At 71.7% G+C, this 53,570-nt stretch carries 62 protein-coding genes and 1 riboswitch (2 of these 63 only partly in view); of the genes, 24 read left to right on the top strand and 38 right to left on the bottom strand.

Going from position 1 to position 53,570, the window contains the following annotated elements:
* The 14 genes from rplE to rpsJ form a co-directional block, all read right to left on the bottom strand.
* Positions 1–316, bottom strand: partial view of a 50S ribosomal protein L5 gene (rplE, locus tag DJ010_RS13980; protein WP_109694799.1) — the 5' portion only. 266 nt of this gene lie to the left of the window's left edge; 316 of the gene's 582 nt are visible here — the first part of the coding sequence; it begins with the start codon at positions 314–316; the stop codon falls past the left edge of the window.
* A complete protein-coding gene (gene rplX / locus DJ010_RS13975; RefSeq protein ID WP_109694798.1) occupies positions 316–699 on the bottom strand; it encodes a 50S ribosomal protein L24 in 384 nt (127 codons plus the stop codon). The genes rplE and rplX overlap by 1 nt, the downstream gene beginning before the upstream one ends.
* On the bottom strand, positions 699–1,067 hold the full coding sequence (gene rplN, locus DJ010_RS13970) for a 50S ribosomal protein L14 (RefSeq protein ID WP_109694796.1): 369 nt from the start codon (positions 1,065–1,067) through the stop codon (positions 699–701). Before rplN ends, rplX begins: the two co-directional genes overlap by 1 nt.
* Positions 1,068–1,137: 70 nt before the next feature.
* Positions 1,138–1,407, bottom strand: a complete 270-nt coding sequence (gene rpsQ / locus DJ010_RS13965) for a 30S ribosomal protein S17 (protein ID WP_109694794.1) — start codon at positions 1,405–1,407, stop codon at positions 1,138–1,140.
* Positions 1,404–1,646, bottom strand: coding sequence for a 50S ribosomal protein L29 (gene rpmC / locus DJ010_RS13960; RefSeq protein ID WP_109694792.1), 243 nt, complete (start codon positions 1,644–1,646; stop codon positions 1,404–1,406). The genes rpsQ and rpmC overlap by 4 nt, the downstream gene beginning before the upstream one ends.
* Positions 1,646–2,065 carry a 50S ribosomal protein L16 gene (rplP, locus tag DJ010_RS13955; RefSeq protein ID WP_109694790.1) on the bottom strand — a complete coding sequence of 140 codons (420 nt, stop codon included), beginning with the start codon at positions 2,063–2,065 and terminating at the stop codon, positions 1,646–1,648. Before rplP ends, rpmC begins: the two co-directional genes overlap by 1 nt.
* A 3-nt stretch (positions 2,066–2,068) precedes the next feature.
* Positions 2,069–2,908, bottom strand: a complete 840-nt coding sequence (gene rpsC / locus DJ010_RS13950; RefSeq protein WP_109694770.1) for a 30S ribosomal protein S3 — start codon at positions 2,906–2,908, stop codon at positions 2,069–2,071.
* A complete protein-coding gene (gene rplV / locus DJ010_RS13945) occupies positions 2,908–3,327 on the bottom strand; it encodes a 50S ribosomal protein L22 (RefSeq protein WP_109694768.1) in 420 nt (139 codons plus the stop codon). Before rplV ends, rpsC begins: the two co-directional genes overlap by 1 nt.
* On the bottom strand, positions 3,324–3,605 hold the full coding sequence (gene rpsS, locus DJ010_RS13940; RefSeq protein WP_109694766.1) for a 30S ribosomal protein S19: 282 nt from the start codon (positions 3,603–3,605) through the stop codon (positions 3,324–3,326). Before rpsS ends, rplV begins: the two co-directional genes overlap by 4 nt.
* 6 nt (positions 3,606–3,611) lie before the next feature.
* The gene (gene rplB, locus DJ010_RS13935; protein ID WP_109694764.1) at positions 3,612–4,448 is read right to left on the bottom strand and encodes a 50S ribosomal protein L2; all 837 of its coding nucleotides are present in this window, start codon (positions 4,446–4,448) and stop codon (positions 3,612–3,614) included.
* The gene (gene rplW, locus DJ010_RS13930) at positions 4,448–4,750 is read right to left on the bottom strand and encodes a 50S ribosomal protein L23 (protein ID WP_109694762.1); all 303 of its coding nucleotides are present in this window, start codon (positions 4,748–4,750) and stop codon (positions 4,448–4,450) included. The genes rplB and rplW overlap by 1 nt, the downstream gene beginning before the upstream one ends.
* On the bottom strand, positions 4,747–5,406 hold the full coding sequence (rplD, locus tag DJ010_RS13925; protein ID WP_109694760.1) for a 50S ribosomal protein L4: 660 nt from the start codon (positions 5,404–5,406) through the stop codon (positions 4,747–4,749). The genes rplW and rplD overlap by 4 nt, the downstream gene beginning before the upstream one ends.
* A gap of 5 nt (positions 5,407–5,411) precedes the next feature.
* Positions 5,412–6,062, bottom strand: a complete 651-nt coding sequence (gene rplC / locus DJ010_RS13920) for a 50S ribosomal protein L3 (RefSeq protein ID WP_109694758.1) — start codon at positions 6,060–6,062, stop codon at positions 5,412–5,414.
* Between the two features lie 11 nt (positions 6,063–6,073).
* The gene (gene rpsJ / locus DJ010_RS13915) at positions 6,074–6,382 is read right to left on the bottom strand and encodes a 30S ribosomal protein S10 (protein WP_007078637.1); all 309 of its coding nucleotides are present in this window, start codon (positions 6,380–6,382) and stop codon (positions 6,074–6,076) included.
* 405 nt (positions 6,383–6,787) lie between these two features.
* Between rpsJ and DJ010_RS13910 the strand changes: the two genes are divergently transcribed.
* Genes DJ010_RS13910 through DJ010_RS13890 form a run of 5 tightly spaced genes read left to right on the top strand, consistent with a single transcriptional unit; the run spans position 6,788 to position 12,080 of the window.
* Positions 6,788–7,927, top strand: coding sequence for a hypothetical protein (locus tag DJ010_RS13910; RefSeq protein ID WP_146207353.1), 1,140 nt, complete (start codon positions 6,788–6,790; stop codon positions 7,925–7,927).
* Positions 7,924–8,574, top strand: a complete 651-nt coding sequence (locus DJ010_RS13905) for a DUF4129 domain-containing protein (RefSeq protein WP_109694754.1) — start codon at positions 7,924–7,926, stop codon at positions 8,572–8,574. Before DJ010_RS13910 ends, DJ010_RS13905 begins: the two co-directional genes overlap by 4 nt.
* Complete coding sequence (locus tag DJ010_RS13900) at positions 8,571–9,743, top strand: DUF4350 domain-containing protein (RefSeq protein WP_109694752.1); 1,173 nt, start codon at positions 8,571–8,573, stop codon at positions 9,741–9,743. The genes DJ010_RS13905 and DJ010_RS13900 overlap by 4 nt, the downstream gene beginning before the upstream one ends.
* Positions 9,740–10,738 carry an AAA family ATPase gene (locus tag DJ010_RS13895; protein ID WP_109694750.1) on the top strand — a complete coding sequence of 333 codons (999 nt, stop codon included), beginning with the start codon at positions 9,740–9,742 and terminating at the stop codon, positions 10,736–10,738. The genes DJ010_RS13900 and DJ010_RS13895 overlap by 4 nt, the downstream gene beginning before the upstream one ends.
* Before the next feature lie 13 nt (positions 10,739–10,751).
* Entirely contained in the window at positions 10,752–12,080 is a 1,329-nt protein-coding gene (locus tag DJ010_RS13890; protein ID WP_109694748.1) for a DUF58 domain-containing protein, read from the top strand.
* 227 nt (positions 12,081–12,307) lie between these two features.
* Here DJ010_RS13890 and DJ010_RS13885 read toward each other — a convergent pair whose 3' ends face one another.
* On the bottom strand, positions 12,308–13,312 hold the full coding sequence (locus DJ010_RS13885; RefSeq protein WP_245927559.1) for a stage II sporulation protein M: 1,005 nt from the start codon (positions 13,310–13,312) through the stop codon (positions 12,308–12,310).
* 36 nt (positions 13,313–13,348) lie between these two features.
* On the opposite strand from DJ010_RS13885, the gene DJ010_RS13880 reads away from it, so the two are divergent.
* The 8 genes from DJ010_RS13880 to DJ010_RS13845 all read left to right on the top strand — a co-directional run bounded on the left by DJ010_RS13880 (position 13,349) and on the right by DJ010_RS13845 (position 21,359).
* The gene (locus DJ010_RS13880) at positions 13,349–14,152 is read left to right on the top strand and encodes an RDD family protein (RefSeq protein ID WP_109694746.1); all 804 of its coding nucleotides are present in this window, start codon (positions 13,349–13,351) and stop codon (positions 14,150–14,152) included.
* A gap of 32 nt (positions 14,153–14,184) precedes the next feature.
* A complete protein-coding gene (locus DJ010_RS13875; protein ID WP_109694745.1) occupies positions 14,185–15,204 on the top strand; it encodes an AAA family ATPase in 1,020 nt (339 codons plus the stop codon).
* Positions 15,205–15,229: 25 nt separating this feature from the next.
* Entirely contained in the window at positions 15,230–16,141 is a 912-nt protein-coding gene (locus DJ010_RS13870) for a DUF58 domain-containing protein (protein WP_109694743.1), read from the top strand.
* A complete protein-coding gene (locus tag DJ010_RS13865; protein WP_109694741.1) occupies positions 16,125–16,625 on the top strand; it encodes a hypothetical protein in 501 nt (166 codons plus the stop codon). The genes DJ010_RS13870 and DJ010_RS13865 overlap by 17 nt, the downstream gene beginning before the upstream one ends.
* Positions 16,616–17,647, top strand: coding sequence for a vWA domain-containing protein (locus DJ010_RS13860; RefSeq protein ID WP_109694739.1), 1,032 nt, complete (start codon positions 16,616–16,618; stop codon positions 17,645–17,647). The genes DJ010_RS13865 and DJ010_RS13860 overlap by 10 nt, the downstream gene beginning before the upstream one ends.
* Positions 17,644–18,609 carry a vWA domain-containing protein gene (locus DJ010_RS13855; RefSeq protein WP_109694737.1) on the top strand — a complete coding sequence of 322 codons (966 nt, stop codon included), beginning with the start codon at positions 17,644–17,646 and terminating at the stop codon, positions 18,607–18,609. The genes DJ010_RS13860 and DJ010_RS13855 overlap by 4 nt, the downstream gene beginning before the upstream one ends.
* On the top strand, positions 18,606–19,310 hold the full coding sequence (locus DJ010_RS13850) for a hypothetical protein (protein ID WP_109694735.1): 705 nt from the start codon (positions 18,606–18,608) through the stop codon (positions 19,308–19,310). The genes DJ010_RS13855 and DJ010_RS13850 overlap by 4 nt, the downstream gene beginning before the upstream one ends.
* A 192-nt stretch (positions 19,311–19,502) precedes the next feature.
* Positions 19,503–21,359, top strand: a complete 1,857-nt coding sequence (locus DJ010_RS13845) for a hypothetical protein (protein WP_109694733.1) — start codon at positions 19,503–19,505, stop codon at positions 21,357–21,359.
* 62 nt (positions 21,360–21,421) lie between these two features.
* Here the strand turns inward: DJ010_RS13845 and DJ010_RS13840 are convergent, their stop codons facing one another.
* The 10 genes from DJ010_RS13840 to groL all read right to left on the bottom strand — a co-directional run bounded on the left by DJ010_RS13840 (position 21,422) and on the right by groL (position 33,335).
* Positions 21,422–22,177: an SRPBCC family protein gene (locus tag DJ010_RS13840; protein ID WP_109694731.1), complete on the bottom strand. Its 756-nt coding sequence runs from the start codon at positions 22,175–22,177 to the stop codon at positions 21,422–21,424.
* A gap of 11 nt (positions 22,178–22,188) precedes the next feature.
* Entirely contained in the window at positions 22,189–23,052 is an 864-nt protein-coding gene (locus tag DJ010_RS13835; RefSeq protein ID WP_109694728.1) for an FAD binding domain-containing protein, read from the bottom strand.
* Complete coding sequence (locus tag DJ010_RS13830; protein ID WP_109694726.1) at positions 23,049–25,529, bottom strand: xanthine dehydrogenase family protein molybdopterin-binding subunit; 2,481 nt, start codon at positions 25,527–25,529, stop codon at positions 23,049–23,051. Before DJ010_RS13830 ends, DJ010_RS13835 begins: the two co-directional genes overlap by 4 nt.
* Positions 25,526–26,026 (bottom strand): (2Fe-2S)-binding protein, encoded by a 501-nt coding sequence (locus DJ010_RS13825; protein WP_109694724.1) that lies wholly within the window; start codon positions 26,024–26,026, stop codon positions 25,526–25,528. Before DJ010_RS13825 ends, DJ010_RS13830 begins: the two co-directional genes overlap by 4 nt.
* 417 nt (positions 26,027–26,443) lie before the next feature.
* On the bottom strand, positions 26,444–27,682 hold the full coding sequence (locus DJ010_RS13820) for a helix-turn-helix domain-containing protein (protein ID WP_109694722.1): 1,239 nt from the start codon (positions 27,680–27,682) through the stop codon (positions 26,444–26,446).
* A 1-nt stretch (position 27,683) separates the two neighbouring features.
* Positions 27,684–28,922 carry an XdhC family protein gene (locus tag DJ010_RS13815; protein WP_109694720.1) on the bottom strand — a complete coding sequence of 413 codons (1,239 nt, stop codon included), beginning with the start codon at positions 28,920–28,922 and terminating at the stop codon, positions 27,684–27,686.
* A complete protein-coding gene (locus DJ010_RS13810; protein WP_245927557.1) occupies positions 28,915–30,030 on the bottom strand; it encodes a vWA domain-containing protein in 1,116 nt (371 codons plus the stop codon). The genes DJ010_RS13815 and DJ010_RS13810 overlap by 8 nt, the downstream gene beginning before the upstream one ends.
* Positions 30,027–30,902, bottom strand: coding sequence for an AAA family ATPase (locus tag DJ010_RS13805; RefSeq protein ID WP_109694718.1), 876 nt, complete (start codon positions 30,900–30,902; stop codon positions 30,027–30,029). The genes DJ010_RS13810 and DJ010_RS13805 overlap by 4 nt, the downstream gene beginning before the upstream one ends.
* A 38-nt stretch (positions 30,903–30,940) precedes the next feature.
* The gene (locus DJ010_RS13800) at positions 30,941–31,486 is read right to left on the bottom strand and encodes a nucleotidyltransferase family protein (RefSeq protein ID WP_109694716.1); all 546 of its coding nucleotides are present in this window, start codon (positions 31,484–31,486) and stop codon (positions 30,941–30,943) included.
* 220 nt (positions 31,487–31,706) lie between these two features.
* Entirely contained in the window at positions 31,707–33,335 is a 1,629-nt protein-coding gene (groL, locus tag DJ010_RS13795; RefSeq protein ID WP_109694714.1) for a chaperonin GroEL, read from the bottom strand.
* 248 nt (positions 33,336–33,583) lie between these two features.
* Between groL and DJ010_RS13790 the strand changes: the two genes are divergently transcribed.
* Positions 33,584–33,841, top strand: a complete 258-nt coding sequence (locus DJ010_RS13790) for a DUF3311 domain-containing protein (RefSeq protein WP_211318792.1) — start codon at positions 33,584–33,586, stop codon at positions 33,839–33,841.
* Positions 33,838–35,526 (top strand): monocarboxylate uptake permease MctP, encoded by a 1,689-nt coding sequence (gene mctP / locus DJ010_RS13785; protein ID WP_245927555.1) that lies wholly within the window; start codon positions 33,838–33,840, stop codon positions 35,524–35,526. The genes DJ010_RS13790 and mctP overlap by 4 nt, the downstream gene beginning before the upstream one ends.
* Here mctP and DJ010_RS13780 read toward each other — a convergent pair.
* The 8 genes from DJ010_RS13780 to thrC form a co-directional block, all read right to left on the bottom strand.
* Positions 35,523–36,713 (bottom strand): hypothetical protein, encoded by a 1,191-nt coding sequence (locus tag DJ010_RS13780; RefSeq protein ID WP_109694712.1) that lies wholly within the window; start codon positions 36,711–36,713, stop codon positions 35,523–35,525. The genes mctP and DJ010_RS13780 overlap by 4 nt on opposite strands.
* Complete coding sequence (locus DJ010_RS13775; protein WP_109694710.1) at positions 36,713–37,219, bottom strand: SigE family RNA polymerase sigma factor; 507 nt, start codon at positions 37,217–37,219, stop codon at positions 36,713–36,715. The genes DJ010_RS13780 and DJ010_RS13775 overlap by 1 nt, the downstream gene beginning before the upstream one ends.
* Before the next feature lie 72 nt (positions 37,220–37,291).
* Positions 37,292–38,146 carry an ATP-grasp domain-containing protein gene (locus tag DJ010_RS13770; protein ID WP_109694708.1) on the bottom strand — a complete coding sequence of 285 codons (855 nt, stop codon included), beginning with the start codon at positions 38,144–38,146 and terminating at the stop codon, positions 37,292–37,294.
* Between the two features lie 22 nt (positions 38,147–38,168).
* Positions 38,169–38,345 (bottom strand): hypothetical protein, encoded by a 177-nt coding sequence (locus DJ010_RS22115; RefSeq protein WP_158283021.1) that lies wholly within the window; start codon positions 38,343–38,345, stop codon positions 38,169–38,171.
* A gap of 66 nt (positions 38,346–38,411) precedes the next feature.
* Positions 38,412–38,879 carry an OsmC family protein gene (locus DJ010_RS13765; protein ID WP_109694706.1) on the bottom strand — a complete coding sequence of 156 codons (468 nt, stop codon included), beginning with the start codon at positions 38,877–38,879 and terminating at the stop codon, positions 38,412–38,414.
* Positions 38,880–38,899: 20 nt separating this feature from the next.
* Positions 38,900–39,292 (bottom strand): hypothetical protein, encoded by a 393-nt coding sequence (locus tag DJ010_RS13760; protein WP_109694704.1) that lies wholly within the window; start codon positions 39,290–39,292, stop codon positions 38,900–38,902.
* A gap of 4 nt (positions 39,293–39,296) precedes the next feature.
* Positions 39,297–39,575: a MoaD/ThiS family protein gene (locus tag DJ010_RS13755; protein WP_109694702.1), complete on the bottom strand. Its 279-nt coding sequence runs from the start codon at positions 39,573–39,575 to the stop codon at positions 39,297–39,299.
* 16 nt (positions 39,576–39,591) lie between these two features.
* The gene (thrC, locus tag DJ010_RS13750) at positions 39,592–40,887 is read right to left on the bottom strand and encodes a threonine synthase (RefSeq protein WP_109694700.1); all 1,296 of its coding nucleotides are present in this window, start codon (positions 40,885–40,887) and stop codon (positions 39,592–39,594) included.
* Positions 40,888–40,896: 9 nt separating this feature from the next.
* Positions 40,897–41,041, bottom strand: a riboswitch (SAM riboswitch).
* Positions 41,042–41,246: 205 nt separating this feature from the next.
* Here thrC and DJ010_RS13745 point away from each other — a divergent pair.
* Together DJ010_RS13745 and DJ010_RS22935 are read left to right on the top strand one after the other, a co-directional pair.
* On the top strand, positions 41,247–41,612 hold the full coding sequence (locus DJ010_RS13745; RefSeq protein WP_109694698.1) for a YciI family protein: 366 nt from the start codon (positions 41,247–41,249) through the stop codon (positions 41,610–41,612).
* On the top strand, positions 41,563–42,840 hold the full coding sequence (locus DJ010_RS22935) for an RNA polymerase sigma factor (protein WP_109694696.1): 1,278 nt from the start codon (positions 41,563–41,565) through the stop codon (positions 42,838–42,840). Before DJ010_RS13745 ends, DJ010_RS22935 begins: the two co-directional genes overlap by 50 nt.
* A gap of 71 nt (positions 42,841–42,911) precedes the next feature.
* Here DJ010_RS22935 and otsB read toward each other — a convergent pair whose 3' ends face one another.
* Genes otsB through DJ010_RS13725 form a run of 3 tightly spaced genes read right to left on the bottom strand, consistent with a single transcriptional unit; the run spans position 42,912 to position 44,746 of the window.
* Positions 42,912–43,763, bottom strand: coding sequence for a trehalose-phosphatase (gene otsB / locus DJ010_RS13735; protein ID WP_109694694.1), 852 nt, complete (start codon positions 43,761–43,763; stop codon positions 42,912–42,914).
* Between the two features lie 54 nt (positions 43,764–43,817).
* Positions 43,818–44,429, bottom strand: coding sequence for a LytR C-terminal domain-containing protein (locus DJ010_RS13730; protein WP_109694692.1), 612 nt, complete (start codon positions 44,427–44,429; stop codon positions 43,818–43,820).
* Positions 44,430–44,443: 14 nt separating this feature from the next.
* Positions 44,444–44,746, bottom strand: coding sequence for a DUF3263 domain-containing protein (locus DJ010_RS13725; RefSeq protein ID WP_109694690.1), 303 nt, complete (start codon positions 44,744–44,746; stop codon positions 44,444–44,446).
* A 167-nt stretch (positions 44,747–44,913) separates the two neighbouring features.
* Between DJ010_RS13725 and DJ010_RS13720 the strand changes: the two genes are divergently transcribed.
* Positions 44,914–46,350 carry an alpha,alpha-trehalose-phosphate synthase (UDP-forming) gene (locus DJ010_RS13720; RefSeq protein ID WP_109694688.1) on the top strand — a complete coding sequence of 479 codons (1,437 nt, stop codon included), beginning with the start codon at positions 44,914–44,916 and terminating at the stop codon, positions 46,348–46,350.
* Between the two features lie 54 nt (positions 46,351–46,404).
* Positions 46,405–47,607 carry an alpha/beta fold hydrolase gene (locus tag DJ010_RS13715; protein WP_109694686.1) on the top strand — a complete coding sequence of 401 codons (1,203 nt, stop codon included), beginning with the start codon at positions 46,405–46,407 and terminating at the stop codon, positions 47,605–47,607.
* A 388-nt stretch (positions 47,608–47,995) separates the two neighbouring features.
* On the opposite strand, the gene DJ010_RS13710 is transcribed toward DJ010_RS13715, so the two are convergent.
* Complete coding sequence (locus DJ010_RS13710; protein WP_109694684.1) at positions 47,996–48,280, bottom strand: GNAT family N-acetyltransferase; 285 nt, start codon at positions 48,278–48,280, stop codon at positions 47,996–47,998.
* 84 nt (positions 48,281–48,364) lie between these two features.
* Here DJ010_RS13710 and DJ010_RS13705 point away from each other — a divergent pair, with 84 nt between their 5' ends.
* Together DJ010_RS13705 and DJ010_RS13700 are read left to right on the top strand one after the other, a co-directional pair.
* Positions 48,365–49,039 carry a uracil-DNA glycosylase gene (locus tag DJ010_RS13705; RefSeq protein ID WP_109695127.1) on the top strand — a complete coding sequence of 225 codons (675 nt, stop codon included), beginning with the start codon at positions 48,365–48,367 and terminating at the stop codon, positions 49,037–49,039.
* Positions 49,040–49,095: 56 nt separating this feature from the next.
* Positions 49,096–49,872, top strand: coding sequence for a dioxygenase family protein (locus DJ010_RS13700; protein WP_211318791.1), 777 nt, complete (start codon positions 49,096–49,098; stop codon positions 49,870–49,872).
* A 10-nt stretch (positions 49,873–49,882) separates the two neighbouring features.
* On the opposite strand, the gene DJ010_RS13695 is transcribed toward DJ010_RS13700, so the two are convergent.
* The gene (locus DJ010_RS13695; protein ID WP_109694681.1) at positions 49,883–50,749 is read right to left on the bottom strand and encodes a DICT sensory domain-containing protein; all 867 of its coding nucleotides are present in this window, start codon (positions 50,747–50,749) and stop codon (positions 49,883–49,885) included.
* Positions 50,750–50,840: 91 nt separating this feature from the next.
* Between DJ010_RS13695 and DJ010_RS13690 the strand changes: the two genes are divergently transcribed.
* The 3 genes in view from DJ010_RS13690 to crtI are tightly spaced (each overlapping or abutting the next) and all read left to right on the top strand, a layout consistent with a single transcriptional unit that may run on beyond the window.
* Positions 50,841–51,884, top strand: coding sequence for a polyprenyl synthetase family protein (locus tag DJ010_RS13690; RefSeq protein ID WP_109694679.1), 1,044 nt, complete (start codon positions 50,841–50,843; stop codon positions 51,882–51,884).
* A complete protein-coding gene (locus tag DJ010_RS13685; RefSeq protein ID WP_109694677.1) occupies positions 51,881–52,765 on the top strand; it encodes a phytoene/squalene synthase family protein in 885 nt (294 codons plus the stop codon). Before DJ010_RS13690 ends, DJ010_RS13685 begins: the two co-directional genes overlap by 4 nt.
* Positions 52,762–53,570, top strand: the 5' portion of a protein-coding gene (crtI, locus tag DJ010_RS13680) for a phytoene desaturase family protein (RefSeq protein WP_109694675.1). It continues 808 nt past the right edge of the window; 809 of the gene's 1,617 nt are visible here — the first part of the coding sequence; the start codon lies at positions 52,762–52,764; the stop codon falls past the right edge of the window. Before DJ010_RS13685 ends, crtI begins: the two co-directional genes overlap by 4 nt.

Below are 53,570 nucleotides of genomic sequence, written 5' to 3'. Positions count from 1 at the left end.
CCCGCAGGGTGACGTGGGTGCCGATCGGCATGCCCTCGCGCAGCTTGAACTGGGCGATCGACTTGCGCGCCTTGGTGACGGCCGGCTTCTGACCCGTGATCTGGGTGAGGTCGCGGATGGCGCCCTCGATCAGCTTGGAGTCGCGAGCCGCCTCGCCGACGCCCATGTTGACCACGATCTTGACCAGGCCGGGGACCTGCATGACGTTGGCGATCTCGAACTCGGACCGGATCGCGGGGAGAATCTCCTCGCGGTACTTGGTCTTGAGCCGGGGCGTGACCTTCTCGGTCACCGTGGCCTCGGAGGTCTCGGTCATCAGATTTCCTTCCCGGTCTTGCGGGAGATCCGGACGCTGCGCGTCGAGGAGTACTCCGAGCCGTCAGGGCGACGCTTGGTCACCTCGACCCGCTTGAAGCCGATCCGGGTGACGCCGTCACCCTCGACCAGCATCACGTTGGAGACGTGGATGGGGGCCTCGGTGGTGATGATGCCGCCGGTGCTGCCCGCACGGCCGCCCTGGTTGACGACCTTGGTGTGCTTCTTGATGCGGTTGACACCCTCGACGATCACCCGCTGCTCCTCGCGGAGCACCTTGATGACCTTGCCCTCGGCGCCCTTGTCCTTGCCGGCGATGACCTTGACGGTGTCGCCCTTCTTGATGGAGACCTTCGGCGTCTTCTTGCCGTTCGACTTCGTCATCACAGCACCTCCGGTGCGAGCGAGATGATCTTCATGAACTTCTTCTCGCGCAGCTCGCGGCCGACAGGGCCGAAGATGCGGGTGCCGCGCGGCTCGCCGTCGGACTTGAGGATCACGGCGGCGTTCTCGTCGAACTTGATGTACGAGCCGTCACCGCGGCGGCGCTCCTTGACGGTGCGCACGACGACGGCCTTGACGACGTCACCCTTCTTGACGTTGCCACCGGGGATCGCGTCCTTGACGGTGGCGACGATGACGTCGCCGATCCCGGCGTAGCGACGACCCGAGCCGCCGAGAACCCGGATGCAGAGGATCTCCTTCGCACCGGTGTTGTCGGCGACCTTCAGTCGCGACTCCTGCTGAATCATCAGTTTCTCCTGGTTGTCGTGCCGGTTCTCGTCGCCTCAGAGGGCAGCGAGCCTTGCCGAACTCGATGGGTTACTTCGCGCGCTCGAGGATCTCGACGACGCGCCAGCGCTTCGTGGCGGACAGCGGACGCGTCTCCATGATCAGGACCCGGTCGCCGACGCCACAGTCGTTCTGCTCGTCGTGGGCCTTCAGCCGCGTGTTGCGGCGCAGCACCTTGCCGTACAGGGCGTGCTTCACGCGGTCCTCGACGGACACGACCACGGTCTTGTCCATCTTGTCGCTCACCACGAGACCCTCGCGGGTCTTGCGCGAGTTGCGCTGAACAGTCTGGTCGCTCATGCCGTCTCCTCCTCAGAACCCGGAGCGGTGCGGATGCCGAGCTCGCGCTCGCGCACCACGGTGTAGATCCGGGCGATGTCCCTCTTGACCGTGCGGAGCCGGCCGTGCGACTCCAGCTGGCCGGTGGCCGCCTGGAACCGCAGGTTGAACAGCTCCTCCTTGGCCTCGCGCAGCTTGGCCTCGAGGTCGATGTCGTTCAGCTCGTCCAGTTCGTGAGCCTTAGCAGCGTTGATCGCCATCAGAACTCACCAGCCTCTCGCGTGATGAAGCGGCACTTCATGGGCAGCTTGTGGATGGCCCGACGCATCGCCTCGCGGGCGACGTCCTCGGACACACCGGAGAGCTCGAACATGACTCGGCCGGGCTTGACGTTGGCGACCCACCACTCGGGCGAACCCTTGCCGGAACCCATGCGGGTCTCGGCGGGCTTCTTGGTGAGCGGGCGGTCCGGGTAGATGTTGATCCAGACCTTGCCGCCACGCTTGATGTGACGGGTCATGGCGATACGAGCGGACTCGATCTGCCGGTTGGTCACGTAGTGACCCTCGACGGCCTGGATACCGAAGTCACCGAACGCGAGCGAGGTGCCACCCTTGGCAGCGCCCCGACGCTTCGGGTGGTGCTGCTTGCGGTGCTTGACGCGACGCGGCATCAACATGGCTCAGGCCCCCGTCTCATTGGTCGGCGTGGCGCTCGACTCGGCGGCCGGGGCCCCGGTCTCGCCGGAAGCGGCGGGGGCGCCGGACTCGCGGTCCGAGCGGGTCGGACGGTCACCGCGCGACCCACGGGTCGGACGGTCACCGCCACGGCTGGGGCGACCGCCGCGGCCGGGGACGCCGGCGCGGGCAGCAGCCTGGGCCTGGCGCTCGGCACGGGTGCCGGCGACCTCGCCCTTGTAGATCCACACCTTCACGCCGATGCGGCCGAAGGTGGTGCGGGCCTCGTAGAAGCCGTAGTCGATGTCGGCACGCAGCGTGTGCAGCGGGACGCGGCCCTCGCGGTAGAACTCGGTGCGCGACATCTCGGCGCCGTTGAGGCGACCCGAGCACTGGATCCGGATGCCCTTGGCACCCGAGCGCATCGCGGTCTGCATGGCCTTGCGCATCGCGCGGCGGAACTGGACGCGGCCGGAGAGCTGCTCGGCAACACCCTGCGCGACGAGCTGGGCGTCGATCTCGGGGTTCTTGACCTCGAGGATGTTGAGCTGGACCTGCTTGCCGGTCAGCTTCTCGAGCTCGCCACGGATCCGGTCGGCCTCCGCGCCGCGGCGGCCGATGACGATGCCCGGCCGGGCGGTGTGGATGTCGACGCGGACCCGGTCACGGGTGCGCTCGATCTCGACCTTGGCGATACCGGCCCGCTCCATGCCCTTCGAGAGCAGCTTGCGGATCGCGACGTCCTCGCCGACGTACGCCTTGTACAGCTTGTCGGCGTACCAGCGCGACTTGTGGTCGGTGGAGATGCCGAGACGGAAGCCGTTCGGGTTGATCTTCTGGCCCATTACTTCTTGCCCTTCTTCGCAACAGCGTCGGCCGGCTGGACCGCGATGGTGATGTGGCTCGTGCGCTTGTTGATCCGGGTGGCCCGGCCCTGCGCACGCGGCCGCCACCGCTTCATCGTGGGGCCCTCGTCGACGTGCGCGACCGAGACGACCAGGTCACCGGTGGGGAGGCCCTCGGTGGTGCCGGCGTTCGCGACGGCGCTGTCGAGCACCTTGCCGACGGTCTTCGCCGCGGCCTGGGGGCTGAAGGCGAGGATCGCCTGCGCCTCGTCCACGGGCAGGCCGCGGACCAGGTCGACGACCCGGCGGGCCTTCATCGGGGTGATCCGGACGTAGCGCGCGCTCGCGAACGCACCCGGCTGGTCGCCGAGGAGCGAGTCGCGGCGGGCGCTCGTGCGCCGGCGGTCAGTGGCGGTCATCGACGACGCCCCTTCCGGTCTTCCTTGACGTGCCCGCGGTAGGTGCGGGTCGGGGCGAACTCGCCCAGCTTGTGGCCGACCATGGAGTCGGACACGAAGACCGGGACGTGCTTGCGACCGTCGTGGACGGCGATCGTGTGACCGATCATCGCGGGGACGATCATCGACCGGCGCGACCAGGTCTTGATGACGTTGTGGGAGCCCTTCTCGTTCTCGGCGTCCACCTTCTTCATCAGGTGGTCGTCGACGAAGGGACCCTTCTTCAGGCTGCGAGGCATCTCTTGTTACTTCCTACCCTTGCCGGACTTGCGACGACGGATGATCTGGGCGTCGGAGGCCTTGCGCCGACGGGTGCGGCCCTCCGGCTTGCCCCACGGCGAGACCGGGTGGCGACCACCGGAGGTCTTGCCCTCACCACCGCCGTGCGGGTGGTCGACCGGGTTCATGACGACACCGCGGACGGTCGGGCGCTTGCCCTTCCACCGCATGCGGCCGGCCTTGCCCCAGTTGATGTTCGACTGCTCGGCGTTGCCGACCTCGCCGACCGTCGCGCGGCAGCGCACGTCGACGAAGCGCATCTCGCCCGAGGGCAGACGCAGCGTCGCGCGGGAGCCCTCGCGAGCGACCAGCTGGGCGCTGTTGCCGGCGGAGCGGACCATCTTGGCACCGCCACCGGGCCGGAGCTCGATGCAGTGGATGGTCGTACCGACCGGGATGTTGCGCAGCGGCAGGTTGTTGCCGGGCTTGATGTCGGCGCCGACACCGGACTCGACGCGCATGCCCTGGACCAGGTCCTTGGGAGCGATGATGTAACGCTTCTCACCGTCGGCGTAGTGCAGCAGCGCGATCCGAGCCGTGCGGTTCGGGTCGTACTCGATGTGCGCGACCTTGGCGGGGATGCCGTCCTTGTCGTAGCGACGGAAGTCGATGATGCGGTAGGCGCGCTTGTGGCCACCGCCCTGGTGCCGGGTGGTGATCCGGCCCTGGTTGTTGCGGCCGCCCTTCTTGGGCAGCGGACGCGTCAGCGACTTCTCCGGCGTGGTCCGGGTGATCTCGACGAAGTCGGCCACCGAGGAGCCACGACGGCCCGGGGTGGTCGGCTTGTACTTGCGGATTGCCATCAGTTCGGTCCTCCGAAGATGTCGATGCGGTGACCCTCGGCAAGACTGACGATGGCGCGCTTGGTGTCCTTGCGCTTGCCCATGCCGTAGCGGGTCCGCCGGGTCTTGCCCTGGCGGTTGAGGGTGTTCACCGAGGTGACCTTGACGTTGAAGATCTTCTCGACCGCGATCTTGATCTCGGTCTTGTTGGCGTCCGGGTGCACCAGGAAGGTGTACTTGTTGGCGTCGAGGAGGCTGTAGCTCTTCTCGGACACCACCGGCGCGATCAGGATGTCGCGGTGGTCCTTGTGCAGGGTGCTCACTTGTCGCCCTCCTCGGTGGTGGCAGCCTTCTTGCCGTAGGCGGCGCCGGAGACGAAGGCGTCGTAGGCGCCCTTGCTGAAGACCACGTCGTCGCTCGCGAGGACGTCGTAGGTGTTCAGCTGGTCGACCGCGACCAGGTGCACCTCGGGCGCGTTGCGCAGCGACAGCCAGGTGAGGGAGTCGGTGCGCTCGAGGACCACGAGGTAGTTGCTGCGGTCGGTCAGCGTCCGCAGCGCAGCCAGCGCGGCCTTGGTCGACGGCTTGTCGCCGGACACGAGGCCCTCGACGACGTGGATGCGGCCGTTGCGGGCCCGGTCGGTGAGGGCACCGCGCAGGGCAGCGGCCTTCATCTTCTTGGGGGTCCGCTGGCTGTAGTCGCGCGGCTGCGGGCCGTGGACGGTGCCACCACCGGCGAACTGCGGCGCGCGGGTCGAGCCCTGGCGGGCGCGGCCGGTGCCCTTCTGCTTGTAGGGCTTGCGGCCACCGCCGCGCACGTCGGCGCGGGTCTTGGTGGCGTGCGTGCCCTGGCGAGCAGCGGCCTGCTGGGCGACGACGACCTGGTGGATCAGCGGGACGCTGACCTCGACGTCGAAGATCTCGTTGGGGAGCTCGACCTTGACGGTCTTGACCGTGCTCCCGGCGTTCTTGGTAGCCATCTCGGTCAGCCCTTCTTCGCAGCGGTGCGGAGGACGACGACGCCGCCCTTGGGACCGGGGACGGCGCCCTTGACGAGGATCAGGCCCTTGTCGACGTCGACCGCGTGGACGGTGACGTTCTGGGTGGTGACGGTGTCGCTACCCATCCGGCCGGCCATCCGCATGCCCTTGAACACGCGGCCGGGGGTGGCGCAGGCGCCGATCGAGCCCGGCTTGCGGTGGTTGCGGTGGGCACCGTGCGAGGCGCTCACGCCGGCGAAGCCGTGGCGCTTCATGACACCGGCGAAGCCCTTGCCCTTGCTGGTGCCGGTCACGTCGACGGCCTGGCCCGGCTCGAAGGTGTCGACCGCGAGCTCCTGGCCCACGGTGTAGGTCGCGGCGTCCGCGGTGCGGATCTCCACGACGTGACGACGCGGGGTGGTGCCGGCCTTGGCGAAGTGACCCGCCTGCGGCTTGTTGACCTTGCGGCCCTCGATCTCGCCGAAGCCGATCTGGATGGCGTTGTAGCCGTCCGGCTCGGGCTGGCGGACCTGCGTGATCACGTTGGTCGTGGCCGCGATGACGGTCACGGGGACGACGCGGTTGTTCTCGTCCCAGAGCTGGGTCATGCCGAGCTTGGTGCCCAGCAGGCCCTTCACGTTGCGTTCGATCGTCATGAGCAACTTCCTCAGAGCTTGATCTCGATGTCGACGCCGGCCGGCAGGTCGAGCCGCATCAAGCTGTCAACGGTCTTCGGGGTGGGGTCGATGATGTCGATGAGGCGCTTGTGGGTGCGCATCTCGAAGTGCTCGCGGGAGTCCTTGTACTTGTGGGGCGAGCGGATCACGCAGAAGACGTTCTTCTCGGTCGGCAGCGGCACCGGGCCGGCAACCTTCGCGCCCGTACGGGTCACGGTGTCCACGATCTTCCGCGCCGAGGTGTCGATCACCTCGTGGTCATAGGCCTTGAGCCTGATGCGGATCTTCTGTCCCGCCATAGGTCTCTCTCGTCCTTCATCTCTGTCGCCACTCTGTGGAGACGTCCTCGGGTTTGAGTCGGTCTCGCCCTGCTGCTCACCCCGCACCTCCGACCCCCGAGGTCGGGCGTGTCGCGAGTGTTCGGCGCGCACGACCGCATCAGCGATCCTGGGTGTTTGTTGTTGGGGCGCCCGACGGTGTGTCGGGCTGATCGGGTCTCCCTGGGTCCGGCGCTTCCGCACCACCGACCGCAGTCCGGGAGCGCTGCCCGGGACGAACCCGGGGCGCCGCTTGGGAGACGCGATTCAGTAGTCAAGATGTGCCGCACCCCGGCAGTCCCGCCGGAGCAACCTGAATATCTTGGCAGAGATCCCGCGCCCCGACAAAATCGGAGCGACCACGCGGGTGACAGGATGGCGCGCACGATGACCGGGACACCGCACCACTACCCGCCGCCGGGGGCGGAGCCGCCGGCCGACCCGACGGACCAGGTCGAGCCCCAGCAGCCCCCCGCGCCGTACCTCCCGCCTCCCGGCGCGCCCCCGCCGCCCCCGCCGGGGGCGGCCCGGCCGGCTGCGCACCCCGGGCTCCCGGTGGTGCCGGGAATGCTCGGCGCCGCGCACAAGCCCGGGGCGATGCCGCTGCGGCCGCTCCAGCTCGGCAACATCTACGACGCGGCCTTCCGGATCATCCGGTTCAACCCGAAGGCGACCGTGGGCTCGGCTGCGCTCGTGACGGCGATCGCGATGGTCATCCCGATCATCGTGAGCGCGGTGCTGGCGTTCACCGTCGGCACCGGGGTCGACAGCAGCGGGGAGATCGACGAGGACGCCAGCACCGCGGAGCTGCTCGGCTTCCTCGGCTCGATCGCGTCGCTGGTGCTCGGGGCCTACGCCGCCCAGCTCGGCATCGTCTTCGTGACCGGGATGGTGGCTCACGTGACCCACGCGGCGGCCGTCGGGCGTCGGCTCACCCTCGCCGAGGCGTGGGCGGCCACCCACGGCAAGCGGTGGCGGCTGCTCGGCCAGACGTTCCTGGTCGGGCTCAGCAGCCTGGTCGCGGCCGCGCTGCTGGTCGGGGCGATCGTCGCGGTCGCGGTGGTGACCGCCGACGTGCTCGTCACGGTATTGGTCGGGCTGGTGCTCGTGGCCGGCGCGGTCCCGCTGTTCATCTGGCTCTGGATCAAGGTCGTCTACCTCGCGACGCCGGCGCTGATGCTCGAGCCGATCGGGGTGTTCGCCTCGTTCGGCCGCAACTGGCGGCTCACCGCCGGGCAGTTCTGGCGGGTCCTCGGCATCGGGCTGCTCACCGTGCTCATCACCTCGACGGCGGGGCAGATCCTCAGCTTTCCCTTCGCCCTGCTTGCCCAGATCGGCGGGCTGCTGGCGCCCGACTACTACTTCCTCGTCTACACGATCGGGGTCGCGATCGGGTCGGTGCTGTCCAACGCGTTCGTTGCCCCGTTCACCGCTGCCGTGGTGTCGTTGCAGTACCTCGACCAGCGGATGCGCAAGGAGGCGTACGACGTCGAGCTGATGCGCGAGGCCGGGCTGATCCCGCGGTGACCGCCCTGTCCTCCCCGCCTGCGCCGGCCGCTCCGCTCGCCGAGCCCCCGCTCGACCCGAGCGGGGACGAGGCCCGGTCGTTGCTGCGCGGCGAGCTCGCGAACCCGGAGTACCACGACACGAACCTGATCGAGCGCATCGAGAACTGGATCGCCCGGCTGTTCGACGACAGCGTCGGCGCAGCGTCCGACGTCCCGCTGCTCGGCACCTTCGCGGCGATCCTCATCGGGTTGCTGCTCGCGGTCGGCGTGGGGCTGCTGGTCTCCCGTGCGCGACGCACGGCCCGAGCTCGGGCCGAGCGCGGCCCCGCCCTCACCGGCGAGGCGGTCAGCGCTGCCGATCTGCGGAGCCGCGCCGAGGCCGCGCTCGCCGACGGCCGGTACGACGACGCGCTCGTCGACGCCTACCGCGCGCTCGCACTGCGCCAGGTCGAGCGCGGCCGCATCGAGGACCTTCCGCAAGCGACCGCGCACGAGCTCGCGGCAGGTCTGGCCGCGGAGTTCCCGGCGCAGCGCGCCGGCGTCGAGCGCAGCGCCGACCTCTTCGACGCCGTCCTTTACGGCGACCACCCCGCCACCCCCGAGCAGGCCGTCGACGTCCTCGTGCTCGACGACGAGCTGAGCGGACGACGGGAGCGGGTGCGATGACCACGACGACCGCTCCCCCGGCGCCGACCGGCTCGACCGGCTCGACCGGCTCGACCGGAAGGGACGGCTTCTGGCGCCGCAACCGGCTCTGGTTCGCCGTCGGCCTGGCGCTGGTCGTGGCGATCGCTGTCGCGGCCTGGGCCGGCACGGGCGACACCCGCTTCTCCGCACCGCTGGACCCGCAGAACCCCGACCCCGAGGGCGCCCAGGCGGTCGCGCAGGTGCTCGAGGCCGAGGGCGTCGACGTCGAGGTCGTGCGCTCGGCCGACGCGCTCCGCGACGCGGACGTCTCCGACGGCACCACCGTGGTGGTGACCAGCACCGGCGACCTGACCCCCAGCACCACCCGGCGGCTCCGGGAGGACACGAACGGGGCCGACCTGGTGCTGGTCGAGCCGCCGTCGTACGTCCTGGCGGAGCTCGACCCGGACGTCGTCACCGGCCGCGCCCCCGACGAGACGTCGGGCGAGTGCGACGACAGCCGGTTCGACGGGCTCGACCTGGCCGTCGACAACGCCGTCTCCTACGACACCCCCGGCGGCTGCTTCGCCGCAGGCGACAAGTTCGTGCTGGCGGAGGGGGACGCCGCGACGTCGTACCTCGGCGCCGGCCAGGCCCTCACCAACGACCAGGTCCTGCGCGCCGACAACGCCGCCGTCGCCCTGCGGCTGCTGGGGGCCGACGACCGGCTGGTCTGGTACGTCCCGACGCTCGACGACGCCGACGAGGACGAAGCCGTCAGCCTGTGGACGTTCGCGCCGGACTGGATCGCGCCGTCGCTGTGGCTCGTGGGCATCGCCGCGGTCGGGCTGATGCTCTGGCGCGGGCGCCGGCTCGGCCGGCTGGCCACCGAACCGCTGCCGGTCGTGGTCCGGGCCGTCGAGACGACGCGCAGCCGGGGCCGGATGTACCGCAGCGCCGACGACCGCACCTACGCCGCGGCTGCGCTCCGCGCCGCCGCCCGGCGCCGGCTCGCCGATCACCTCCGGCTAGGGCGCGGTGCCACGGAGGCCGAGGTGGTCTCCGCCGTCGCCCGCCACACCGGACGGCGCGCGGAGGAGATCGGCCTCCGCCTCGCCTCCACGGGCTTCGTCCCGACCACGGACCAGGGCCTGGTCCAGCTCGCCCAGGATCTCACGCAGCTCGACAGAGAGGTACGACGCGGATGACCGCCGACAACAACCCCGACGCGCCCGTGGACGCCGGTACGGACGACGCCCTCCGGGAGCGGCTGCTCGCCGTACGCCACGAGGTGGCGAAGGCGGTGGTGGGCCAGGACGCTGCCGTCTCCGGCCTGCTCGTGGCGCTGCTCTGCGGCGGGCACGTGCTGATGGAGGGCGTGCCGGGCACCGCGAAGACCCTGCTCGTGCGCACGCTGGCTGCGTCGCTGGCGGTCGACACCCGGCGGGTGCAGTTCACCCCGGACCTGATGCCCGGCGACATCACCGGGTCGCTGGTCATCGACAACGCCGGCGGCGGCGAGCTGACGTTCCGCGAGGGACCGGTCTTCACGAACCTGCTGCTCGCCGACGAGATCAACCGCACCCCGCCGAAGACGCAGTCGGCGCTGCTCGAGGCGATGGAGGAGGGACAGGTCTCCGCCGACGGCGTCACCCGCCCGCTCCCCCGGCCGTTCCTCGTGGCGGCCACGCAGAACCCCGTCGAGTACGAGGGCACCTACCCGCTGCCCGAGGCGCAGCTCGACCGGTTCCTGGTCAAGGTGGTGCTGCCGGTGCCGCCACGGGCCGACGAGGTCGCCATCCTCACCCGGCACGCCGAGGGGTTCGACCCGCGTGACGTCGCGGCGGCCGGGGTCGCGGCGGTCGCGTCCGGAGCGGACATCGAGGCCGCCCAGAGGGCGGTGAAGAAGGTGCAGGTCTCGCCCGAGGTCGCGTCGTACATCGTCGACATCGCGCGGGCGACGCGCGACTCGCCGTCATTGTCGCTCGGCGTCAGCCCGCGTGGAGCCACCGCCCTGCTGCGGGCGGCGCGGGCGTGGGCGTGGCTGTCCGGTCGCGACTTCGTCACCCCCGACGACGTCAAGGCGCTCGCCCACGCCACGCTCGTCCACCGGCTGGGCCTGCGCCCCGAGGCCGAGCTCGAGGGCGTCGACGTCGCCAAGGTCCTCGCCGCCGCGCTCGGCTCCGTCCCGGTGCCGCGATGACGAACGGCTGACCATGGCGATCTCCGGGCGGGTCCCACTGCTCCTCGTGCTCGGTGTCGTGGCCGTCGTGCTGCGACCCTCGGGCGGCACGGTGGCGCTCTGGGTGCTCGCCGTCGTCCTGCTCGTGGGGCTGGACCTGCTCCTGGCGCCGTCGCCCCGCGGCGTCGGCCTGGCCCGGCGTGCGCCCGGCACGGTGCGGCTCGGCGACCCCGCGGAGTCGGCCCTCACGTTGAGCAACGACGGCTCCCGCACGATGCGGCTCCAGGTGCGCGACGCCTGGCAGCCGACCGCAGGTGCGAGCGGCAACCGCCACCGGGTGACGCTGCCGGGCGGCGAGCGCCGGACCGTCCGCACGCCGCTGCGGCCCTGGCGACGCGGGGACCTGCGGGCGTTCGGCGTCACGCTCCGCTCGTGGGGACCGCTGCACCTCGCCGCCCGGCAACGGACGTTCGAGGTGCCCGGCACGGTGCGCTCGCTGCCGCCGTTCCAGTCGCGCAAGCACCTGCCGTCGCGGTTGGCCCAGCTGCGCGAGCTCGACGGACGCGCGGCGGTGCGGATCCGTGGGCAGGGCACGGAGTTCGACTCACTGCGGGAGTACGTCCGCGGTGACGACGTCCGCTCGATCGACTGGCGGGCGTCGGCCCGCACACCGAACGTGGTCGTCCGCACCTGGCAGCCCGAGCGCGACCGCCGGGTGGTACTGGTGCTCGACACCTCGCGGGTGTCCGCCGGCCGCGTCGGCGGGAGCGGCGGGAGCGGCGGTGGCGACGGGGTGGAGGGGGTGCCGCGGCTCGACGCCGCCATGGACGCTGCCCTCCTGCTGGCCGCACTGGCGTCCCGGGCCGGCGACCGGGTCGACTTCGTCGCCGGCGACCGGCGGATCCGGGCGCGGCTCCGCGCGGCGGGTGCGCGCGACATCGCCGCCCGGCTGCAGGAGTCGATGGCCGACCTCGAGCCGGTCATCGCCGAGGCCGACTGGGACCTGCTGGCCGGGGCGGTCCAGGGCTTCGGCAAGCAGCGGGCGCTCGTCGTACTGCTGACGCCGGCGGAGCCGTCCTCGGTCCAGCTCGGCCTGCTCCCGGTCCTCCCCGCCCTCACCCACCACCACCGGGTCGTCGTCGCCTCGGTCCGCGACCCCGAGCTCAACCGGCTCGCCGAGGTCCGCAGCACCCTCGACGAGGTGTACGACGCCGCGGCCGCCGAGCAGGAGCTCCACCGCCGCGAGTGGACCACCGGCGTCCTGGACCGGCTCGGCGTGCACGTCGTCGACGCCGACGCCGAGCGCCTCCCGCCCGCCCTCGCCGACCACTACCTCGCCCTCAAGGCGCAGGGACTCCTCTAGACTGTCGACCCGGCTCAAACTCGCACGAGGAACCCGTCGACCCGGCTCAAACTCGCACGAGGAACCCGTCGACCCGGCTCAAACTCGCATGAAGGACCCGCGATCCGGCGTGAGTTTGCGACGGGTCAGCGGGTTCGGAGCGTGAGTTTGCGACGGGTCGACGGGTTCTGAGCGTGAGTTTGCGACGGGTCAGCGGGTTCTGAGCGTGAGTTTGCGCCGGGTCGGCGTCAGGACTGGGTCGCGACGCGGTCCTCGAGGAGGTCGGCGCTGATGTCGCCGGTGTGGCCGGCGGCGGCGGCCTGACGGCCGAGGACGAAGACGTAGGCGAAGAACGCGAGCTCGGCGAGGATGCCGATGCCGACCCGTGCCCAGGTGGGGAGCGGTGAGGGGGTCACGAAGCCCTCGATCATGCCGCTGACGAAGAGGACGGCGACCAGGCCGAGGACGCAAGTGATGGCGGTGCGGCCGGCGCGGGCCAGGGCGGCGGCACGGCTGACGCCGCCCGGCTCGACCCACGACCAGAACAGCCGGAGGCCGACGCCGGCGGCGACGAAGACGGCCGTCAGCTCGAGCAGGCCGTGCGGGAGGATCAGGCCCCAGAACAGGTCGCCCCGGTCGTGCCGGGTCATGATCGAGCCGACGACCGCCAGGTTGGACAGGTTGGTCCAGAGCAGGAAGAACACCGGGGCGCCGAGGATGCCGAGGGCGATGCAGAGCGCGCTCACCCAGGCGTTGTTGATCCAGACCTGGCTGGCGAAGTCCTGGGCCGGGCTCGAGCTGTAGTAGCTCTCGAAGTCGTGGTTGACGAGGGCGTCGACCTCCTGCGGAGACAGCAGGCTCTGCTCGACCTGCGGGTGCTCGACCAGCCACCACATCATCACGCCGGTGAAGACGACGCTGCCGGTCGTCGTACCGAGCCACCACCAGCGCAGGCGGTAGAGGGCGGCCGGGAACTGCTGGGTGAAGAACCGGCCCGCGGCCCGCCAGCTCAGCACGCGTGCGCCGAGCATCTTGATGCGGGCCCGACCGAGCAACGAGGACAGGTAGGCGACGACCTCGGCGTCGGGTGCCGCGGTGCGGATCACCGACAGGTGGGTGGCGACCTGCTGGTAGCGGTCGACCAGCTCGTCACCCTGCGGTCCGGTCAGCCGGCCGGCGCGGACCAGCTGCTCGAGGCGGGCCCACTCGTGCGCGTTCGCGACGACGTAGGCGTCGAGGTCGATGCGCGGCACGGCGCCAGCCTAGGACGTTCTCCTAGACTCCGAGCGATGGCGGAGTTCGCGACGATCACCACCGACGACCTCGTCACCGGCGAGGGCGTCGCGCTCGACCTGCCCCCGGCCAGCCTGGGCCTGCGCCTCACCTCGGGCCTGATCGACGTCATGGTGACCGTCGTCGTCTACATCGTGAGCCTGTTCGTCCTGCTCATCGCCACCACCAACGCCTCCCAGGCGCTGTTCCAGCTGTCGATCGTGGCAGCGACCGTGGTCACCTTCGCCGTCTACCCGACGGTGCTGGAGACGCTGACCCGCGGGCGCTCCCTCGGCAAGCTGGCGCTGGGCCTGCGCACGGTGCGCGACGACGCCGGGCCGATCACGTTCCACCACGCCCTGGTGCGGGCCCTCGTCGGCTTCGTCGAGATCTACGCGTTCTCCGCGGTGCCGGCGTTCTTCTCGATGCTGATCAGCCAGCGAGGGAAGCGGCTCGGCGACTTCGCCGCCGGCACCTACGTCATCCGCGACCGGGTCAGCCTCCGGCTCCCGCCGCCGCCGCAGATGCCGCCGCAGCTCGCTGCCTGGGCGCGGACCGCGGACCTGGCGAGCCTCCCCACCGGCCTCGCGCTGGGCGTGCGCCAGTACCTCGGCCGGTTCCCGACCCTCGACCCCCAGTCGCGGCAGCGCGTCGGCGACGACCTCGTCGCCGAGGTGCGGAAGTACGTCGCTCCGGCGCCGCCCACCGGAGCTCCCCCGGAGCTGGTGCTCGGCGCGGTGGTCGCCGAGCGCCGGGAGCGCGACCTGGCCCGGCTGCGCCGCGACGAGCAGTTCCGGGCACGGCTGGCGTCCCGCGACTGAAGGTGGGCCGGGGTGGGTAGGTTGGTCCGACCATGACCAGCACGCGGATCGCTCAGCCGAGCACTCCTCTCACCGCCGACGACGTCGAGCGCGCCACCGCCGCGATCGACCGGATCTCCGACGCGTTCTCGAGCCGCGTCGTCGGCCAGGAACGCGTCCGCACCGCCCTCCTCGTCACCCTGCTGGCCGAGGGCCACGTGCTGCTCGAGAGCGTGCCCGGCCTGGCGAAGACGCTCGCGGCGTCGACGCTCGCCCAGGCCGTGAGCGCCGACTTCTCGCGCATCCAGTGCACGCCCGACCTGCTCCCGAGCGACATCATCGGCACCCAGGTCTACGACCCGCGCCGGCACGAGTTCGAGACCCAGCTCGGTCCCGTGCACGCCAACTTCGTGCTCCTCGACGAGATCAACCGCGCGAGCGCCAAGACGCAGTCGGCGATGCTCGAGGCGATGCAGGAGCGGCAGACGTCGATCGCCGGCACCATCCACCCGCTGCCGAGCCCGTTCATGGTGCTCGCCACCCAGAACCCGATCGAGGAGGAGGGCACCTACGTCCTCCCCCACGCCCAGATGGACCGGTTCCTCCTCAAGGAGGTCGTCGACTACCCCGAGGAGGTCGACGAGCTGATGGTCCTCGACCGGATCGGCGACGGCACCCTGGGCCAGCACTCCGAGCGGGTCGCCCCGGTCGCGACGATCCACGACGTCGTCGACCTCCAGGCCATGGTGCGCCGGGTGTACGTCGACCCGGCGATCCGCCGCTACGTCGTCAGCCTGGTGCGCGCCACCCGGCACGTCGGCCACCTGCTCGGCCCCGAGCTCGGGGCCTACGTCGAGATCGGCTCGAGTCCCCGCGGGAGCATCGCGTTCTTCCAGGCCGCGCGCGCGATGGCGGTCGTGCAGGGCCGGCACTACGTGATCCCCGAGGACGTCCGCGAGCTGCGGCACGCGGTGCTGCGGCACCGGATCCACCTCAGCTTCGAGGCGCTCGCCGACCGGGTGCGGCCCGAGAGCATCATCGACGCGGTCTTCCGCGCCGTGCCGACCCCGTGAGCCGACCGGGAGCAGACCGCACGCCGTGTCCCACCTGACCCGGGTCAAGACCCGCCTCTCGATCCATGCACACCGCAAGGTGCGCGGGTTGCTCGAGGGCGAGTACGCCGCGGTCCAGGTCGGTCGCGGCATCGACTTCAACGACCTGCGCGAGTACGTCCGCGGCGACGACGTCAAGGACATCGACTGGAAGGCGTCGGCCCGCAGCCGGATGCTGCTCGTCCGCCGCTACGTCGCCGAGCGCAAGCACACCGTCGTCCTCGCGGTCTCGACCGGCCGCAGCATGGCGGCGATGAACGACGCCCAGGTCGGCAAGCGCGACCTCGCGGTCTTCGTCACCGGCGTGATCGGCTACCTCGCCGTCCGGCACGGCGACCTGGTCGCGCTCGTCCACGGCGACGAGCGCCGCCAGCACGTCCGCCCGCCCGACAACGGCGAGCTGTACCTCGAGCGGCTGCTCGGCATCGTCCACGACGCCATCACTCCCGACGCCGGGCACAGCGACCTGGCGGCCGTGCTCGACTACGTCAAGTGCGCGATCCGCCGCCGCGCGATCCTGGTCGTGATCTCCGACGAGACCACGATCAGCGACCCGGTCGCCGCTGCGCTGCGTCGGCTGACCGCCCAGCACGAGGTGCTGTTCCTGACGATCGGCGACCTGGACCCGACGCTCGCGGCCGGCGCCGCGGTCGGCGGCGGCGCGCGGGCGCCCCAGCGGCTGGTCGACGTCGACGCCGGCGCCGAGGTGCCGTCGTGGCTGCGGGGCGACGCCCGGCTGCAGCAGGAGTACGCCGCGCTGGTGGCCGGTGAGGAGTCGCAGCTGCGTCGCCGGCTCGACCAGCTCGGTGTCGTGCACGAGCAGGTGCGCGACACCGAGTCCGCCATCACCGCGGTCTTCCGCGTCCTCGAGAGGCACCGTCATGCTCGCCGCCGCTAGCACCACCGCGGCCGAGCTCCAGGAGGAGTTCAACGGTCCGGTGGCGTACGCCGACCGCTGGATCTGGCTCGCACTGCTCGGTCTGGTGCTGGTCGGTCTCTACTACCTCGCGGTGGTGTGGTTCACCCGCGAGCGCCCGGTCGAGGCCGGCGTCACCTGGAGCGGTGACGTGCCGACCGCCCGCACCCAGCACCTCGCGCGGATCGACCGGATCGAGACCGAGGTGCGCGAGGGCCGGTTGCCCGCCCGCGACGGCCACCAACAGCTCAGCGAGACGGTGCGGTCCTGGGCCGAGCTCGTGACCCGGCTGCCCGCCCTGACCATGACGCTCTCAGACTTCCGGCGGCAGGCGCCCTGGGCACTGACCGAGACGATCGAGCTGATGTACCCGCCGGAGTTCGCGCCCGACGAGGTCGGCGAGGCGCAGGAGCGGTTCGCCACCGCGGTCGCCAAGGCACGACAGCTGGTGACGTCATGGAGCTGAAGTGGCCGTGGCTGGTCCTGCTGCTGACGCTGCTGCTGGTGGCGCTGCTGGCGGTGTGGGTGCGCACCTGGCGCACCCGGCAGCCGGCGGGCGCGTCGTACGTCGCCCACGCCGCGCGGCTGCGCGCGCTCCCCCGCTACCAGGTGCTGGTGCAGCGGCGCCGGCTGCTCGGTGGGTTCGGGTCGCTCGCCGCGCTCGTGGCGTGCGCCGGCGGCATCGTGCTGGGCGGCCGGGTCCAGGAGACGCAGGTCATCGACCGCGACGAGGCGACCCGCGACATCGTGCTCTGCCTCGACGCCTCGGGGTCGAGCGCGCCGTGGAACAGCGAGGTCGCCCAGGAGTACCGCGCCATCGTCGACGAGCTCGACGGCGACCGGGTCGGGCTGACGATCTGGAACAACGCGGCGATCAGCAAGATCCCGCTGACCGACGACTACGGCGTGGTCCGCGACCAGCTCGACATCGCGCAGGAGGCGTTCGCGGGGTTCGACGAGTACTTCCCCTCGGAGGAGTTCAACGACTTCACCGCCGGCACGTTCATCCAGGAGGGCCCCGACCGCTCCTCGCTGATCGGGGACGGCCTGGCGTCGTGCGTGCAGCGCTTCGACCGGCTCGACGAGGACCGTGGCCGGGCGCTGATCCTCGCCACCGACGGTGAGCAGCGCGGGCGCGGCGTCTTCGACCTCGCCGAAGCCGCCGACTACGCGGCCGACGCCGGGGTGGTGATCCACGTGATCACCAACCCGGGCGAGCCGCAGCGCGAGGGGGACCTCGCCGGTCTGCAGGCGGCCGCCGAGACGACCGGTGGGTCCTTCGCCGAGCTCGGCACCGGCGGGTCGACCGAGGAGGTCGTCGAGCAGATCAACCGGCTCGAGACGACCGAGATCGACCGTCCGCCGCTGGTGCAGACCCTCGACCGGCCGCGGGCCGGGCAGGTGCTCGCCGGGATCGGCGTCGGGCTGCTGGTCGTCGTCTGGGTCGTGCAGGGCCTGATCGCCCTCGCCGGACGGAGGTCGTCGTGAGCATCCCGACGAGCACCCTCCTCCCCCTCGCCCGCCGGGTCGGCATCGTCGTCCTCCTGCTGGTGATCTTCACCCAGCCCGGGTTCGGGTCCCGGGCGGTGCCGACCCAGACCGCCGACATCGAGGTGCTGGTCGTGGTCGACCGCACCCGGTCCATGGCGGCGCTGGACTACCAGGACGGTCCCCGCATCGACGGCGTGCAGCAGGACCTGACCGCTCTCTCCGAGGAGCTGCCGGGCGCCCGGTTCGCGCTGCTGACGTTCGGCACGGACGTCACCCTCGAGCTGCCGTTCACCAGCGACACCGCCTCGTTCCGCACCGGCGTGGAGACGATGCGGCTGGAGGGCCCCTTCGACGGCAGCGGCTCGCTCGTCGACCGGCCGCTCGACGCGATGCGCGACATCCTCGAACGCGCCGAGGAGGAGCACCCCGAGCGGCGTCGGGTGGTCGTGTTCGTGAGCGACGGCGAGAACACCGCCGACGGCGAGCAGAGCTCGTTCGAGGAGCTCGACGAGCTGGTCGACGGCGGCGTGGTGCTCGGCTACGGCACCGAGGACGGCGCGAAGATGCCGGAGGCCGAGGACCTGTCCACCGACGACGGGTTCGTCTACGACCAGGAGAGCGGCGAGGACGCCATCTCGCGGATCGACGAGGACAACCTGCGCGGGGTGGCCGACGAGCTGGGCATCGACTACGAGCACCGCACCGCGCCCGGCGGGATCCCGTCGCTCGCGGAGGACTTCGAGGCGTCGTACGCCTTCGACGACCGGGACGGCGCCCCGGCCGAGCACGACCTGACCTGGGTGTTCGGCCTCCTGCTGCTGGCGCTGGTGCTGCTCGAGCTGCGCTCGTGGTGGCAGGCGCTGTGGACCTCGCACACGACGCTGCTGCCCGCGGGTCGCGACCGCCGCGGCCGTCGCGACCGGGAGCCGGTCGGCGCCGGTGAGGGGAGGACGCCGTGACGCGCGAACGGCTGCGGCTGACCCTGGTCCTCGTCGGCTTCGTGCCGGCGCTGGTGGCGGTGGCGTTCGCCGCGAAGGTCCTCCTGATGCTGTCGCACGACCGCGAGGGGCGGGACCGCTTCGACGCCGCGGAGTACGTCGCCGCGGCCGACGAGTTCTCCGCGAACGGCTCGGTCAACTGGTTCGAGTCGTGGATCGCCGCCTTCGACGAGGGCGCCGCGCGGCACGCCGACGGCGACCTCGAGAGCGCCCTCGAGCAGTACGAGACCGCGCTCGAGGACGTGCCGGTCACCGAGGAGTGCACGGTCCGCATCAACGCCGCGCTCGCCCACGAGACGCTCGGGGACCAGGCGGCCGAGGGCGAGGACGCCGACGAGGCCACCGCCCAGTGGCAGGCCGGCATCGACGTCCTCGCCGAGGGCGGTTGCCCGTCGGACTCCGGGCGCGGCCAGGAGCAGACCGAGGAGGCGGAGGCCGTCGACCAGCGGCTGCGCGAGAAGCTCCAACAGCAGCAGCAGCAACAGCAGCAGGACCAACAAGACCAGCAGGACCAGCAGCAGGACGAGCAGGACCAGCAGGAGCAGCGCGAACGGGAGCGCAAGGAGCGCGAGCTCGAGGAGCGCAACGACGACGGGCTCGAGCAGCAGCAGGAGCACGAGGACGACAACCGGGAGCGGGACTACTCCCAGTACCAGTGGTGACTAGACCGGTTGTCCAAACAATCGGACGGACCCCGGGCACCCCGTGTCTCCGATCGGCCATCCGCGTTATCAGATCCGAACGCACCGCGTTCCGGACTCGGGCGGTCAGCTCAGAAGACATGGGGTCAGCAGTTGTCCACACCAGTACGGCGCCGCGTGCGCCCGTCCCTCTCTCGGGTCGCTCTCGGAGCGGTGGGCACCGTCGTCATCTCCTCGCTCGGCGTGCTCGGCGCCTCCTCCACCGCTGCCGGTGAGACCACGGTCTCGCCGACGGAGCCCGGCTCGCCGCCGGTCGTCCGGGATGGCAGCGTCACCATCTCCGTCGACGTCGCGGCGCTCGGCTACTTCCGTAGCAACGCGACGTCGGCGATCAACCCGGTCGCGTCGACGTCGTACCTGTCCAACACGACCACCTGCAAGGGCGACAACCCGGCCGGCACCAACAACTCACCGCGCACGACGGTGCAGGTCGAGGATCCGGACGGCAACGTCGTACTGACGCGGACCAGTCCGGCCCGCAACATCGGCCTGGCCGGATTCTTCACCAACCCGACCAACCAGCCGTTGAGCCCGCAGCCCGCGCCGGCCAACGCCAACTACCTGGGCGACTTCCCGAACAGCACCTACCACGGCATGTCGGTCTCGTTCGACCTCGCCGGCCTGCCCGCCGGCGAGTACACGGTGACCACGACGCACCGGCACATGCTCAAGACCGGCAACAACGGCCCGTGCACGGTCGGCTACCCCGGCCCGGGCGGCACGGTGATCGCCGCCGAGCAGGTCGAGTCCGACACGTTCGACTACCGTCCGTGGCAGCACAAGTTCGTCGACGTGCTCGGCAACGGGACCGTCGAGGCCAACACCTCTCCCGCCGAGGCATCGGTGCGGATCAACGGCAAGTCGTCCGGCGTCCTTGCCGGCAAGCAGAAGTTCTACGCCCTCGACGGCGACTTCGCGCTGCCGTCCGACCCGGAGACCTGCGCGGAGGACCCCGCCAGCTGCCTCCCGGCGGCCGCCCAGCCCTGCAACCCGGACCTGGGGTGCGTGCCTCGGCTGATGATCACGCAGTACCCGAACGTCATGGTGGACGGCAAGGCCAACCACCTGCAGGGCATCTTCGACCTGAAGACGAAGGCGTTCATCGCCAACGCCGCCGTCGACGGCCACCAGCGGGTGCTGATGTCGCTCGGCCCGAACGACGCCTACTACAAGAACCTGCTCAACAAGCTGAGCGGGAAGCTGGCGCCCAAGGGCGTCGACCTTCCTGAGCTGCTGGCGACCCAGGTGCTCGTGGGCGGGCCGACGAACACGCTCACCCTGAGCCTCCTCAACGGGCTGCAGGTCGACCCCACCGGCACCAAGGGCGGGGTGAGCATCCGCTCGGCCGGGACCGTCCAGGCGGGCGTGCTGCTCGACATCTACAGCCACCTCCGCCTGAGCGGACCCGCGTGTGTCACCAACACCGCCTCCTCCGCGAACGGCGACCGGCGGTTCACGCCCAACGAGGATGCCGGCTACACGGTCCGCACGTCCGACCTGCTGCCGTCGGTGCCCGCCGTCGGTCCGCTCGCCGCGATCGTCGGCGGTCCGGTCCTCAGCATCGAGGGCGACTTCGTGGGAGCCACCGCGCCGCTGGTCAACACCGCCAGCGCCGTGATCGGTGTCGACACCGCGGCCGACGAGCCGAACGGCTACCCCGTCTGGGTCGAGCCGTTCCTCAGCTCGCCGACGCACGTCGCCAGCCCGAAGAAGATGGACTTCCTCGGGACGGCGACCTGGTCGGCCAGCGAGACCCCCGTGGTCGGCATCGGCTGCCTGTCGGTGAACTTCATGGTGGGCACCGGCGTGGCGATCTACAACAACCCGGTCCGGATCGGGTTCGACGAGCTCGTCAAGGCGGCGACCAAGCCGAACCCGACGGTGCGAGCGGTGATGTCCGCGGTCGACGCCGCCGCGAACGGCGCGATCAACGACGTGACGGCCAACCCGACCGTCGCCGGGGTGCTCGAGCAGGTCGTCGGCGCGCTGCCGCTGTCGTCCCTGCCGTGATCCACGGTTGAACACCAACAGGGCCCCCGCCGGCGGCGGGGGCCCTGTTGTCGTGCGGGTCGTCAGCGCCGTCGTCGCCGCACGACCCACCGCAGCGCCAGCAGGCCGAGCAGCGCCGCCGCAGCCTGCTTGCCGTAGGACTTGAGGAGCACCGGCAGCACGGTGGCTCCGAGGTCGAGGGCCTCGTCGTTCGACGACCCCGACGACCCCGACGACCCCGACGGCACCGAACGCACCGGCGCCGGCGGGGGCTGCGGCTGAGCGGCGGCGGGCGGCGCGGCCGGGGCTGCCGCGGAGAGCTCGCTCACGTCCTCCTGCCCGCCCGCCGCCGCGTCCCCGGCCTCCTCCGCAGCCGCCGGTGCTCGATCACCGGCGGTGCCGAGGCGTTCCTCGAGGCACGCCACGAACTGGCCGAGCAGCTTGTCCGAGACGTCCTGCATCACCCCGCGGCCGAACTGCGCGGGCTTGCCGGTGATCGCCAGGTCGGTGAGCACCTCGACCGTCGTACCACCGCCGTCGGCCGCTGCCATCGACAGCTGGACCGTCGCGCCCGCCGTGCCGTTGCCGCGCTTGTCCTTGCCCTTCGCCTCGACGACGAAGGCGTGCGCCTCCTCGTCCCGCTCCACGAACGTGCCGGACCCCGCGTAGACCAGTGCGATCGGCCCCAGCTTGACCTTGCACGTGCCCTGGAAGGTGTCGCCGTCGGCTGAGGTGACCTGCGCTCCGGGGAAGCACTCGGCCACGGCCGCGATGTCCTGGAAGTGCGTCCAGGTGTCCTCGACCGACGTCGGCACCGTGAAGGTGTGGGTGAGCTCCACAGTCCCGCCCGTCAGGTCGCGTCGCGACCGGCGGCGGCGAGCACGGCGCGGGCGGTGAGCACGGTCGCGAGGTGGTTGCGGTACTCCGCGCTGCCGTTGAGGTCGGTGGGCGGGTTGGCGCCGTCGGCGGCGTGCGTCGCCGCCTGCCGTACGGCGTCCGTGGTGGCCGGCTGTCCGACCAGTGCCTCTTCCACGGCCGTCGCCCGCAACGGCGTGCTGCCCATGTTGGTGAGCCCGACCCGCGCCTCCGCGATCCGGTCGCCGTCCATCCGCACCGCCGCCGCGACGGCGACGATCGGCCACTGGTGGGCGATCCGCACGAACTTCTCGTACGACGCTCCCCAGCCGGTGTGCTTCGGGACGCGCACCTCGACGAGGATCTCGTCGTCGGAGATCGCGGTCTCGAACAGGTCGACGAAGAAGTCGGCGGCCGCGACCTCCCGGGTGCCGCCCGGCCCCTGCACGACCATCGTCGCGTCGAGCGCCAGCACCGGCGCGCCCAGGTCGCCCGCCGGGTCGGCGTGGGCCAGCGCCCCGCCGAACGTGCCGCGGTGGCGCACCTGCGCGTCGGCGAGGTGGCTGATCGCCTTGCTCACCAACAGCGCGTGCTCGTGGACGAGCGCGTCCTTGCCGACGTCGTGGTGGGTGGTCATGGCGCCGACCGCCAGGTGGTCGCCGGCGTCCCGCACACCGCGCAGGCTCTCGATCCGGCCGAGGTCGATAACCCACTCCGGCGCGTTGAGGCGCATCCGGAGCACCGGCAGCAGGCTCTGGCCGCCGGCGATGATCTTCGCCTCGTCGCCGTGCTCGGCCAGGGCCGCGAGGGCCTCCTCGACCGACGCCGGTGCGACGTACTCGAAGGCTGCGGGGATCATTCGGCACCTCCCGTGGTCCGGTCGACGGTTCCGCTCATGCCGGTCGACTCGTCGAAGTGGGGTGCGGCCGCCCCGGGTGTCTCGCCGCCGGGTCCGCTGCTGTTGATGGCCCGCCACACCCGTTCCGGCGTGCACGGCATCTGGATGTCGGTCACCCCGAGGTGCCGGACCGCGTCGACGACCGCGTTGACCACGGCCGGCGTCGAGGCGATCGTGCCCGCCTCCCCCACTCCCTTGGTGCCGAGCGTGTTGCTGGTCGCCGGCGAGGTGGTGTGGTCGGTCTCGAAGCTGATCGTGTCGGCCGCGGTCGGCAGCAGGTAGTCCACGAACGACCCGGACACCAGCGTGCCGCTGTCGTCGTGCACGGCCTCCTCCCACAGCGCCTGGGCGATGCCCTGGACCAGGCCGCCGTGCACCTGACCCTCCACGATCAGCGGGTTGACGATGTTGCCGATGTCGTCGACCGCGACGTACTTGCGCATCGTGACCTGGCCGGTCTCGGTGTCGACCTCCATCGCGCACAGGTGGGTGCCGTGCGGGAAGGAGAAGTTGACCGGGTCGTAGGTGGCGGTGGCGTCGAGGTTGGGCTCGACGCCCTCGGGCAGGTCGTGCGCGGCCCAGGCCGCGGTCGCGACCTCCTGGATCGTGACGCCCTTGTCGGTGCCACGCACCTGCAGCCGGCCGCCGCTGAACTCGATGTCGTCGGGCGCCGCTTCCAGCATGTGCGCCGCGATCGGCTTGGCCCGCTCGACCACCTTGTCGGCTGCCTGGACCAGCGCCTCGCCGCCGACGACCAGGGACCGCGAGCCGTAGGTGTCGAGGCCGCGCACGGAGGTCTGGGTGTCGCCGTGCAGCACCTCGATGTCCTCGAACGGCACGCCGAGCCGGTCGGCCACGATCTGCGACCAGGCCGTCTCGTGGCCCTGACCGTGCGGGGAGGTGCCGGTGATGACCTCGACCTTGCCGGTCGGGAGCATCCGGATCTCCGCGTGCTCCCAGCCGCCGGCGCCGTAGTTGAGCTGGCCGAGCACCCGCGAGGGGGCCAGTCCGCACATCTCGGTGAACGTCGAGATGCCGATGCCGAGCTGCACCGGGTCGCCGCTCTCACGGCGCCGTTGCTGCTCGGCCCGCAGCTCGTCGTACCCGAACATCTCCTTGGCCCGCTCGGTCGCCGCCGGGTAGTTGCCCGAGTCGTAGGTCATGCCGGCGACGGTGGTGAACGGGAACTCCTCGGGCTGGATCCAGTTCCTCGCCCGCACCTCCAGCGGGTCCTCGCCGAGCTCGGCGGCGAGCTCGTTCATGATCCGCTCGATGGCGTACGTCGCCTCGGGCCGGCCGGCGCCGCGGTAGGCGTCCACCCACGTCTTGTTCGTGAGCACCTGGGTGGTCGTGAACCGGTAGGAGTCGAACTTGTAGATCGCGTTGAACATCCACGCGCCGAGGACCGGCACGCCGCCGCCGACGACGCCGACGTAGGCGCCGAGGTCGGCCAGCAGGTCGACCTTGAGGCCGGTGACGCGGCCCTCCTTGGTGGCCGCGAGCGTGAGCCGCTGCCACTGGTCGCGGCCGTGGTGCCCGGACATCAGCGACTCCGACCGGGTCTCGGTGTACTTGACCGGCTTGCGGGTGCGCTTCGCGGCGAGGAACGTCAGCCACTCCTCCGGGGTGGTCTGCAGCTTGCCGCCGAAGCCGCCGCCGACGTCGGGCGCGATGTAGCGGATCTTCGACTCAGGCGTGCCGGTCGTCGCGGCCAGCAGGAACCGGGCGATGTGCGGGATCTGGGTGGAGGACCAGACGACGTACTGCTCACCGGTCGGGTCGACCACCGTCGAGCGCGGCTCCATGAACGCGGGGATCAGCCGCTGCTGGCGGTACTCCCGCTCGATGACGATGCCGTCGGCGCGCGCGGTCTCGATCGCCTCGTCGACGTTGCCGCCGGTGCCGCCCTCCGCGGAGTCCAGGGTCCACACCGAGGAGATGTTGGTGCCGAGGTCGGGGTGGGCGAGGACCTGGTCGGCCGCGGCCTCCTTGAGGTCGAGCGCGGGCGGCAGCTCGTCGTACTCCACGTCGACGAGCTCGGCCGCGTCCCGTGCCTCCGCGGCGCTGCGGGCCACGACGACGGCGACGATCTCACCGGCGAACGCCACCCGCTCCACGGCCATCGGCAGGTGGTCCGGCGTCTTCTGCTCCTCGCTGAGCGGCCAGGCGTTGGCGATCACCCCCTGCACGTCGGCGACCTCGCGGCCGGTGAAGACGTCGACGACGTTGGGCGCGGCCTTCGCCGCTGCCGTGTCGATGCTGGTGATCGTCGCGTGCGCGAACGGGCTGCGCACCATCGCCATGTGCAGCATGCCGGGCAGCACGATGTTGTCGGTCCACCGGGTGCGGCCCGTGATCAGCCGCTCGTCCTCCTTGCGCCGGCGGTCGCGGCCGACCTCCTTGGCCGGGGCGAGGCTCGGGTCGTCGGTGGTGGTCATGCGCCGACCCCCTCGGCGGGCTGGGACGAGGTCGGGGCGGCCTGTCCGGCGGCGTGCTGCACCGCCTTGACGATGTTGTGGTAGCCGGTGCAGCGGCAGAGGTTGCCCTCGAGCCCGGACCGGATCGCCTCCTCCGAGGGGTCGGGGTTCTCGGCGAGGAGGTCGATGGTCTGCATGATCATGCCCGGAGTGCAGTAGCCGCACTGGAGGCCGTGGCACTCCCGGAACGCCTCCTGCACGGGGTGCAGCCCGCCATCGGCCGCGACCCCCTCGATCGTGGTGACCTCGCAGCCGTCGGCCTGGACGGCCAGGACGTTGCAGGACTTCACGCTGGTCCCGTCGAGGTGGACGGTGCACGCGCCGCAGTTGCTGGTGTCGCACCCGACGACGGTGCCGGTCTTCCCCAGGCGCTCCCTGAGGTAGTGGACGAGCAGGGTGCGGGGTTCGACGTCGTCGGCCACCTGCTGGCCGTCGACGGTGAGGCTGATCCGGGTCATTGGCTCTCCCTTGGGCCCTTGGGTCGCTTGTCTCCTGTGACCCGGCTCACGCTAGGGAGCGAGGGTTGGCACTTCGTTGGTCGAGCGGGTCCTCGCTTGGTTCGGCTTGCCGAGGACTCCGCTGCGCGGGGCTGTGCGTTCGGGCAGGGGCGGCCCGGGGTGGCCTGCGCGTGAGGGCACGCCGGCGGGGCAACCACATCCGTCCCCCAGCAGCGCGGTCGCTTCGCTCCCGCGATGCTGGGCGCCGCAGCCAGACCCATCCACGCCCCACCGGCGTGCCCTCCCGCTCCGGCCAGGTGCGGGCCGCCCCGGACCCGGCCACAGGGTGGTCAACCCCGTGCCGTGGGGCGCCGCTCGCGCACGAGAGGCGAGTCATCCGCCCCGAGGCCGACACATCAAGCCTCGCGCAGCGGCCTATCAGCCGCGGGCGACCGCGAGCCGACCCTTGATGAGGGCGGACGCGGGGTGCGGCCTGCCGTTCACCGGCCGCAGCCCGGCGAGGCAGACCTCCAGCACCTCGGCGTCGTACGGCGCGAGCTCGCTGTAGCGCACCACGGCATCGGGCTGGGGGTCGGCCAGCAGCGCCTCGCGGACGGCCACGGCGACGTACTCCCCCATCTCGATGAGAGCGGGACTGTTGGTGCCCGGCAGCAGGTCGCCGCCGTAGGCGTCGACGGCCGGGCCGACCTGGCCGCGGCGGAGCAGGGCGAGGACGTGCTCGACGTCGGTCGCGACCGGCATCAGCAGCCGGTAGGGGCGGGACGCGAGCTGGCCACCGAGGGCGTGGCGCAGGTGGGAGACCTCGGCCTTGAGCGTGGAGAAGGTGACCGCCTGGTCGCCGTAGAGCAGCGCGTGCAGCTGCTCGAGCGAGAGCCCCTCGGGGTGGAGCGCGAGCAGCGCCAGCACCTCGGTCTGCCGCCGGGTCAGCAGCAGACGCTGGCCGTCGAGCCAGGCCTCGGCCGCGCCGAGCAGCGTGAGCACCAGCCCGGGGTCGGCGATCTCCTCGGGCAGGCCGGCGTACTGCCGGCTGCGCGGCATCGCGCCCTCGACCAGCCGGGCGAGGACGCGGGCGGTGGCGAGGCCGATCGGGTGGGTGCGGTCCCAGGTGGTGGAGAGGTCGATGACCCCGAGCTTCACCCCGGTGACCGGGTCGTGGAGCGGCGCCGCCCAGCACACCCAGTTGTGCACGATCGGCGCGTAGTGCTCGGCGCTGAAGACCATCGACGGCGCGGCCTGCCGGTTCGCGAGGTCGAGCGCGTTGGTGCCGACCGAGCGGTCGTCCCAGCGGCCACCGGCCACGAAGTTCACCGTCTCGGCCTTGCGGCGCATCACGCGGCCGCCGTACGTCCAGAGGATGCGGGTCTGCGCGTCGGTGACGGCGACGACGAGGTCACCGTCCTCCGCCGTACGACGCAGCTCCTCCTCGACCTGCTCGACCGCGGTCTGCAGCGGGGAGTCGTCCCAGACCGACCGGGTCTCGGACTCGTCGGCGAGCGGGGCCGCGGTCACCGACATCGGGACCGCGGTCTCCGAGCGGGTCCAGCTGTGCAGGATCTCGGGGCGGACGGACGCGGCGACCTGGTCGGTGTGCTCGACGAACGACGTCCACGCGCGCACCGTCTCGAGACGCTTCTCCTGCAGGTCCTCCCCCGCCATGTCACCCACCGTAGGCGCCCGTCCCGGCCACGTCACCCGGAACGGGGATCGCACCCGGTCCCGGGTCGTGGTGGATCCGCCCGCTGGTCGCGGCGAGCGGCTCGCCGGAACCGCCCCAGCGCTGGGCGATCAGCTCGGCCGCGATGCTGACCGCGGTCTCCTCCGGGGTGCGGGCGCCGAGGTCGAGACCGATCGGGCTGGAGAGCCGACCGATCTCCTCGTCGGTCAGGCCGGCCTCGCGGAGCCGTCGCTCGCGGTCCTCGTGGGTGCGCCGGGAGCCCATCGCGCCGACGTAGGCCAGCTCCGGCATCCGCAGGGCCTGCTCGAGGAGGGGCACGTCGAACTTCGGGTCGTGGGTCAGCACGGTGACCACGGTGCGCTGGTCGATCCGGCCCGCCTCCCGCTCGGCCTCCAGGTAGCGGTGCGGCCACTCCACGACGACCTCGTCCGCGTCGGGGAACCTGCTCGTCGTCGCGAACACCGGCCGGGCGTCGCACACCGTCACGTGGTAGCCGAGGAAGCTCCCCATCCGCGCCACCGCCGCCGCGAAGTCGATCGCTCCGAACACCAGCATCCGCGGCGCCGGCGCGAACGCCCACACGAACACCCGCATCCCCTCGCCCCGCCGCTCCCCGTCCGGCCCGTACGACAGCGTCGCGCTGTGCCCGCTCGCCAGCAGCCCCAACGCGTCGTCCTGCACGGCGTCGTCGATGCGGGGGGAGCCGAGCGAGCGCGATAGTCCCTGACGAAAAGCACCTGTTCCGGCCGGATCCGGGTGCTTTTCGTCAGGGACTATCTCCTCCCCCGGACTCACGATGGCGCGGAGACCGACGCGGGAGGGGTCGGGGTGCTCGACGACGGTGGCGACGGCGACCGGCTCGCCGCGGTCGAGGGCGGCGGCGACGGCGCCGAGCTCGGGGAAGGTCTCCTGCGACACCGGCTCGACGTAGACGTCGAGGATGCCGCCGCAGGTGAGCCCGACGGCGAAGGCGTCGTCGTCGCTGACGCCGTACCGCTGCAGCACGGGCGTGCCCGACCCGACCACCTCCTGAGCGAGGTCGTAGACCGCTCCCTCGACACACCCGCCGGAGACCGAGCCGACAGCGGCGCCGTCGGGACCGACCAGCATCGAGGCACCGGGCGGTCGTGGGGCGGACCGGAACGTCGCGACCACGGTGCCCATGCCGATCGTCTCGCCGGCCTCCCACCGGCGCACCAGCTCGGGCAGCACCTCACGCATCCGCGATCACCTCCATCAGCTCGGCGTACGTCGCCAGCGAGTGCCCGGCGAGGAACGCGTCCACGTGCGGCAGCACGGCGACGACCCCCCGCTGCACCGGCTCGTAGCCGGTCTTGCCGCGGTGGGGGTTGACCCAGACGACGCGGTGGGCGAGCCGGCCGAGCCGCCGGACCTGTTCGGCCAGCAGCGCTGGATCGCCCCGCTCCCACCCGTCGCTGAGGACCACGACGACCGCGCCGCGAGCCAGGCCGCGCTGCCCCCAGCGGTCGAGGAACACCTGCAGGGTCTCCCCGAGGCGGGTCCCGCCGGACCAGTCCGGCACCGTCTCCCCGGCCGCGACCAGTGCGACCTCGGGGTCGCGGGCGTGGAGGGCGCGGGTGATGCGCGTCAGCCGGGTGCCGACGGTGAACACCTCGACGCCACCGCCGGCACCGGTCACGACCCGGTGGGCCACGCGGAGCAGCGCGTCGGCGTACCCGCTCATCGAGCCGGACACGTCGACCAGCAGCACCACCCGGCGAGGACGCGTACGACGGCGCCGCCACCGGATCTCGGCCGGCTCGCCCATCCGGCGCAGGCTGGTGCGCAGGGTGCGGGAGGCGTCGACCGTGCCGCGGTGCCAGGACTCGTAGCGGGCGGCGCGGCGCACCGGGCGGCGGACGGGGAGCCCGGCGAACAGCGCCGCGAGCCGTTGCCGCTCCGCGGCAGTGAGGGTGGCGACGTCCCGGTGCCGCAGCACCTCCTCCGTGCTGGCGAGGACGCGGAAGGTCTCGCTGCCCTCGCCCTCGCCGGCACCCTCGTCGTCGAGGTCCACCAGGTCGACGCTCGGCGACGGCGCGATCGCCACCGCCCGGTCCGTGCTCGGCCGCGGCAGGTCGACGGAGAACCACTCGTCGAAGACCCGGTCGTGCGCGGCGAGGTCGTCCGGGCCGCCGCAGAGGGTGGCGCGGCCGGCGACCCGCGTCGCCGAGCGGTCGCCGATGCCGACCAGCGCGACCGCGTCGAGGTAGGCCCGGGCGCGGTCGGCGGTGACCGGCACCCCCGCCGAGCGCAGCGCCCGGGTAAAGCCGAGCAGGAGCTCGTCGCCTCCCCGGACCGCGGAGATCACGACAGGATCCGGTCGAGGGCGGCGCGGACCCGGTCGAGGTCCTCGCGGTGCTTGATGACCGCGCCCAGCGTGCGAGCGGCAGTCTCGAGATCGAGGTCGGTGGTGCCGAGTCGCTCCAGCGCGCGCACCCAGTCGAGGGTCTCGGCGACCCCGGGCGGCTTGAGCAGGTCGCTACGGTCACGCAACCGCTGCACGGCCTCGACCGTCTGCCGGGCGAGGGTCTCGCTGACCTCGGGCGCCCGTGAGCGGACGATGGCGACCTCGCGCTCGAGGCCGGGGTGGTCGATCCAGTGGTAGAGGCAGCGCCGCTTGAGCGCGTCGTGCAGCTCACGGGTGCGGTTGGAGGTGAGCACGACGACCGGCGGCACGGCGGCCTGCACGGTGCCGAGCTCCGGGATCGTGACCTGGTAGGTCGACAGCACCTCGAGCAGGAACGCCTCGAACTCGTCGTCGGCGCGGTCGACCTCGTCGACCAGCAGCACCGCCGGGCTCTGCTGGAGCGCGGCCAGCACCGGTCGGGCGAGGAGGAAGCGCTCGTCGTACAAGCTCTTCTCGGCCTCGGCGACGTCGCGATCCCCCGGAGCGGACACGGCCTCGAGCGCGCGCAGGTGGAGGATCTGGCGCGGGAAGTCCCAGTCGTAGAGGGCCTGGGTGGCGTCGATGCCCTCGTAGCACTGCAGCCGGATCAGCGGCAGCTCCAGCGCCTCGGCCACCGCCTCGGCCAGGGCGGTCTTGCCGGTGCCGGGCTCGCCCTCGAGCAGCAGCGGACGGCCCATCTCGAGCGCGAGGAAGAGCACCGTCGAGAGCTGCTCGTCACACAGGTAGCCGGTGCGCTCGAGACGGCGCGCCAGAGCGCCGACACCGGTGTCCATGCTTCGAGGCTATGCCGGGACCGTTGGCCCGAGGTTGGTCAGCGGCTGTCTGCGCTGTCGACGTCCTGACCGGTGGCGAGGTCGCCGCACTCGACGGCGGTGACGTCGCGGGACGCCAGGTAGCCGCGGGCGCCGCGATCGCCATCGGCCTCGGCGATCACACCGGTCCAGTGGGTCCGGCCGAGCAGGACGGGGTGGCCGGGACGACCGTCGTACGTCGCTCGCGCGAGCACCTCCGGGCCGACACCGACCCCGAGCACCCGTCGTACGACGTCGGCGGTCACGTCCGGCAGGTCGACCAGGTGCACCAGGGCCGCCGGGGCGTCGCCGACCTCGAGCGCGACCAGCCCCGCGCGCAGCGTGTGGGACATGCCCGCCGCCCAGTCCTCGGCCACGACGACAGCGGCCTCGTGCGGCACCAGCGCCCGAGCCTCCTCCGCCCGGGCACCCAGCACCACGACCACCCGTACGCAGCCGCCGTCGCGCAGCGCCGCGACCGCTCCGGGGAGCCAGCCCGGGACGAGGGCCTTCGGCATCCCCATCCGCGAGCCCGCCCCGGCCGCGAGGAGCAGTCCAGTGACCATGACCTCAATCTAGTCACCGGAATTGCCACAGGGCCCCCGCCGGAGCGGGGGCCCTGTGGTTGGTGCTCGGGTGATGTTGTTCGCCAGGGACTGTCCTGGTCTCGATACGCGTCGCTGTCTCCTCGCTTCGCTCGGAGCCAGCCGACGCTACTCGACCTTGTCCCTGTGTTCGCCCACGGAGGACGCGAGCGAGCTCGCGTCCCTCCGTGGACGAGGGGGACTAAAAGTCCATCCCGCCCATGCCGCCGGTCGGGTCGCCACCCATGGGGGCGGCCTTCTCCGGCTTGTCGGCGACGACGGCCTCGGTGGTGAGGAAGAGCGCCGCGATCGAGGCGGCGTTCTGCAGCGCCGAGCGGGTCACCTTGGCGGGGTCGATGATGCCGGCGGCGATCATGTCGACGTACTCGCCGGTGGCGGCGTTGAGACCGTGACCGGCCTCGAGACCGCGGACCTTCTCCGCCACGACGCCACCCTCGAGACCGGCGTTGACCGCGATCTGCTTGAGCGGGGCCTCGATGGCGACCTTGACGATGTTGGCGCCGGTGGCCTCGTCACCCTCGAGCTCGAGCTTGCCGAACGCACCCTCGCCGGCCTGGACGAGCGCCACGCCACCGCCGGCGACGATGCCCTCCTCGACAGCAGCCTTGGCGTTGCGGACGGCGTCCTCGATGCGGTGCTTGCGCTCCTTGAGCTCGACCTCGGTGGCCGCGCCGACCTTGATGACGGCCACGCCGCCGGCCAGCTTGGCGAGGCGCTCCTGGAGCTTCTCGCGGTCGTAGTCGGAGTCCGACTTCTCGATCTCGGCACGGATCTGGTTGACCCGACCCTCGATCTGGGCGGCGTCGCCCGCACCCTCGACGATGGTGGTCTCGTCCTTGGTGATGACGACCTTGCGAGCCTGGCCGAGCAGCTCCACGCCAGCCGACTCGAGCTTGAGACCGACCTCCTCGGAGATGACCTGGCCGCCCGTCAGGATCGCGATGTCCTGCAGCATGGCCTTGCGGCGGTCACCGAAGCCCGGGGCCTTGACGGCGACGGACTTGAAGGTGCCGCGGATCTTGTTGACGACCAGGGTCGAGAGGGCCTCGCCGTCGACGTCCTCGGCGATGATGACGAGCGGCTTGCCCGACTGCATGACCTTCTCGAGGAGCGGCAGCAGGTCCTTGACGTTGCTGACCTTGGAGTTGGCGATGAGGACGTAGGGGTCCTCGAGCACCGTCTCCATGCGCTCCGGGTCGGTGACGAAGTAGGCCGAGATGTAGCCCTTGTCGAACCGCATGCCCTCGGTGAGCTCGAGGTCGAGGCCGAAGGTGTTGGACTCCTCGACCGTGATCACGCCCTCCTTGCCGACCTTGTCCATGGCCTCGGCGATGATCTCGCCGACCGTGGTGTCAGCAGCGGAGATGGACGCGGTGGAGGCGATCTGCTCCTTGGTCTCGATCTCCTTCGCCATGCCGAGCAGCTGCTCGGACACGGCCTCGACGGCAGCCTCGATGCCGCGCTTCAGACCCATCGGGTTCGCACCCGCGGCCACGTTGCGCAGACCCTCGCGGACCATGGCCTGGGCGAGCACGGTGGCCGTCGTCGTGCCGTCACCGGCGACGTCGTCGGTCTTCTTCGCGACCTCCTTGACCAGCTCGGCGCCGATCTTCTCGTAGGGGTCCTCGAGCTCGATCTCCTTGGCGATGGACACACCATCGTTGGTGATCGTGGGGGCTCCCCACTTCTTCTCGAGCACGACGTTGCGGCCCTTGGGGCCGAGGGTGACCTTGACGGCGTCGGCGAGGGTGTTCATTCCTCGCTCGAGACCGCGTCGGGCCTCCTCGTTGAAAGCAATCAGCTTCGCCATAACTCCTGCGATTCCTTCGCTAGAGATGTCTGTGAGCCCGGTTCGTCGCCCGCGACGGACGGCCAGACCGATCCGGCGGACCCTTCCCGCCGACGCTGCTGACCTCGACTCCCCGAGCCGGGGTCTTTCTGTCACTCTCGCGTCGAGAGTGCCAACGTCATGTTTAGCACTCGACCCCTGCGAGTGCAAGAACAGGGGTACCGGTCGCACCCCTTGACGAGCGGTCGCCCGCGAGTAGGTTCGAGCGGGTGATCTCGGGCAACGACAACAGCGGTCCGGCGCGCCCTGACGCCGGTGTGCCGCGGACGGACAAGACGAAGGCGACCCTCGCAGCCGTGCTGCTGGGGATCCCCATCCTGGCGCTCGCGTGGGTGCCGAGCTACGCGAAGGACGAACCGGAGCTCTGGGGCTTCCCGTTCTTCTTCTGGTACCAGTTCCTCTGGGTCCTCGTGACCTCGGCGGCGACCTGGGCGGCGTACCGGCTCATGCTGGCGGCCCGGAGGTGAACGCCCCGTCCCCCCTCGCCGCCACCACCGACGTCAACTGGGTCGCGATGTCGGTGCTGGTCGCGCTGTTCGTGCTGGTGACGGTGCTCGGGTTCATGGCGACCCGGTTCCGTCGCGCCGAGAGCCTCGACAACCTCGACGAGTGGGGTCTCGGCGGTCGCCGCTTCGGCACCTGGGTCACCTGGTTCCTGCTCGGCGGCGACCTCTACACGGCATACACGTTCGTCGCCGTGCCCGCAGCGATGTTCTCGCTGGGTGCGGTCGCCGGGTTCTTCGCGGTGCCCTACACGATCGTGCTCTACCCGATCATCTTCATCTTCATGGCGCGGCTGTGGTCGGTGAGCCACCGGCACGGCTACGTCACGCCGGCGGACTTCGTCCGGGGCAGGTACGACGACCGCAACCTCTCGCTCGCGGTCGCGGTCACCGGCTTCGTGGCGACCATGCCCTACATCGCGCTGCAGCTGGTGGGGATCCAGGCCGTGCTCGAGGTGGCCGGGTTCGGCGGCAACGACAACGTGATCGTGAAGGACCTGCCGCTGTTCATCGCGTTCGCGGTCCTCGCCGCCTACACCTACTCCTCCGGCCTGCGCGCGCCAGCGGTGATCGCGTTCGTCAAGGACTTCCTCATCTACCTGGTCGTGATCGTCGCGATCATCTACCTGCCCTCACAGGTCGGCGGCTGGGATGCGGTCTTCGGCGCGGCCGAGGAGAAGATGAACAGCACCAACGAGGCAACCGGCGCGCCCACCGGGTCGTTCATCCCGGGCGGCGGCGAGTACTGGGCCTACGCCACGCTCGCCCTCGGCTCGGCGCTGGCGCTGTTCATGTACCCCCACTCGGTGACGGCGAGCCTGTCCTCCGAGAGCCGCAACACGATCCGCCGGAACGCGGCCATCCTGCCGGCGTACTCCTTCGTGCTGGGCCTGCTCGCCCTGCTCGGCTGGGTCGCGATCGCCGCCGGCACGCAGCCGGTCGGCGCCGACGGCGAGCCCAACGCGCAGCTGGTCATCCCGCAGCTGTTCGAGGACCAGTTCTCCTCGTGGTTCGCGGGCGTCGCGTTCGCGGCGGTGGCGATCGGGGCGCTGGTGCCGGCCGCGATCATGTCGATCGCCGCCGCCAACACCTTCACGCGCAACATCTACAAGGAGTGGATCAAGAAGGACGCCACGCCGGCCGAGGAGGCCAAGGTCTCCAAGCTGATGTCGCTCGTCGTGAAGGCGTTCGCGCTCGTCTTCGTGCTGACCCTCGACAAGCAGAACGCGATCAACTTCCAGCTGCTCGGCGGGATCTGGATCCTGCAGACCTTCCCGGCCATCGTGATCAGCTTGTTCACGCGGTGGTTCCACCGGTGGGGACTGCTGGCGGGCTGGGCGGTCGGCATGGTCTACGGCACGGTCGAGGCCTATCGCGTGGTCAACCCGGTGACCGGGAAGCACTTCGGCGGATCGCTCGGCGAGATCCCCGGCCTCGGTGAGATGGGGTACATCGCGATGACCGCGTTCTCGATCAACATCATCGTCGCCGTCGCCATCACGCTCCTGCTCAACGCGCTCGAGGTCTCCAACGGCACCGACCACACCACCCCGGGCGACTACTTCGCCGACCGGGACGACCCGCGGGTGAAGGCCGACCTGGCGGAGGGGGACGACCTCACCCGTGGCGAGCCGACCCGCGGTGACTAGCGTCCGCCGGTCGTGAGGTCGGCGAAGCTGGCGACGTACGACTCCTTGCCCGGCGTCCACCCGACGACGTCGGACACCCGGAACACCTCCGGCGTGCCGACCCGCCAGGCCAGCACGCGGGCGTGCTCGTGGCGCGACTCGAAGAGCACCGTCTCCCGGTCGAGCCAGCCGACGACCGCGCAGCACTGCTTCCAACGGCCGCCGCTGGTCTCGGGCGGCATCGCCAGCAGCGCGTCGGGCTCACCGACACCACCCGCGGCGACAGCATCGACGCTCTCGAAGCCGGTGCCGTCCATCGCTGCCACCGGTCCGGCGAGGTAGAGGCCCTGGGCTCCCTCGCCCACCAGCCGCTCGAGCGGACCGTAGTGCTCGTCCTGCCACCGCGGGCCGGTGTAGCCCTGCGGGAGCTCCGTCGTGCTCCGGATGAGCTGCCCCGCCGGCGAGTAGTAGGAGAGGCCGACGCCGCCCCCGATCGTCGTCACCTCGAGCGCGGCCTGCTCCCACCGGGTGCGCTCGACGTCGGCGCCGGGTACGTCGATCGTGGTCCAGGTCCGAGTGCCGAAGGTGTAGACCTCGAGCGCGCCGTCCTGCCGGAAGAAGGCGTGCTCGCCATCGGGCGACAGGCTCTCCGCGCTGAGCGGCGGCAGCACGTTGCCGCGCTCGGCGTAGCGCTCGAGGCGCGAGACGTCGAGCGTGTACGACGCGCCGTCCGCGCCGATCGCGACCACCTCGCCCGGGCGCTCGCCCCACAGCTGGAACAGCGCGACGGCCCGGAAGCCGGGCGGCACCTCACCTCGGGACGAGTCCAGGTCGATCTCCGCCGGCAGGCCCGAGCCCTCCACCTGGGGAAGCTCCGTCTCCTCGGCGACGGTCAGCGCCCACCAGACCGGGACGCCGCCGTAGGTCCCGGCGCGCTCGGCCTGTGGCCCGTCGGGATCGGGCGCGGGCGGCGACGGCGCGTCGCTCGAGCTGTCGGCGGGCGGCGGGGTCGGCGTCGCCTCGTCACCGCCGGCGACCACGGCGGTCGTCGCACCGACGACGGCCAGGACGGCGACGGCGCCGCCGACGCCTGCGGCCCGCCGGCGTCGAACGGCGCGGGCGCGGTCCCACGCGCCGTCGACCAGGTCGGTGACGGGCAGGTCGGCGACCCGCTCCTCGAGCAGGTCGCGCAGTCGCTGGCCGGTCATCAGCTCTCCTCCCGCAGCAGCTCGGCGAGCTCCGGCGCGGCCTCGCGCAGCCGGCGGAGCGCCAGGTGGGTCTGGCTCTTCACGGTGCCGACGCTGACGCCCAGCGCGTCGGCCGCGTCACGCTCGGTCAGGTCGTCGTAGTAGCGGAGCACGACGACTGCCCGCTGGCGCGGCGTGAGCGTCGCGAGCGCGTCGTCGAGCAGCATCCGCCGGTCCGCGGCCGGGGCGAGGTCGGGCAACGGCGCGACGCTCTCGGCCGGGTCCGCGACGACCTCGCGGCGGCGCTTCCGCCACCACGAGATGTTGTCGCGCACGATGACCTGCCGCGCGTAGCCCTCGGGGTTGCCCGACGCGAGCCGGCGCCAGCGCAGCGCGACCTTGGTCAGTGCGTCCTGGACCAGGTCCTCCGCCCGGTGGTGGTCACCGGTGAGGAGCAGCGCGGTCCGCAGCAGCGCCAGCTGCCGCTCGCCCGCCCAGCGGCGGAACGCCTCCTCGTCGGTGGTCACACCCCATCAACGCACAGGGCGGGCCGGAGGTTGGAGGCTCGTCGCGATTGCGGGAGTGCGACGGGCAGGCAGTCAGTGCGACAGCCGCGTCGCGACCACGTCGGCGAACAGCCCGGCGATCGAGGGATCGACGTCGAGGTAGAGGCCGGGCTCGATCAGCTCGAGCTCGCTGACGGCCCACGCGTCCTGCCACTGCATGAGGTCGACGCGGGCGTAGGAGAGGTCGGCGCCGAGCCGCGCCGCCACCGTGCGTACGGCGTGCTCGGCGACCCCCGCGCGACCGGGGTCGAGCGGGACGGGGTGGCTGCTGCCGCCGTACAGCTCGTGCACGCGGATCTCCTCGCCCGCGGCCACCTTGTCGACCTGGGCGACGGCGCGACCGTCGAGGACGTAGATCGACGTCTCGCCCGCCGTCCGCACCGACTCGAGCAGCGGCTGCACGATCCACGGGGCGCGGTCCAGGTCGTGGAGCCGCCAGTCGTCGAGGCTGTCGGCCACGACCACGCCGCGACCACCGGCGCCCACGCGCGGCTTGATGACGACCGTGCCCCAGCTGCGCAGCGCCTCCGTGAGCCCGATGACCAGGTTGTCGTCGTCGAGCAGTGCCGTCGGGACGACGGCGACCTCGGAAGCGAGCTCGGCGAGGTAGGCCTTGTCGGCGTTCCACGCGAAGACGTCGGCGCCGTTGAGCACCGGCGTCACCGCAGCGACCTCGCGCGACCACGCCAGGAAGTCGTCGAGGCGGCGGTGGTAGTCCCAGGTCGAGCGCACGGCGACCAGGTCGGCCGCGGCCCAGTCGACGGACCGGTCGTCCCAGCACACCCAGCGGGCGTCGATCTCGCGCTCGGCGAGTGCGGGCACGAGGACCTCGCCGCCCGGCTCGCCCTCGGGCATCAGGTTGAACGTGACGAGCAGGACCGTGGGCACCGCCCGAGCCTACGGGCAGGCGTCAGAACATCCCCGACTGGTTGCGCAGGCTGTCGGACTGCTGGTGCAGCGCCTGGTGGTTGGAGAAGGGGTCCCTGTTGCGGTCGCGCTTCGCGCCGCGGTGTCCCCGCAGCTCGAGGTAGAGCACGCAGAAGACGAGGAAGGCGAGCACGGCGCCGACGCTGAGCAACCACCACATGGGGACCTCCTGAGTCCGGTATCTGCACGCTAGACCCCGTGTGCCCCGGAAAGGGTTCCCCCGCCGTCACTCCGCGACGAGGATCTCCGGTTCGTGGGTGACGGGGAAGCTCACCGAGGCGGCGATGAAGCAGTTCTCGCCGGCCTCGTGGTGGATCTCCCGGGCCAGCTCGACCTGGGTCAGGTCGGCGATCGTCACCCGCGGCCGCAGCACGACCGAGGTGAACCGCCCGCCCTGGCCGACCTGGCTCATCGTGCCGAGCGGCTCGTCGGCGTAGGCGGTCACCACCACCCCGTGGTTGACCGCGGAGTGCAGGTAGGAGAGCAGGTGGCACTGCGAGAGCGCGGCGACCAGCAGCTCCTCGGGGTTCCACCGGGTGCGGTCGCCTCGGAAGGTCGGGTCGGAGGAACCGAGCAGCTCCGGCTTGCCCTCCGCGGTGAGCACGCAGCTGCGGTCGTAGTCGCGGTAGCCGCTGGTGCCGCTCCCGCGGTTGCCCGTCCAGGTGAGGCCGAGCGCGTAGTGGTGGTCGGTCACCCGCCCATCCAACCAGCCGCTCAGGCGGCGAGCCGCGCGGCGTAGGCCACGTCGTAGCCGGCACAGACCGGTGCGTACCAGCCGGGCAGTCGCGAGTCGTCGCTCGGACCCTGGAGGAAGTCGAAGAGTGCGTGCGACGCCCACCCCGCGGCGACCAGCCGGCGGCCGGTGGCGCTGTCGGCCTTCGCTGCCACTGCGGTCAGCGCCGCCGCCGCAGCCAGCACGGCGGCCTCGACCGCGACGCCCGACCCGATCTCACGACGCGCGGCCGGGTAGATCACTGCGGCGCCGACGAGCCCGACGCCCGATGCGACCACACCGGACCGGCCCTCGAGGCGTCGCACGGCCTGCGCGGAGGCCCAGCCGAGTCCGGCTCCCGCGACCAGCGCGACCGCGGAGCCGAGAGCGCCCATGACCTCAGCAGCCGCCGGCGACGGCCGGGATCACCGAGATCTCGGTGCCGTCCGGCGTCGGGGTGGCCAGCTCGTCCTGGAACCGGACGTCGTCGTTGCCGACGTAGACGTTCACGAAGCGGCGCAGCTTGCCGTCCTCGTCGAGGATCCGGCCCTTGATACCGGCGAACTTCGCGTCGAGGTCGTCGAGGACCTCCGCGAGGTTGGAGCCCTCGGCGGTCACCTCGGAGTCGCCGCCGGTGTAGGTGCGCAGGATCGTCGGGATCCGGACGCTGACGCTCATTCGTTGTTCCTGTTCTCTAGATTCCGGTGGCCTTGAAGGCGGTGTACGACGGCGCGATGGTCGCCGCCGCGCTGACGTGGCCCGAGACCGCGTCGAGGGTCTTCAGCCCGTGACCGGTGTTGATGACGACGGTCTCGAGCGTCGGGTCGAGCACGCCCGCCTCGACCAGCTTCTTGGTGACCGCGACGGTGGTGCCGCCGGCGGTCTCGGTGAAGATGCCCTCGGTGCGCGCGAGCTGCACGATGCCGGCGCGGATCTCCTCGTCGGTGACCTCCTCGACCGCGCCGCCGGTGCGGCGGGCGATGTCGAGGACGTAGATGCCGTCGGCGGGGTTGCCGATCGCGAGGCTCTTGGCGATCGTGTCGGGCTTCACCGGGCGGATGGCGTCGGTGTCGGCCTTGAAGGCGGTGGCGACCGGGCCGCAGCCCTCGGCCTGCGCGCCGAAGACGCGGTAGGGCTTGTCCTCGACGAGGCCGAGCCTGATGAGCTCCTGGAACGCCTTGTCGACCTTGGTCAGCTGCGAGCCGGAGGCGACCGGGATCACGATCTGGTCGGGCAGCCGCCAGCCGAGCTGCTCGGCGATCTCGTAGCCCAGCGTCTTGGAGCCCTCGGCGTAGTAGGGCCGGACGTTGACGTTCACGAACGCCCAGCCGTCCTCCTCGCCGGCGATCTCGGAGGCGAGCTTGTTGACGTCGTCGTAGTTGCCGTCGACGGCGACCAGGTTCTCGGTGAAGATCGCCGAGTTGACCTGCTTGGGCTGCTCGAGGTTGCTCGGGATGAACACCACGGTCTTGATGCCGGCCCGAGCGCCCGCGGCCGCGACTGCGTTGGCGAGGTTGCCGGTGGACGGGCAGGCGAACACCTTCGAGCCGAGCTCGCGGGCGGCGCTCAGCGCGCACGCGACCACGCGGTCCTTGAAGGAGTTGGTCGGGTTGGTGGAGTCGTCCTTGACCCACAGGTTCTCGATGCCGAGCTCGCGGCCGAGGTTGTCGGCCTTGAGGAGCCGGGTGAAGCCGGGCTCGGTGTTGGGGCTCGACTCGATGTCGGTGGGCACCGGCAGCAGCGCCTGGTAGCGCCAGATGTTGCGCGGACCGGCCTCGATCTGCTCGCGGGTGATGGCCGGGAACTCGTAGGCGACCTCGAGCGGCCCGAAGCACTCCGGACATGCGTAGAACGGACCCAGCCCGACCCGGTGGCCGCACTCGCGACAGCTGAGTGCGACGGCGTTGCCGAACGCTCCCTCGCGGGGACCCTCGGCCGGCCGGGTGTCAGCGGACTCGGTCCGGTGGTCCTCGGTGACGACAGCGCTCACAGTTCCTCCTTCTCATCTGCCCCGGGCGACGGTCGCGCGGGCCGGATTTGGCACCGTCTCCACGAACCGAGCGCCGGACGGATCCGGGTGGCGGAGGCTCGTGGCGGTTGCCGGGACTTCACTGGGCCGTTCCCTCAGTCCCTCTGGATGAGCAAGGACAAGGTATCGGGGAGCAGGTCGCCCGAACGAATCGAGATCCCATCATTCGAGAAGCCTGTCCGCGATTCGAGACGCCACAGAGCCCGCCCTCGCCGTGCCGCTCTGAAATCACCGCGGGTCCGTTGTCGATCCCGGCTCCCGTCGGCCGTCATCCCGGTGACCGGCTGACAAGGCCGACCGACAACTGAGAGGTTTCCACCATGACCACGTACGTCGTGCTCCTGCCCGGTGACGAGAACGCCTGGGAGGCGCTGTCCGCCGAGGAACAGGCAGCCGTGTTCGCCAAGCACGAGGAGTTCTCCGCCGCCCTCGCGGCGCGCGGCCACACCGTGACCGGCGGCCACGAGCTCACCCACTCGCGCACCACCAAGCAGGTGAGGAAGAGCCCGAGCGGCGAGCTGCTCGTCACCGACGGGCCCTACGCCGAGACCGTCGAGCAGCTCAGCGGGTTCTACGTCGTCGAGTCCGACGACCTCGACGACCTGGTCCAGGTGTGCGGCATCCTCGCCGACGGCGATGGTGCGGTCGAGGTGCGCGCAGCGGTCGACCACAGCGGCGAGGAATGACCTGACCGAGGAGAGCACGGCGCTCGAGCGGGCGCATCGCAACGAGTGGGGCCGGTTGCTGGCCCTGCTCGTCGCGCGCTTCCGCCGGCTCGACCTCGCCGAGGACGCGCTGGCCGACGCCTACGAGCGGGCGGCGCGGACCTGGCCGCTGGAGGGCGTTCCCACCAACCCGGCCGGCTGGCTGCTGACCACCGCACGCAACCGGGTGCTGGACCGGCTCCGCTCCGAGGCGGTGCTGGCCCGCTCCATGCCGTTGCTGGCGGTCGACAGCGAGCTGACCGAGGCGGCGCAGCGTGTGATGGCCGACCCCGGCGACGAGCTGCTCGACGAGCGCCTGCGGCTCGTCCTGCTCTGCGCCCACCCCCGCCTGTCGCGCGAGGCGGCTGCCGGGCTGACCCTGCGGCTGGTGCTCGGCGTCAGCACCGAGGACGTCGCCCGGCTGTTCCTCCAGAGCACGTCGACGATGGCGGCCCGGCTCACCCGGGCCCGCAAGAAGCTCGCCGGCGAGACGTTCGCCGTCCCCGCTCCGGGCGACCTGCCCGACCGCGTCGCCGTCGTGGCGGACGTGGCCTACCTCGCGTTCACCGCCGGCTACGCGCCGGGCTCCGGGCCCGACGTGCTCCGGGCCGACCTCGCCGGTGAGGCGATCCGGCTGGTGCGGGTGCTCCGCACCCTGCTGCCGTACGACGACCGCGAGCTGGCCGCGCTCCAGGCGCTGATGCTGCTCCAGCACTCCCGCCGCGACGCGCGGGTGCGGGACGGTGACCTGGTGCTGCTGCCGGACCAGGACCGTTCGCAGTGGAACCACGACGAGGTCCACGAGGCGATCGACCTGCTCCAGCCGCTCGTCGGCGACCCGCCCGCGCCGTACCTCCTCCAGGCGCTGATCGCCGCCGAGCACGCCACTGCCGCCTCCGCGGCCGCGACCGCCTGGGACCGGATCGTCGCCCGCTACGACGAGCTCCTCGCCCTCCACGACACCCCCGTCGTCCGGCTCGCGCGAGCCGTCGCGCTGGCCGAGGCCGAGGGCCCGGCCGCGGGGCTCGCCGCCCTGGCCGGCGTCGCCCTCCCCGGCCACCGCCTGCCCGCCACCCGCGCCGAGCTGCTCGCCCGCCTCGGGGACCACACCAGGGCGCGGGCGTCGTACGACGCCGCCATCGCGCTCTGCGCCAACGCCGCCGAGCGCGCCCACCTGCTCCGTCGGCGCGACGCGCTCCCCCCGCCGTGACACCTCGCACCGGGGGAATTTCGTCGTGGATCCGGGGAGATCGCGACGAAAAGCCCCGGTGCGACGCAGCGTCAGCCGATCGCGGAGCTCTGCATGATGTCGAGGCGCAGCTGGCGCAGCAGGCCGACCACACCGGAAGGTCCGGTGACCACGACGTCGGCGAGGGGCAGCAGGGCGCTCTGCTCCTGGGAGGCGGAGCAGACGCGGAGTGCGGCGAGTCCGGTCTTCTCCAGCTCGGTGACGGCCTCGAACGCCTCGAGGTCGCCGAGGTCGTCGCCGGCGAAGAGGAAGCCGCGGGCGTCGAGCTCGGCGGCGAGCTTCTCGACGACCATCCCCTTGTGGGCACCGGGCGAGCGCACCTCGATCACGTTGCGGCCGGGCTCCACCACCATGCCGTGCGCCTCGGCGAGGGCCCGCATCGGCGGGAGCAGCCGTTCGAAGGCCTCCCCGGGATCGGGCAGCCGGCGGGTGTGCACGGCCACCGCGAGACCCTTGTCCTCCACGTAGGCATCGGCGGCGTCGGCCTGCCGGAGGGTGCGCGGCAGGTCGCGCTCGAAGGTCGCGAGGCCGCGCGGAGGGCGCGGCGAGACGATGCGCCGTTGCCGCGACGACCAGCGCTCGTTGCCGTACTGGCCGAAGAGGAACAGCTCCTTGCCCGCACCCTGGATCGCGTCACCGACCTCCTCGAGACCGCCGAGGTCGAGCGCCTGGCGGGCCGGGCGGCCGGTGATCACGGCGATCGCCGCGACCTGCGGGGCCAGGTCGATCAGCGCGTCGGCGGCGTCGGGGTGGATGTGCGCGCGGGTCGGGTCGTCGACGATCGGCGCGAGGGTGCCGTCGAAGTCGAGCCCGACGATGGTGCGGTCGGCGACGCGGACGAGGTCCGCGTAGCGATGTTCACCTTCCGGCGACGAGAACTGCACACCACCAGCCAACCACGGAACCGGCGCGGCCGGACTGCCGGGAGGGGAAAGGCCTCAGCCCAGGGCGCCGGTCAGGATGACCGTGAGGTTGGTGTCGCTCATGGCCGCGTCCGCCGGGACCAGCCGCTGGATGCCGAGGTCGAGAGCCAGCTTCTGAGCGGCGTCCCGCATGCCCGGCGGGAAGTAGACGGTGGTCGCCGGGATGGTGCCGTACCAGTTGTCGGCGGCGATGCCGTTCCACCCGATCTCCTGCACCCGCGCGAGCGTCTCGCCGGCCAGGCCGGTGATGCTGGTGTTGTTGAAGACCACGACGCCGACCTCGCTGCGCACGACCGGGGGCTCGGTCTTCTTGGGCTCCTCCGGCGTGGTGGAGGTCGTCGGGTCGGAGGCGTCGGTCTCGTCGGGGTCGGAGCCGTCCGTGCCCTCGGTCGCGTCGCCCGGGTCGTCGGAGGTCGCCGCTCCGGGGTCCTCGCTGCTGCTCGAGGAGGGCGTGATCTCGCGCTCCTCGGGAGCGGTGTCGCGCGTCGCCACGAACGCGAACGCCGCCGCGACGACGGCGACGATGCTGAGCAGCACCACCGGCGAGGGCAGTACGGCGCCGCGCTGGTTGGTGCGTCGAGTGCTGCGGATGTGGTCGGGCTGGTCGGGGGAAGGACGACCATTCATGGCTTTCGAACCTTTCAGACCTCGAAGCCGAGGCGGCGGGCGGAGCGCTGGCGCTGCCGCTGGGACCGGAGCCGGCGCAGCCGCCGGACGAGCAGGGGGTCGGCGGCGAGCGCCTCGGGACGGTCGATGAGGGCGTTGAGGACCTGGTAGTAGCGGGTCGAGCTCATGTCGAACTTCTCCCGGACGGCGGTCTCCTTGGCACCGGCGTACTTCCACCACTGCCGCTCGAACTCGAGGATCTCGCGGTCGCGGTCGCTCAGCTCGGAAGCGGTGGCGCCGCCGGCCTCAGGGGCCACGGCAGTCCGCTGCGGGTCCATTGGTTTCTCCCCCGGTGTCGACAGTGGTCCGTGACCCACTGTAGACGGCGAATCACAACGATGTCATTCGGTCGCCCGGGGTGTTGCGACCAATCCCGACGGGGTAACGCCCGGGCGGTGCGGAGGTCCGCACACCCGCCCCGTCCGCCGTACCTCCCACGACTAAGGTGACTACCGTGCGCCACGACCTGGTGATCGTCGCCAACAGGCTCCCCGTCGACCGCGTCACGCTGCCCTCGGGCCGCAAGAAGTGGCGCCGCTCCCCCGGCGGCCTGGTCACCGCGATCGAGCCGGTGATGCGCACCCACGGCGGGGGCGTCTGGATCGGTTGGCCCGGCGGCGTCAACCAGAAGCTGAAGCCGTTCGAGGACGAGGGCCTCTCGCTCGTCCCGATGTCGATGACCCAGGACGAGATCGAGTGCCACTACGAGGGCTTCTCGAACGCCACCCTCTGGCCGCTCTACCACGACGTCGTCGCCAAGCCCGAGTTCCACCGCGAGTGGTGGGACGAGTACGTCAAGGTCAACCGCCGCTTCGCCGAGAAGGCCGCCGAGCTCGCCGCGAAGGGGGGCACGGTCTGGGTGCACGACTACCAGCTCCAGCTGGTGCCGCAGATGCTCCGCGACCTGCGCCCCGACCTCCGCATCGGCTTCTACCTGCACATCCCGTTCCCGCCCGCCGAGCTCTTCCAGCAGCTGCCGTGGCGCCGCCAGATCCTCGAGGGCCTGCTCGGGGCGGACCTGGTCGGCTTCCAGCTGCCCGAGGCGGCCGCCAACTTCGTGCGCCTGGTGCGCCAGCGGGTCGGTCACAAGACGCACCGCGACCTGGTCTACCTCCCGGACGGGCGCACGGTGCGGGCGGCGCCCTTCCCGATCTCGATCGACTCCGCCGGCTACGAGGAGCTGGCCCGGTCACCGGAGGTGGTCGAGCGCGCCAAGGCGATCCGCGAGGCCCTCGGCAACCCGCGCCGGATCTTCCTCGGCATCGACCGGCTCGACTACACCAAGGGCATCTACGCCCGACTGCGTGCGTTCAGCGAGCTCATCAAGGACGACCACTTCGACGTCGAGGACGCCGTCTTCGTGCAGGTGGCGGTGCCCTCGCGCGAGCAGGTCGAGCAGTACCGCATCCTGCGCGACGACATCGAGCGCCTCGTCGGCCGCATCAACGGCGACCTCGGCCGGATCGGCCGCCCCGCCATCAGCTACCTGCACACCTCCTACCCGCGCGAGGAGATGGCGGCGCTCTACCGGGCGGCCGACATCATGGTCGTCACGCCCTACCGCGACGGCATGAACCTGGTCGCCAAGGAGTACGTCGCCTGCCGGGTCGAGGAGGACGGCGCGCTCGTGCTTTCGGAGTTCGCCGGCGCCGCGGAGGAGCTCAAGCAGGCCTGGCTGATCAACCCCTACGACATCAACGGGATGAAGTCCGCGTTGCTCGACGCCTACAACGCCGAGCCGAAGGAGCTCACCCGGCGGATGCGCGCGATGCGCAAGCAGATCAGCCAGCACGACGTGAAGGCCTGGGCGGCGAGCTTCATGACGCAGCTCGAGGACGTCAACATCCACACCAAGAGCCCACGGCCCGCGACGAGGTCCTGAGCCGCCGCTCGGACTCCGGACCCGGCAGGGCCCGGAGCGGGGTAATTTTCGCCCATGGATCTGATCCCGAAGCCTGATCAGGTCGTGTCCGCGGCCGGCAACGTGGCGCACAAGGTGCTCTACGGCGGCCTGGCCGACCTGCGGCCGATGCCGCGCACCCTGATCGACGACGGCACGCTCCGCGAGGTCTACCACTACCGTCCGTCCGGTCACGTCAAGGAGACCGGCGACCCGGTGCTCCTCGTGACCCCTCTCGCCGCGCCCGCGATCTGCTACGACCTGCGGCGCGGGTGCTCGCTCGTCGAGCACTTCGTGACGGCCGGCCGCCCGACGTACCTCGTGGAGTACGGCGAGGTCTCCTTCCGCAACCGCAACCTCGGCATGGAGCACTGGATCGACGAGGTCGTGCCGAGCGCGATCCGCGAGGTCTCCGCGCACGCAGGCGGCAGGCCGGTGCACGTCATCGGCTGGAGCCTCGGCGGGATCTTCTCGCTGCTGACCGCAGCCGACCAACCGGACCTGCCGATCGCGTCGCTGACCGCGGTCGGCTCGCCGATCGACGTCTCCCTGGTGCCGCTGGTCGCGCCGCTGCGACCGTTGCTCAACTGGTTCAACGGCAGGGGCCCGCTGACGAAGGGCTACCAGCTGCTGGGCGGTGCGCCGAAGCCGGTGGTGCGGTGGGCCTTCCAGCTCTCCTCGTTCCAGAAGCTCGTCACCAAGCCGCTCGCGCTGGCCAGCCACATCGACGACACCGAGTTCCTCGCCCAGATCGAGGCGGTCGACCGGTTCACCGACAACATGATCGCCTACCCGGGACGGACGTTCGGGCAGCTCTACCACCGGTTCGCCAAGGGCAACCAGCTCGCCAGCGGCGAGTTCGACCTGGACGACCGCACCATCGCGATGAGCGACATCGACGTTCCGGTCCTGGTCTTCGGCGGCGCCAACGACGGCATCGCGCCGGTGCCGGCCGTCAGGGCGATCGTGCCGCTGCTGACCGGCTCGCCCGAGGTGCGGTTCGAGATCGTCCCCGGCGGCCACCTCGGCATGCTCACCGGCCGCGCTGCCCGCGACACCACGTGGGTCGTGATGGACGAGTGGATCTCGCAGTGGTCGACCGACGAGGAGCCCGCCGTCCCCGAGCCGAAGCGCCGGGCGAAGGGCGCGAAGAAGGAGCCGGTCGCGGCCGTCTCCGCCATCGGCACGAACCCCGCCCGCCGGCACAGCTCATCGGCGTCGCGCGCGCTGAAGAAGTAGTCGGCAGCCCGTCCCAGGTCCCGTCCCGCTCCTTCTAGTCAATTGTGACTAGACGATCGGGTCGGTCGCCCGATCCGCGACCGGTCTCGCGCTCATAGAGTTTTCCTTACCAACGCGGACCGCGGGACACCCTGGAGGGAGCCCGCCTGGCTGGCGCTCGACGCCGCCGGCGGTCCAGAGATTTTCCCCGTGGTCCGCGTTGGGTTTGCAGCTCGATGCGGCGCCCCTGGGAGGGAGAGGGGCGCCGCTGAGTTGATTTTTCACGCCCCTTCGGCGGAGCTTGCGACGTCGAAGAAGAGGGCGGGAGGTCGAGCAGCGCCGCGGCTGAGCTTGCGAAGACGCGACGCGCGTGTCGAGACCCCGTGACGTGCGCGCCGACCGCTGAGGTTCAGGCCAGCAGGTCCTGGTGGTCCGGGTGCTTGTCGATCCAGCCCTTGATGAACGGGCAGGTCGCGACGACCTTCAGCCCGTCGGCCCGGGTCTGGTCGAGCGCGGCGCGGGCGAGGCCGCTGCCGATGCCCTGGCCCTCGAACTCGTCGTCGACGACGGTGTGGGTGAACTCGCGGACGCCGTCGCGCTCGACGTACTCCGCGAAGCCGGCGAGCCTCCCGTCGGCGGTGTGGATCTCGAACCGGTTCTGCTCGGCGTTGTTCGTCACCTGGTTGTCGGTCATGGGTCGAGCCTAGGTCGCGGCCGAGCCGGGACCGGCCAGAATGTCGGCGTGAGCGCGCTGGCCGGACTCGTGGACAAGGGACTGATGGCGCCGGACTGGGCTGCGGCGCTGGCACCGGTCGACGACCGGATCGCGGCGATGGGCGCCTTCCTGCGGGAGGAGGTCGCGGCCGGGCGCGGCTACCAGCCGTCCGGGGACCGGGTGTTCCGCGCGTTCCGCCGGCCGCTGTCCGAGGTGAAGGTGCTGGTCGTCGGCCAGGACCCCTATCCCAACCCCGACCACCCGGTCGGCCTCAGCTTCGCGGTCGAGCGCGGCGTCTGGCCGCTGCCGCCGAGCCTGGTGAACATCTACACCGAGTACCGCGAGGACCTCGGTGTCGTCCCGCCCCGGCACGGCGACCTGACGGCATGGAGCGAGCAGGGCGTGATGCTGCTCAACCGGGCGCTCACCGTGCAGCCCGGTCGGGCCAACTCCCACCGCGGCAAGGGCTGGGAGGAGATCACCGAGTGCGCGATCCACGCACTGCGGGAGCGGGCCGAGGGCGGCGCGGCGCTGGTCGGGATCCTCTGGGGCGCCCAGGCCCAGACGCTGCAGCCGATGCTCGGCCCGATCCCGGTCGTGAAGTCGCCGCACCCCTCGCCGCTGTCGGCGTACCGCGGGTTCTTCGGCTCGCGCCCGTTCACCCGGGTCAACGCGCTCCTTGCCGAGCAGGGCGGCGAACCGGTGGACTGGACGCTGCCCGTGGATGCCGGTGGTTGAGCTTTCGAAACCCGGCGTCCTGGAATAAAGTTGAATCCTCAACTATTGAGGTGACCATGACGTCCGACCGCATGCCTGCCCTCTACATCGGCCATGGCGCGCCGCCGCTGCTCGACGACCCTGTCTGGTCGGGCCAGCTCGCCGCCTGGGCCGGCGACCTGCCGCGGCCGACGGCGATCCTCATCGTGAGCGCCCACTGGGAGTCGGCACCGGTCTCGCTGAGCGCCAGCGGCGCCGGGCTCGTCTACGACTTCGGCGGGTTCGACGCGAAGTACTACCGGATGACCTACCGCACGCCCGACGCCACCGCGCTCGCCGATCGCATCGCGCGGCTGATGCCGGCGACCGAGCCGGTGCACCAGCACACCTCGCGCGGTCTCGACCACGGTGCGTGGGTGCCGCTGCGGATCATGTATCCCGACGCGGACATCCCGGTCCTGCAGATGTCGCTGCCGACCCACGATCCCGAGCGGCTGCTCACGCTGGGCGAGCGGTTGCGGCCACTGCGCGAGGAGGGCGTCCTCATCATCGGCTCCGGGTTCCTCACCCACGGCCTGCCGTTCCTCACCGAGTGGCGCATCGACGCCCAGGTCCCGGGCTGGTCGGCCGACTTCGACAGCTGGGCCGGCGAGGCACTGGCCCGGGGCGACGTGGACACCCTCGCGTCGTACCGCTCGAAGGCGCCGGGCATGCCCTACGCGCATCCGACGGTCGAGCACTACAGCCCGCTGTTCGTCACCCTCGGCGCGGCGAGCGACCCCGGCGCGCCTGGCACCCAGGTCATCGACGGCTTCTGGATGGGTCTCTCGAAGCGCTCGCTCCAGGTCGCCTGAACCCGGCCGACTACCGGTCGGATGCCTCGAGGTAGCCCAGCATCCGGTTGAAGAGGCCCGCAGCCCGGTCGAGGTCGGCCGACGCCCGCGGCGGGTCGTCGACGGCGAGGACCAGGTCGGCGGGGCGCCAGCCCGGCGCGTACTGATCGGCGAGCGAGGCCGCCACCCGTCCGGCGGCGCGGACGATCTGCGGGTCCACCGACCACAGGACCTCGAACCGGCGGCTCCCGTCGACCGCCCGCTCCCGCCCCGGCATCTCCACCGCGGTCATGCAGGCGGGCAGGTCCGCCGCGTCGCACACGACGAGCCACTCCCGGTTGAGCGGCGCCTCGACCGGCAGGTCGACCGCGACCACGCGCCCCGACCGACGCCCCAGGAGATCGACGGGACCGGCGGGATCGGAGAGGCGCGCGAAGGCCACCGTCGCCCTCGCGGTGCGGGCGAGCTCGTCCCAGCGTGCGAGCGAGTCGCGCAGGTGCTTCTCGTGCTGGAACCCGCCGAACAGGACCGGCTGCGCGGCGCGGGCGCAGCACTCGTCCTCGATGGCCCGGCTGAGCGCGACCAGGCTCCGCTTCGAGAGCACCTGCGGCACCAGCTGCGGATGGCGACGGCGCAGCTCCGCGTAGACCGAGCGCGAGGGATAGGGCTGGGGTGTGACGTCACGGAGCGCCGCCCTCAGGCTGACGCCCTCCTGCCGACGGCGCAGCACCTCCAACACCGCGTCGACGTCGGACTCCGAGTACCGGCGGTGGCCCCCACCGGGACGGGCAGGTCGCGGAAATCCGTAGCGCGCTTCCCAGCTGCGCAGCGTCGCAGTGGGTACCCCCGTACGGACGGCAAGCTCGCCGATCGTCAGAGCGGCGGATCCCGGGGACAACTGCCGACCTCCTCAACCTGCATAGGTTTTATTTGCAACTATTGCATAGGTTAGGGCAACGACACCGCGGCGAAGCGGAGAGGACCGACCGATGACCGCACGCACCACCGACGAAGCCCTGCACCACCTGCTCGACGACGGCCGGGCCCGCGCCGCGTTGATCGACCCGGAGCACGCCCGCCTGTGGGACGCGCTCTGCCTCGCCACCGAGGGCGGCAAGAGGTTCCGGCCGGCCCTCGTCGTCGCGACCCACGACGCGCTGGGCGGCAACCGCCCCGCCGCGGCCGCGGAGGTCGGAGCCGCCATCGAGCTGCTGCACACCGCGTTCGTCATCCACGACGACGTGATCGACGGCGACCACGTGCGCCGCGGGCGCCTCAACGTCAGCGGCACCTTCCGAGAGCAGGCGACCGGCGCCGGCGCCGGCGATGCTGCGGCGGAGGAGTACGGCGCCGCGGCCGCCATCCTCGCCGGCGACCTCGCTCTCGCCGCCGCGGTCCGCGCCGTGGCCACCTGCGGGGCGCCGGTCCCTGTCGTGCGCCGACTGCTCGACCTGCTCGACGGCGCGCTGCACACCACGGCTGCCGGCGAGCTGGCCGACGTGCGCCTGTCGCTGGGGCTCGCCCCCGCCTCGCTGGCCGAGAGCCTCACCATGGCCGAGCAGAAGACCAGTGCCTACTCCTTCTCCCTCCCGCTCCAGGCGGGCGCAGTGCTTGCCGGGGCGGACGACGGCACGACCCATCGCCTGGAGGAGGCCGGCCGGGCGATGGGGATCGCCTTCCAGCTGGCCGACGACCTCATCGGCGTCTTCGGCGACCCGGCGCGCTCCGGCAAGAGCACCACGGGCGACCTCCGCACCGGCAAGCAGACACCGCTGATGGCGCACGCCCGATCGACGCCCGAGTGGGAGCGGATCCAGACGTTCCTGGGACGCGACCTGGCGGAGGCGGAGCTCGCCGAGGTCCGGCGGCTGCTCGCCACGTCCGGCTCGCGCCGGTTCGTCGAGGAGCTGGTGGAGCAGCACCTGGTGGCGAGCCGCCGGGTCCTCGACGAGCTCGGGATCGCGATCGACGTCCTCACTGCCCAGGCCGGCCGGTCGGCGGTCCCTGCCGACGGACGCGAGGCCGCAGCATGAGCTTCTTCCTCCGCCACGCGCCCGGACGGACCCTCTACGACACCGTGGCGGAGGACAGCGCGGCCGTCGTCATCCGCGAGTACTCGAGCTCCTTCGGGCTCGCTTCCCGGTTGCTCGCCGAGCCGGTGAGGACGCAGGTACGCAACGTCTACGCACTGGTGCGCGTCGCGGACGAGGTGGTCGACAACCCCGATCCCACCCTGGAGCGGGAGACCCGGGCGACCATGCTGACCTGGCTCGAGCAGGACGTGCGGCACGCCCTGGACGCCGGCTACAGCGGCAACCTCGTCGTGCACGCCTTCGCCCGGACCGCCTCGGCGGTCGGCATCGGCGAGGACGTCGTCGCGCCGTTCTTCGCGTCCATGCGGATGGACCTCGACACGACCGCCCACACCCCCGAGACCTTCGACCGCTACGTCTACGGCTCGGCGGAGGTGGTCGGCCTGATGTGCCTGCGCACGTTCCTCGCCGCGCCGGACGGCCCAGCCGACCGGGAGACGGCCTACGAGCGCCTCGCCCCCGGGGCGCGCCACCTCGGCGCCGCGTTCCAGAAGCTCAACTTCCTGCGCGACCTGGCCGAGGACCACGACGTGCTGCGGCGGGACTACTTCCCCGGACTGGACGTCGACGGTTTCTGCGACGCCGACCGCGACCGGATCCTCGACGACATCGACGGCGACCTCCACGCCGCGGCGGAGGTCGTCGAGGACCTGCCGTCGAGCAGTCGCCGCGCGGTCCGCGCCGCCCACGCGACCTTCGCCGAGCTGGCGTCCCGGCTCCGCGCGACCCCGGCCGGAGAGATCCGCCGCCGGCGCGTCCGGGTGCCTGCCGCGGTCAAGCTGCGGCTCGCCGCCGGCGCGATCCACGGAGGCCGGTCGTGACGTCGAGGCTCGCCGAACGGCTCGTCGGCCGACCGGCGACCGCGGACGCGGCCGCGCGTCGCGTCGTCGTCATCGGCGGCGGCATCGCCGGGCTGGCGACGGCCGCCCTGCTGGCCTCCCGGGGCCACAGCGTCGACCTGCTCGAGCAGAACGACGAGCTCGGCGGACGCGTGGGCTGCGTGGAGCGCGAAGGGTTCCGCTTCGACACCGGCGCGTCGTGGTACCTGATGCCCGAGGTCTTCGACCACTTCTTCTCGCTGCTCGGCACCAGCACGGACGCCGAGCTGGACCTGACCGCGCTCGACCCGAGCTACCGCGTCTACTTCGAGGAGCACGCCGAGCCTGTCGACGTCCGCCCCGACCGTGCGCACAACCGGGCACTCTTCGAGAGCCTGGAACCCGGCGCGGGCGCGAGGTTCGACGACTACCTGCGCTCGGCCGAGGACTCCTACGACATGGCTCTTCGGCGATTCCTCTACACGAGCTTCGACTCGCCGACGGCGCTGCTCCACCCCGACGTCGTACGACGGACGCCCAAGCTCGGCCGGCTGCTGACGCGATCCTTGGAGAGCCACGTCGCAGCGACGTTCTCCGACCGACGGATCCAGCAGGTCCTGGGATATCCCGCCGTCTTCCTCGGCTCGTCACCGAGCCGGGCCCCCAGCCTCTACCACCTGATGAGCCGGCTCGACCTCGGGGACCGGGTGCTCTACCCGCAGGGCGGCTTCGCCCGGCTGATCGAGGTGATCGCCGACGTCGCCCGACGACACGGGGCGCGCCTGCACACCGGCACCGCGGTCACGTC

It is taken from the genome of Nocardioides silvaticus (genome assembly GCF_003160695.1).
GTDB classification, from domain to species: domain Bacteria; phylum Actinomycetota; class Actinomycetes; order Propionibacteriales; family Nocardioidaceae; genus Nocardioides; species Nocardioides silvaticus.
The sequence above is the reverse complement of the archived record's forward strand: the minus strand, read 5'-3'. Positions and strand labels throughout refer to the sequence as shown.

What these genes read in the sequence shown, in the direction of transcription:
- rplX (WP_109694798.1), bottom strand. Translation starts at nt 699, where the DNA reads ATGACGAAGTCGAACGGCAAGAAGACGCCGAAGGTCTCCATCAAGAAG.
- rplN (WP_109694796.1), bottom strand. Translation starts at nt 1,067, where the DNA reads ATGATTCAGCAGGAGTCGCGACTGAAGGTCGCCGACAACACCGGTGCG.
- rpsQ (WP_109694794.1), bottom strand. Translation starts at nt 1,407, where the DNA reads ATGAGCGACCAGACTGTTCAGCGCAACTCGCGCAAGACCCGCGAGGGT.
- rpmC (WP_109694792.1), bottom strand. Translation starts at nt 1,646, where the DNA reads ATGGCGATCAACGCTGCTAAGGCTCACGAACTGGACGAGCTGAACGAC.
- rplP (WP_109694790.1), bottom strand. Translation starts at nt 2,065, where the DNA reads ATGTTGATGCCGCGTCGCGTCAAGCACCGCAAGCAGCACCACCCGAAG.
- rpsC (WP_109694770.1), bottom strand. Translation starts at nt 2,908, where the DNA reads ATGGGCCAGAAGATCAACCCGAACGGCTTCCGTCTCGGCATCTCCACC.
- rplV (WP_109694768.1), bottom strand. Translation starts at nt 3,327, where the DNA reads ATGACCGCCACTGACCGCCGGCGCACGAGCGCCCGCCGCGACTCGCTC.
- rpsS (WP_109694766.1), bottom strand. Translation starts at nt 3,605, where the DNA reads ATGCCTCGCAGCCTGAAGAAGGGTCCCTTCGTCGACGACCACCTGATG.
- rplB (WP_109694764.1), bottom strand. Translation starts at nt 4,448, where the DNA reads ATGGCAATCCGCAAGTACAAGCCGACCACCCCGGGCCGTCGTGGCTCC.
- rplD (WP_109694760.1), bottom strand. Translation starts at nt 5,406, where the DNA reads ATGGCTACCAAGAACGCCGGGAGCACGGTCAAGACCGTCAAGGTCGAG.
- rplC (WP_109694758.1), bottom strand. Translation starts at nt 6,062, where the DNA reads ATGACGATCGAACGCAACGTGAAGGGCCTGCTGGGCACCAAGCTCGGC.
- rpsJ (WP_007078637.1), bottom strand. Translation starts at nt 6,382, where the DNA reads ATGGCGGGACAGAAGATCCGCATCAGGCTCAAGGCCTATGACCACGAG.
- DJ010_RS13910 (WP_146207353.1), top strand. Translation starts at nt 6,788, where the DNA reads ATGACCGGGACACCGCACCACTACCCGCCGCCGGGGGCGGAGCCGCCG.
- DJ010_RS13900 (WP_109694752.1), top strand. Translation starts at nt 8,571, where the DNA reads ATGACCACGACGACCGCTCCCCCGGCGCCGACCGGCTCGACCGGCTCG.
- DJ010_RS13895 (WP_109694750.1), top strand. Translation starts at nt 9,740, where the DNA reads ATGACCGCCGACAACAACCCCGACGCGCCCGTGGACGCCGGTACGGAC.
- DJ010_RS13890 (WP_109694748.1), top strand. Translation starts at nt 10,752, where the DNA reads ATGGCGATCTCCGGGCGGGTCCCACTGCTCCTCGTGCTCGGTGTCGTG.
- DJ010_RS13880 (WP_109694746.1), top strand. Translation starts at nt 13,349, where the DNA reads ATGGCGGAGTTCGCGACGATCACCACCGACGACCTCGTCACCGGCGAG.
- DJ010_RS13875 (WP_109694745.1), top strand. Translation starts at nt 14,185, where the DNA reads ATGACCAGCACGCGGATCGCTCAGCCGAGCACTCCTCTCACCGCCGAC.
- DJ010_RS13865 (WP_109694741.1), top strand. Translation starts at nt 16,125, where the DNA reads ATGCTCGCCGCCGCTAGCACCACCGCGGCCGAGCTCCAGGAGGAGTTC.
- DJ010_RS13860 (WP_109694739.1), top strand. Translation starts at nt 16,616, where the DNA reads ATGGAGCTGAAGTGGCCGTGGCTGGTCCTGCTGCTGACGCTGCTGCTG.
- DJ010_RS13835 (WP_109694728.1), bottom strand. Translation starts at nt 23,052, where the DNA reads ATGATCCCCGCAGCCTTCGAGTACGTCGCACCGGCGTCGGTCGAGGAG.
- DJ010_RS13830 (WP_109694726.1), bottom strand. Translation starts at nt 25,529, where the DNA reads ATGACCACCACCGACGACCCGAGCCTCGCCCCGGCCAAGGAGGTCGGC.
- DJ010_RS13825 (WP_109694724.1), bottom strand. Translation starts at nt 26,026, where the DNA reads ATGACCCGGATCAGCCTCACCGTCGACGGCCAGCAGGTGGCCGACGAC.
- DJ010_RS13820 (WP_109694722.1), bottom strand. Translation starts at nt 27,682, where the DNA reads ATGGCGGGGGAGGACCTGCAGGAGAAGCGTCTCGAGACGGTGCGCGCG.
- DJ010_RS13815 (WP_109694720.1), bottom strand. Translation starts at nt 28,922, where the DNA reads ATGCGTGAGGTGCTGCCCGAGCTGGTGCGCCGGTGGGAGGCCGGCGAG.
- DJ010_RS13805 (WP_109694718.1), bottom strand. Translation starts at nt 30,902, where the DNA reads ATGGACACCGGTGTCGGCGCTCTGGCGCGCCGTCTCGAGCGCACCGGC.
- DJ010_RS13800 (WP_109694716.1), bottom strand. Translation starts at nt 31,486, where the DNA reads ATGGTCACTGGACTGCTCCTCGCGGCCGGGGCGGGCTCGCGGATGGGG.
- groL (WP_109694714.1), bottom strand. Translation starts at nt 33,335, where the DNA reads ATGGCGAAGCTGATTGCTTTCAACGAGGAGGCCCGACGCGGTCTCGAG.
- DJ010_RS13780 (WP_109694712.1), bottom strand. Translation starts at nt 36,713, where the DNA reads ATGACCGGCCAGCGACTGCGCGACCTGCTCGAGGAGCGGGTCGCCGAC.
- DJ010_RS22115 (WP_158283021.1), bottom strand. Translation starts at nt 38,345, where the DNA reads ATGTGGTGGTTGCTCAGCGTCGGCGCCGTGCTCGCCTTCCTCGTCTTC.
- DJ010_RS13760 (WP_109694704.1), bottom strand. Translation starts at nt 39,292, where the DNA reads ATGGGCGCTCTCGGCTCCGCGGTCGCGCTGGTCGCGGGAGCCGGACTC.
- DJ010_RS13755 (WP_109694702.1), bottom strand. Translation starts at nt 39,575, where the DNA reads ATGAGCGTCAGCGTCCGGATCCCGACGATCCTGCGCACCTACACCGGC.
- DJ010_RS13745 (WP_109694698.1), top strand. Translation starts at nt 41,247, where the DNA reads ATGACCACGTACGTCGTGCTCCTGCCCGGTGACGAGAACGCCTGGGAG.
- DJ010_RS22935 (WP_109694696.1), top strand. Translation starts at nt 41,563, where the DNA reads ATGGTGCGGTCGAGGTGCGCGCAGCGGTCGACCACAGCGGCGAGGAAT.
- DJ010_RS13730 (WP_109694692.1), bottom strand. Translation starts at nt 44,429, where the DNA reads ATGAATGGTCGTCCTTCCCCCGACCAGCCCGACCACATCCGCAGCACT.
- DJ010_RS13725 (WP_109694690.1), bottom strand. Translation starts at nt 44,746, where the DNA reads ATGGACCCGCAGCGGACTGCCGTGGCCCCTGAGGCCGGCGGCGCCACC.
- DJ010_RS13715 (WP_109694686.1), top strand. Translation starts at nt 46,405, where the DNA reads ATGGATCTGATCCCGAAGCCTGATCAGGTCGTGTCCGCGGCCGGCAAC.
- DJ010_RS13710 (WP_109694684.1), bottom strand. Translation starts at nt 48,280, where the DNA reads ATGACCGACAACCAGGTGACGAACAACGCCGAGCAGAACCGGTTCGAG.
- DJ010_RS13705 (WP_109695127.1), top strand. Translation starts at nt 48,365, where the DNA reads ATGGCGCCGGACTGGGCTGCGGCGCTGGCACCGGTCGACGACCGGATC.
- DJ010_RS13700 (WP_211318791.1), top strand. Translation starts at nt 49,096, where the DNA reads ATGACGTCCGACCGCATGCCTGCCCTCTACATCGGCCATGGCGCGCCG.
- DJ010_RS13690 (WP_109694679.1), top strand. Translation starts at nt 50,841, where the DNA reads ATGACCGCACGCACCACCGACGAAGCCCTGCACCACCTGCTCGACGAC.
- DJ010_RS13685 (WP_109694677.1), top strand. Translation starts at nt 51,881, where the DNA reads ATGAGCTTCTTCCTCCGCCACGCGCCCGGACGGACCCTCTACGACACC.